Below are 48717 nucleotides of genomic sequence, written 5' to 3'. Positions count from 1 at the left end.
CCTCCCGAATGCCCCAGCATCTTCGCCAGCTCGGTGACGCTGAACTGTGAACCGGCGTGATCCGCCAGGATCTTCGCCACCCTCGCCCGCAACTCACCCGGCCGTGCTTTCGACGATGCGGCGAAGGAAGTGGGGGCGGCGGATGCGGGTTGCGGCTGAGCCTGTGGGTGAGGCTGGGGCTGGGACGGCGTGGTCACAGGTGACTCCGTTCTTGGTCGCCGGAAGGGGCGGTCGGCTACTTGTCGGCGGGCGGTGCCTGGCGCGGCACGTCGGGCCGTCGGGGCGGCTGGGCCGGGCGGGGCAGGGACTCGACCGGGCGTCTGGGTCGGGGGATGCGGGGGATCACAGGGGCGTTGTCGTCCGAGGCGTGCCACATGGCTCTCTCCGTTTCGAGGGATGGGTGGGGGCGGTGTTCGGCGGCCTTTAGGCGTTGGTGCGCCGGACTTGTCTTTGGCCGCACTGATCCCGTGCGCGGATATCTTCCGCGAGAGAATTAGCGGGATTTCCCGTTCCCGTTTCCCGGGAACAATTCAAATATAGCTCGGCCCACATTCCAGCTAAAGCCGGATTCGGCTTGATAATGCTGGACTTCTCGCGAATTCACGACGAGAATTCAGGTGAATTCCGAAACGGGCGACGCAAGGCGTCGTGGTTAACGGAATGGACGACCGTTTCCCAGGTGGTCCGCGTGTGTCGGCCCCCGGCGCGGCCCCCGGCGCGCTCGGCTACGCCCGGGCGCCGCCGCGCCTCACAGGCACTCGGAGCTATGCGGTTCCGAATCCAGGACCGTACGAAGAATGTCCATGGACGGTCAGACGGCCAGGGGAACGGACGATTGTGCGGCCGGGGGCCGGCATAGCGCGGAGTTCACGGCCGGCCCGGGCTTGTCACAAGTAGATCGGGATGCATTGCTGCACCGATATACAGTCGCCCTCGCCCGCAGGTGGCTCGCCCGGCCCCGACCTGCGGTTACAGGCCCGGCGGGGTGTCATATCCAAGCGCGTACACGAATGCGACAGCGGATACGGTGTCTGGAACGACGGGGGAACCGCCATCGCGCCACCAGCCGGGACTGTCAGGCCCATAGGGCAGTGACCTGCGGTTTTATCCCATCTGGTGAGAGTGGGACCTGGGTGTGATGAGGGCCTGGGTAGCCGGGTCGGGTTCGAGGTCGAGTTCGGCGAGGTGGCGTTCGAGGCGCGCGTAGGTGCGCCGGGCGGCATCATGACGGCCGGCGGCCTGGTGGAGGCGGATGGCGTGTTGGGTCACCCGCTCATGATCCGGGTGAAGGCTCCCCAGGTGCTCCAGAAGCGCAAGGACGCCGTCCCGCTCTTGCGGGCCGGTGGCAGCCTGTTCGGCTTGGCGGGCCAGGCGGAGAGCAGCATCGGTGGCCTGCATACCGAGGTGCTCTCGAATCGCATCAGCCCACAGATAGTCAGCGCCTTGCGCGAAGGAGCCGCGGTAGTGGCCCAGCGCCTCTCGTACTGCAGACAGGGCGTCATGTTCTGAATCCGCTGCCGCAGAGAAAGCGTTCTTGAGAGTTCGGGTGAAATCCGCGAGGTCGGTTTCCACGAGTTGCGGATGGAGTTTGTGAAGCTCTCCTTGGCGCAGGATAAATTCCTGTGCGGTGATCCCAGTTGCCGCGCGCAGGACGCGACGTACAGCGCGGCGAAGGTTCTTCAGCGCGTTCTGCTCGTCGTCAGGTTCGATTTGGAGTTTGTCGGCGATGTCGGAGGTCAGAAGTCCGGTGGGGTGGGCGGCGAGCAGGGCGAGGAATTCGTGGACTTCGGGCCTGAGGTTGGTGCCGACGGGGTCTTCGTGGCCGCGGGCGTAGAGCGTGACCGGGCCGAGGACGTGGAGGCGAACGGGCTTGGTCTGTTGCGGACGGGAGGCGGTGGTGGGGTGCGGGCTGGCAGGGCCCGGTTCGCCCTCTGACTCGTCGGTGGCACCGGATTGCGGCTGGCTGCCTCGCGACGGTGGGCGTTGGTCGGGGAGGACGCGCAGGTGGGGGCGTTGACCGTGGGCGCCGAGGAGGAGTTCGGTCATGTCCCGGCCGGCGTCGGGCGTGAGGCGGAACAGCTCCAGGTGACTGGGGTGTTGGGGGTGTGTGTCGGGGCGGGTGGTGGTGCCGTCGGTGGCGATGTTCCAGTGCTCGGCGCCCGGAAGTGGGGTACCGAGGGTGAGCACGGTCAGGATGCCGGGTCGGCTGCGGGCAGCCAGGGCCTGGACCTGTCCGATGCGGGCGGCATCAGGTGTGGCCAGCAGGAGCAGGGCGCCGGGTTCGGACTCGTCGGCGTTGTCCGCCGTTGCTGGGCCGGCCTTCGGCATGTCGCGGTCGTGCTGTGCACGGGCGTGGATAACCAGGCGTTGTTCGGCAATACGGACCGCTTGAGCAGTGTCGGCAGTCTGGGTCACCGCGCTGAACTGCCGTGGCAGGCCAGGCAGCAGGCAGTCGGCGAGGTCTTGCGGGACAACGGCCTTCACATGGGGAGCGGCAGGGCATTGACGTTCGGCGGCGGTGAGGATGCCGGTCAGCAGGGCGCGGGCGGCATCCTCGGCTCCGGGGCCGGTCCAGGTGCAGCCGCCGGTGGTGGCCAGGACGTCGAGGGGTACCTCGGTGTTGTCGCTTACCCCAATGGTCACCGTGTCCGCGCTACGGGGTGCTTGGGGTGGGGTGCGGCGGGTGATCAGGGCCTCGGGGTCGCGGGGGCGGCGGGGTTGTGCGGCGGCGTGCGCGGCTTGTGCGGCCTTGTCGACCAGTGGGCTCAGGGCGGGTACCTGGGCGTCTGGTTCACGCTGGCGACGCTGGTGCACGTACCAGTAGCGGCGCGCGGCCAGGAGCCCTGCTGCCGCGGTGATGCCGATCAGGCTCGCCTCCCCGAACCCGATGGCGGCCGGTCCCGGCGCTGCCTCCGCCTCTTCCTTGCGGCCCGAGGCGCGGTCGTCCGGTCGTGGTGTGGAGAGGGCGTGCGGGCCAGTGACCTGTTGGCTGGTAGCGGGGCTGTGTTCTGGGGCCGGTCGAGGTGGAGTAGGCGATCCAGACGAGGGCTTTGATACGGAATCTGGCGTGCGGTCGTCGGTAGCGGGGGGAGCTGCTCGCGAAGCGGAGCCGTGATCGCTAGTGGGGATCGTCAGTCGCCAGCCGGCCTGGAGGCGGTCCGGATCGTGAAGCCGAGCGCCGTCGCTTTGCACACGGTCCTTGTTGAGGGCGTAGATCCGTGGCCATTTGAGCGCGTCACCGAGATGTTCGGCGGCGATGTCCCACAACGTGTCGCCTTCCACCACCGTGTACTCGATGTGCCGGACCGCTTTGGCACTGGCCCGAGACTCGGTGGCCTCCGGACTGGACAGCGTCACCGTGGTTGCGGTGCCAGGTGTGGCTTGCTGCGCCACCACGGGGTTGAGGGGAGCTGTCGCGGTGATCCGGTGCGGGGCCTCGTTCGTGAAGGAGTGCTGCTGGGCGGCGGCTGTCGCGGGGCGCCAGAGGCTGAGCAGGGCGACGACGAGGGTGCCGATGCACAGCGCGGCCAGCGAGCCCTTGAGAGACAGGTTGGCCACGTGGTCGCGGTGAGTGCGTCGGTCGTGCAGCAGTTGTGGGAGGTGGGCGGAGTACCAGCAGACTTCGCGGATCACGGTGAAGGCGAAGGCGGCCCAGCACACCCAGCCGACCATGGCCAGCAGGTCGATGACCAGGGGATCGCTGATCGGCTGTGCGAGTCGCTCGCCCAGCTCGTGCCATGAGTGGACACTGTCGGGCCAGGGGATGCCGACCGCCTGCCACAGCACGTAGGGCATGCCGGCCAGCAGGGCGAGGGTGAGGGCGAGGGTGCCGATGGCCGTGACGGCCGCGGTCAGGCGCTGGCGTAGTGCGACGTGGTGGGTCATGGCCGGGTGGCCTCCGCGGCGGACGTGGTGAACGGTCTTTAGGGGGTGGTGCGTTCGGCGTGCGAGGTTGCGGTCGCGTGCAGGGTGAGGGTGCGCAGGCCGACCAGCTGCAGGATCTGTGTGCGGTAGTGGTGGGTGACGTGGACGGTGACGGCGTTGCCTCTCACAGTCGCGCTGCCGCTGTCTCCGGCGGAGGCGACGTGGGCGCGGGCGGCGCGGGCAGCTTCGGCATGGACGAGCCGGACCTCGTCGTGGTGGCGCAGCTGGCCGGTGTCGAGCTGCTGGGCTCCGCTGCGGGCGGCTTCCTGCGCCACGTCCAGAGCTCGGGCCTTGCCGGCCAGGGCCAGGCCCCCGTCGACGACGATTCCGGCGAACAGCCAGAGCGCGGCGGCGACGCCGATGACGAAGGCCGTGGCCTGTCCCCGGTCGTCTCCCTGTACGAACGTGGCGCGGACGCAGGCCAGATGCCTTCGGAGACGTGTCTTCACGATGCTTTGCCTCTAAAGGTGTCGACGACAGAAAAGGCCGTGCCGGCCAGGCGTACGTGGCCGGGCATTCCGGTGTGGGTGAGACCCCCCAGGTCAGCCGTGCAGGAAACCGCCGTCGAGATGTCGGAACCCGGGGTGAAGCCGCCGGTTGTGACGCGGACGCTCGGATGTGCGCAGCTGGCGCGCGCTTCTTTGAGCGCCGTCATCGCGGCGTGGACGGCCTGACTGCGGGCCGCGCGCTCGGTGCGAGCCAGGGAAGCAGCGCGGGCGGCCTGGTGGGCGGCGTCCGCCACGACGAGGCGTGCGTCGGCAAGCCGCCCCAGAGCCACGACGACGAGCAGCATCAGGACGAGTAGCGGGGCGACCAGCACCAGCTCCACCGCCGCCGAACCGCGATCGTTCGTATGGCGAGCACGAGGTTCCTGGAGCATCACGGCCGATCTCCGGTTGGGGTGGTGAGGCGTTCGGTGGGGCCGGAGACAGTGCCGGATGCGCGCAGGCTCAGGCCGGGCACCACGGCCATCACCGTGCCGCGGACTCGCACGGTGGTCTGCGTGGCGTTTCGGTCCACCGTCACGGAGGGGGCGGTCAGGATCCGGCTGCCCAACGCTGCGAGGCTGCGCCTGGCCTGGGCTCGGCCTTCCGTGGCCGTACCCTCCTTGGTGCGGGCAGTGGCCAGAGCCCGTGAGGCGGCGTACTGGGCGATGTGCCGGGCGTGCCAGACGAGCGCGAACTGCACCACCATCATGGCCAGAAGCAGCAGAACCGGCACGACCAGCACCAGTTGCGTGGTCGCCGCTCCCCGGTCGTCGCGCCGCCTGCACGGGAAAGCGGTCACATCTACCCCAGGTCGATGGACTTGGCCTTGGCCGTGACCTTGGCGACGATGATGCCCACCACGCTCAAGGCCAAGATGACCAGCAAGGCGGTGATCAGGACGGTTTCGGTGGTGTAGCCGGCGTCGTCGCGTGCGAGTCGGCGGACCTGGGCCAGGCGGGCCCGCAGCAGATGGGCCAGAGTCTTCAGGTCGGGCATGACTGTCTTTCTCCTCGTTCTCTTACGGGCTTTTAAGTGACAGACAGCACGTGGGCGAGGGCCGGGTATCCGATCAGCAGCAGGAAGGCAGCGAACAGTCCCACCACGGGCAGCGACATCTGCTCGGTGGCCGCCTGTGCCGCCCCGTCGGCCTCGGAGACACGTCGCCGTCGCATCGCTTTCGCCTTCGCTCCCAGCGAGCTGCGGACCTTGGCACCCTCGCTGCCGGCAAGGCTCAGCGTCGAGGCGAGTTCCACCAGGTCGGAAACGTCCAACTGTCGGCCGAGTTCGCCTAGATGGCCCCAGGGACTGGTGCGCGTGAGCTGGGCGACGTGCAGGGCGTGGCGCAGGGCGCCGGCTGCCCAACCTTGCGGCGCGGCGATGGCCTGGGTGAGGGCTTGCTGAACGCCGGCGCCGCCGGCGAGGGCGATCACGGTCAGGTCCAGGACGAGGCTGAGCGTGTGCCGCATCTCCCGGCGTCGCCTTTCCGCCTGCCGCCGCAGAGTCAGGTCCGGGACGAAGAACAGCGCCGCCGCCAAGGCGAGGGAGCCGGCCAGCGGCACCCACCACCCGGCCGCAACATCCGCCCCCAGCCGCAGCAGGGCGACCACAGCCCATGGCGCGACCAGCCCGGTCATCGCGCACGTCGCCTTGCCCGCGAGATGCTGCTCTTCATCCGTCCCGCACACGGCCAGGTCCGCGCGCAACGAGCGGGTGGGGAAGCCGAGCGCCCGCACCAACGGCACGGCCCGCCGCCCCAACCGGGTTGCCCACTCCATCTCCCCCGCTTCGGGCGTCTGCGAATGCACGACCATCACAGGCGCGTTGAGTGTGTTGAGGATGTCGGCGAGCGCGGGTCTGGGAGGACGCAGACCATAGACGAGGGTGGTCGCTCCGGCGCCGAACAGTGCTCCGAGCAGCATGACGATCACCGTTGGCCTCCCGGTGCCGGGCTCGTGCCGGCGACTGCGGCGGGGGTGATCAGACGGATGGGCTCGTCGACGCGGCCGATCGCCGACAGATAGGTGAAGCTGGCGGCGAACAAGCCCCCCACCATCGCCAGTACGGCCTGCCCCGTCCACGTGTTGAACGGATCCAGGAACGGGCGATTGAAGACCACCATCCCCACCGCCATCCCCAACGTGACGATCACCGTGACGCGCACGCCGGTCCGCACGCTCGCCCGACCCGCGTCGACGCGCTGCCGCATGGCCACCTGCTCTCGCACCGACTCCGCAAGCTCACCCAGCAGCGGCGCCAACTGCCCTGCTTGCTGCTCGGACGCCATGACCAGCGCGGCTACCACCACATCCGCCAAAGGATCGTCCACCTCCACGGCGAACGCCCTCAGCGCCGCGGGCAGCGAGCGGCCCGACCGGACAGTCGCAGCCAGCGTCCGCATCTCGGACTCGAGAGCGGCCGGCGCGATGTCCGCCGTCGCCAGCACTGCTTGCTCCATGCCGGCCGCGGCGGAGAGGGTGTCGCGCAGCATCTCCGTCCACGCCGCCAGCGCTTCCATTCGCTCCGTACGCGAGGCCGTCGCACGGTCCGGGCCGAGCAGCCCGGGCAAGGTCAACACGGCGACCGTGGTCAGTACGGCCGCCACCGGCCAACCCGTCAACGCGCCCACGATCACCCCGGCCATCACCGCGATCACGACACGTCGCGAGGACCAGTCTGCAGGCCACCGCTCGGCCAGTCGGCGCCCGAACCCGGGCTCCTCCTCGCGCGCCGCCCGCCGGGCGGCGCCGTACCCGATCGCCACCAGCCCGAGGCCGCAGACCGTACCGCAGCCCACCGCCACCGCCGTCACGGCTCCCGTTCCCCAGTTGAACGAGGTCATCACGCCGCTCCCCACCACGAGGTGTCTGCGCGCTGCGGCTGCAGCCCGGCCGCGACCAGGTCGTTGAGAGTCTCCGTGCGCAGCGGGGTTGCGGGAACGGCCCGCCCTTCGGGACCTGGGCGGTAGACCTCGTTGGAGACGATCTGTGCCCCGTCGGCGTCGATGACCTCGCGCACCGAGTCGATCGCCCGCCGCCCCTCCGTATCCCAGCCCAGGTGCACGACGAAGTGGACCGCGGAGGCGACCATCAGGTTCGTTGCCTCCAGCGACAGCCGTTCTGGGGCTTGTGCTGCGTAGGAGGCGAGTTTGGTGAACACACCGCGCGAGGTGGAGGCGTGGATGGTGGACAGGGAGCCGTCATTGCCCTGTGACATGGCATTGCACATCGGGATGACCTCGGCCCCGCGGATCTCCCCGACGATGACCCGGTCCGGAGACATCCGTAACCCCCAACGCACCAGCTCCGCCTGGTCGATACCGCCCTGCCCCTCGATATTGGGCTCCCGGGCCTGCATCGCCACCACGTTCGGATGCGCCACCGGATCGGCGTCCAGACCGAGCTCGAAAGTGTCCTCGATCGTCACCAGCCGCTCCATGGGCGGAATCTCATGTGCGAAGGCCCGCAGCACGGTGGTCTTGCCGACATTCGTCCCGCCACCGATCACGATGTTCTTGCGCGCCCGCACCAGCGCCGTCAAGAACTCGGCCAACTGCTGATCACACACGCCAAGCCGCACCAGCTCGGCCATCGACGCCGCCGGGAAACGGTGGCGTCGAATGGTCAACGACACCCTTCCCGTGACGGCCATCACCGCGAACAACCTCGACCCGTCGGGAAGTTGCAAGTTCAGCCGGGGAACACCGCGGTCGAAGCGCCGCTCCTCACTACCCGTACCGGCCGCGAGGGTACGGACCATGTCCACCAGCTCGGCATCCGAGCCGGCCACGGGACGCTCGCGGCGCCACTGTCCCACCGCGTCCTTGACCCACACCACGTCGCAACCGTTGACGCAGATGTTCTCGATCGATGCATCGGCCAGCAGACGCTCCAAGCTGCCCGTGCCGAACAACCCGTCCTTGACGGCCTGCGCAACCCGCTCCTCAACGGTCGGGTCGACGACCTGACGGCCCTGTGCGAGAGCCTGACGCCGCTGGGCCCCCAGTTCCTCGGCCAACAGCCGATCCACTGTGGCCCGGCGCGCCGCCTCGTCCTCCGCCGGCAACCCCGCCGACTCCCGTTCGCCGGCGTACTGCGCCAGGCGGGCCACCACCCGCTGCCGCACAAACCCAGCCAACTCTCCCTCGCCACCAGTGGCTACCGCTCCCGGCGACATAAGCCCTTCGCTCACGACGCGCTCCCGTCATCTACCGGTACTTGCACCGGCCCCGGCCGCCACTGCTCGACCACCTTCAGCCCAGCGTCGCTCTCCGCCGTCCCAGCCAGCTGTCGAGCCAGCACCTTCACGGCCGCCATCAGCGGTGGCACCCGAAGCCCCGTCGTCCGCAACGCCCCACGCCTACCGCGGCTCATCGCGCTGACAGCCTTGGCATCCCAGGGCAGGAAGACCACCCGCTTGATACACAACGCCTCTGCGATCTCCTTCGCCGGATACGGGCACGGCCCGACCACGGCCAGCGTCAACCGCCCCGCATACGCCTCGGCCTCCAGCCCGTACGCGGACACATGCGTCAACGGCTCCGCCCCACCCCTCGCCACCAGGACCACCTGATCAGCAGCCCGCAGCAAGGACGTGGTCTCCTCACCAAGCCGCCCGACGTCCAGCAGCACCGTGCCCTGGTCACCCTCCTCCCCGAGCAGTACGCCCCGGCCGCCCTCGGTGGCCAACAACCGCACCGCCCCGGTGCACGGGCGTCGCCCAGGCACGGCCACCACCGCCCGCACCCCGAAGGGAAGTTCGCTCACCGCCCCCAACAAGGAACCCGGATGCGGCTTTCCGACCGTGGCCGCCACATCCAACAGCGATGGAGCAGGGGGGCAGTCCGAACCGCATCATCAGGTCCCCACCAGACCCGTCCGCCTCCACCACCACCGGCCGAACCCCACCATCCGCCTCAGACGGCCACGCGGCAGCCAACGCCAGCGCTGTCGTCGTCACCCCCGGCGCACCGGTAACCGACCCGACAATCACCAGGCGCCTCACGGAGCTTCACGTCCCTGGGCGGACAGCACCACCACACGCGGATGCTCCAGCTGCGCGACCCGTCGCGCAGCCGCGGTCTCCACCAGCACCGTGATCACCCGAGGCCCACCCGCCGACTCCGGCGCCCGCACCCCCGTCACCGTGCCTGTCACCGCCGAGGTCGGCGCCTCATCGTCGCCTCGCACCTGGCCGACACCAGCCGGCCCAGGCAGAACCGCCACACGTTCTCCCCGGGAGAGATCCGGCGGTGCACCTCCCTGCTCCACAGCGAACGCCACCTGCGAAGAACCCAGCGGTGGGAATCCGGCACGCGTTCCTACCTGTCCTGGCGCCAGCAGCGCCCCGGCTACAAGCGGCACGCTCGCTCGCCGCCCCAGCACCGTCCCACGGTCAACGGCCGGCACGACACCTGCCTCCGCAGCCACCTCCACCACCCGCAGATCTGCCGGCTTCAGCACCTCTCCCACCGGCACATCGTGCGCCAGGACCAACACCCGATCCCGTTCCCCCACCACCTTCGCCACCATCGTGAAACCCACGGCCGAGACCACCACCGCCCCCACCCCGGCCCACACCCAGCCCAACCGACGTCTCCGGCCCCCTGTCGGTGTCGGCTTCCGCTCCGGACCCGGCCCGCGCGCCCCCGGCACGCCGGCCCCGACGCTCTTCGGAGCTGAAGAAGACAAGGAGGTACCCACAATTCTCCCCACAGAAAGAACATTCCGACTTCCACCGAGCGGTGTCTTTAGAACCGAACCGCTCGTTCACGCGGCCCGTCAGTGCGTCACGACGGCCTGGACCTCATCGACGACCAACGGCCGCTCAGCAGCCATCACCAGTCCCGGCACCACCCCGGACTTCCCGCCTCCCTCCCACTCCACGTCCCAGACGACCTGCACCTTCACCGGGAATGCCTTGCCTGGCATGGAAGTCGACGCCTGCTGATACGTGTAACCACAGTCGGGTGAAGACTCTTTGGGGTCGAATCGATCCGAGTAAGGCGTCCCCGGGCCCCGACACTCCACAACGGCGCCATCGCCCATCGACCACACCGCCTTCCGCGGCCGGGCCTTCGCCGTCACGCTCACCCCGTCCACGGCTGCCGACGTTGCCACCGAGCCCCACGTTCCCTTGTCCACCCATATCCATGTCGGCACCCGAACCACCTGAGCAAGGTCCTCGCGGGGACTCGTATGGATCACCGGCTTCGGCAACCGCAGCCGCGACACTGCCTGCCGCACGATCTCCCTCACCCCGGCCTTCCGCCGCCCGCCCGTATCAGGTGCTTTGGCATCCTCACCCTCGACACGCGGAACCATGCCCTTTCCAGCGGCCAGCAGACCAGCAGGGACTTCGTCGCGCTCCCACCCATACGACAGGGCGCTCGTTGCCTCGTCGATCGGGTTGCCACCGCCATGCCCGGCCGACTGTTCGTGCTGCTGCGGTGCGGGCGTGCCCTTCCCACCGCCTGGGGGCTTCGTGATGCTCTTCGCCACGGCGTCGCAGCCGCCGGGGGCGCAACTGACCCCCGCGGCAAGTTGGGTCGTCCCGTCAGCTCTTGCCACCGAGATCGGCGCCCTCACGACCCAACCACCAGCGAGCGCGACCGCCAGCGTTGCTGACAGCGCTGGCCGCAGCGAGGGCATCAGCACGACCCGGCCTGGTGGAGGTAGAGCTTGGATACCTTCCACGTGCCGCCATCGAACCGCACCGTCGCGTCGGCTTTGGTGTGAATCCCCGGCACGTCGTTCTTCAGCTCGCCGTTCAGCTTGTAAAGCAACCACCTTGTGCCGTCCACGCAGTCCCGCAGTGTGACCTCTTGGCCAGTCGCCGACACCACTTGCGGGTCCACCTTCGGCGCACCCTTGCTGACGACCTGGTCTTGCTTGGCCTTCCGCATGCTGTACTTCATCAATTCGAGCGCTCCGCCCGTAGCGTGCACGCGCAACACCGGGGACATCGCATCGGATGTCTCTGACGCTTTCGCGAAGTCACGCCACATGGCCCGGTAGACAGCAAGTGCGTCTGCGTGTTCCGAGCTGGGCTTCTGGGACGGTGTCGAGTCACCCGTCCTCTGGGGGCGCGGTGTGGTGTCGGACGCGTTTCCCGCACATCCGCCCACAAAAGCCAGAACAGTGGCAGCTGCGCAAGCCCAGCCGATTTGCCGCCTCAGTCGCCCATCGCGCATTACGACCCCCACCTTCCATCACCGAACGAACCTAACTAACCACTCTCTGTCACGAAATTGCAAGTTGGCGCTACCGAGCGCCACGCAGCCCACCACAAGAGGAAGCGCCCCTCCTTATCTCCGCATGAGCCATTGACCGCGGTGCGCCCCCAAAGAGCGTGCCGGTCGCCGCCCGGGCGGGCGGCAACCGGCACGGTGCGTCCATCAACGACGGCCTCAGCTCTCGGCGACCACTATCCAGGCCACCTTCACCCCTTCCCTCCTCCGGGACACAAACCCCCAGGCCCCACAGGTGAGTTGATTGACGATATGGAGACCCCTCCCTCGCTCCGAAAGCACTTCGAGCAAGGCATCGATGCCGCCCCCACGCTTCTCTGGCGCCGGTTCGAACGGGGCAGTCGCCGGGAAGCCGGGAACCGCGGGAATGCGGGGATCCCGATCCACCACTTCGCAGATCAGGTCCGCCGCGGTGAAGCGCAAGCGCATCTCGTATGGGCCAGGCGCGTGCTCAAGAGCATTGGCGATCAGCTCGGACGCCGCCAGTACGGCGTCGACGACTGCCTCGCCTCCGTACCCGAGTTCGTCCAAAGCGCAGCTCAGGGCAGCCCGGGCGCGCTTCGCTGCATGAGGCGTTTCCCGGGTCCAGCGCCACAGGACGTGGACACCGTGCCTTCTCTGGTACAGCGGCTGGGTCATCGTCGACCCCCTCGCGCGGCATGCCGCCCCCGGGTGACGCGGCGGTGGCGGCCGCGCCCCGGACGTACGCACATGCTCGCTTCGCAGCCCGCGTGGGTGAGCAACAGCGTCAGGGAGACGGCGACGAATAGGACAGGGGTCATTCGGAAGACCTCCACGGTGGTCGCGGCCGGAACGCGACCACCGAACCGTGGTGCTTGCGAAGAGCGGAACCCACTGGTCAAGAGGTCTTTAGCGGCGTTTCAAGCAACTCTGGCGAAGTGGCGGTACGGCTGCATGAGACGGTTCGCCGAGCTTCACGCCGATGGATGATCTTGATCTGAATTCGGCACGTAAGCCTTCTGCACTCGTTCGTTCGGTATGCGCAGAAACATGATGATTTCGATGGTTCTTGCCGCGCTCGCTGCGTTGGGCGGCACACAGCCGGCGGAAGCCACCGGGTCGGCCACTCGGCTGGGGAACCGGATCACCGTGTACGGGGACGGATTGCACGTGGACAGCGTGACCACGGCCCGCACGCCGCACCGGATTCAAGCCCAGGCATTCCTGACGCTCCGCGAGAACGGGAAGTGGAAGCGGAACCTTCGAGGTTGGACGCCGGCCAACACCACGGGCGATACCGACCACACGAGCTGGAGCATCAACGAGAACTTCCCCAACGGCTCGCGACTGTGCACTGAGTGGAAAGACCTTTCGGGCCGCGTTCTGCCCGGCATGGCCTGCATGATCATTCACCGGTAGAGCGCAACACGGGTGCGGGGCCGTCGTTACCCGGCCGCGTACCCAGCTGTCGCTGCCTGTCGACCGACATGTCCGCAGGCGACGCAACCCCCGTCAACAGCGTCTCCCGCAGGCCGGCACGGGCGGCCCTTGCACCTACGCGCCCAGGGACTCGATCATGTGATCGTCGAGGTCGGCAACCCAGTCCTCCCGGCGCCAGGGCCGCAGCTCTCGTCGGGCCCGCCGTAGCCGGATCATCGCTACCCGGCCTCCCGTCGCCGACGCGGCGTCGACGCATGCGTGCAGGAGCGCGGCTGCCGACTGCGGGTCGCCGAGACGCAGCCGGGCCATTGCCTGGTCAGAGGTGACGATGGCTCGCTGTACCTGCTCACGCGGCCGGGTCAGGGCCGCCGCAGAACGGGCGAACTCGTCGTGCGCGGCGGCTGCGTCGCCGACATGCAACGACGTCACACCTTCGAACCCGCGCAGGTGTGCGGCCGTGAAGGACGATGTCGCTGGATCACCGACGCGGTCACCGTCGAGGTCGTACCAGGCCAAGGAGAGAGCCGCCCGCGCCTGCCGCTGCGCGTGCCCTCCTCCCGCCCGCGCGATGATCTCTGCCTGCAGCGCATGGGCACGAGCACGAACGGTGGCGCTTTCGCCGGCACGGGCATCGCGCACCGCAGCGTCGACGAGACAACGAGCAGCTTCCAATCCCGGCGTGGAATACAGCGTGACCAGAGCGTGGCTCATGTGCACCACGGCTCGGCGCCACGGCGTCCCGATGTTCCCCGCCGCCGTGGTGGCGGCGGTGTACAAGTTGTGCGCAGCGATGTCATCGCGTGTTTCGAAGGCGAGACGGCCGGCAAGGGTGTACGTCTGCGCAGCGACCGTCCACAAACCCGGCAGCAACGGCGCGGGTACATCGCTGGCAAGCAGCCGCCGACATGATTCGACGACGGGCGCGAGGAGGAGTTGCAGCCGCACGAAGGGCAGACTGCCCACCTCACGGTTCACGTCGCTGACCGCGGTGCTCATCACTTCGAGCAGCGCCTCGTCCGCCTGCCCCGGATCCGCGAGCACTTTGGTGAGGGTGGTGCGCGCCTGTGGGCCAAGCAGGGCGAGCAGGTCGAAGCCGGCGTCCGTCGAGGTCCGAACCAGCAGGCGGCGAAGTTCGTCTACGGCTCGCTCGCTCTCACCGAGGTGCCGCAGAGCATCGAGCAGCTCAGCGAAATCGGAGCCGGCACCAAGGGCCGTCTCGCCGTCGGGGCACCGGGCGTACAGGTGGGCGAGCAGCAATTGGTACCGCTCACTGGGCAGGATCGGACTGGCACTCTCCCACCGGGCGACGGACCGCTGAACGCTGGCGACACTGCTGCCCATGGGTTGCCCAAGACGGGCGGCCACGTCAATCAACGCGCGGGCGGTGTCGGCCAAGGACATGCCGCGGCTGCGGCGCAGCCGCTTGAGTGTGGCCGCACCGAGATGGCGATCGTGCTCGCTCATGTCCCCATCATGCCCGGGCCGTTGGTCACACGGGGACGATCAGGCGAGGCTTCCCGCCCGCCGCGGCATGATTGATCGTCTGCCACGTACCGGACGTGCTGTCACCTTCGCCGAGAGGGAACCCGATCACCATGTCGGACCGGTCGACCATGTACTGGTTGCGGGCATGGTAGGCAGGCGACCGCAGCTCCGAAGCACGCAGCTCGATGACGTTCGTGATCCGATTCCGGCACTGGCTGATCGCCTCTTGTGCCTCGGTCGGCTGCTGGTCGATAGTCCCCGGCACGACGATCGTGATCGCGGACTGCGCATTGCTGGCCAGCCACAGAAGCGACAGCGAGTCGATCCCCTTCGCTCCGCCGATATGGAAATGGGCGTCGTCGTTTGCGAACGGCCCGAGGTAGCAGGCGAAGAGGTCCGTGTACCAGGTGAGTTCGTGGCATGCGGTTGACCGTGTGCCGGTGATGGTAATGCTCAGAGCCATGATCAAGTCCGTGTCATAGGTTGTCAGCTGCCGTGTCCGTTCATGTCACGGTGCACTAGAGCCATGGACACGAGCAACGACTCGGCCGCCATTCTGGCCGAGCATCTCGAAGCGAACGGTGTCGCAGTCGTCTGGGCTGACTCAGCCGCCGTCTCCGTTTCGCATCCGCTGAACTCAGCAGTCCACGAGGACGTTACCGCCGTCAATGGCCGATACGTCACGGCCTACGGGTACGAGGTCGGGCAATACGGCGATGAGCAGGAAACTGCCCACCGGGTCGCGTACCTCGTAAACGCCGGCTCCAGAGGTGAGTCGCTACCGGTCGATGTCGAACTCATCAGTGCGACCATTCAACGCGCGCTCCGTCTCGGGTCCGGCCGACCGGACCCAGACGCGCTGACCGAGTTGGAAGAGGAATTGCGTGGGCACGTTGCTCTCCTCCTCCCTGAGGTACGTGAGTCGGCTCGATCTCTGTGGCCCAACAGCATCGAAGCGCACCGGCTGCACGCTCGTCTCGATGGAATCTGGCGGCAGACCCAGCGGAGCCTTGGGCGGGGCGTACTGTCCGCTCAAATCCGGGTGCACCAGCTCGCTCGGGATTGCCAATACCTGCTGGCCTGGCACACAGCGGGGTCGCGGCGATGACAGTCACGCGCGCCCCGCTGGCCTTCGTCTACGACCGGTGCGCCAGCCGCTCTCACCGCCAGCTCCACATGCGGCTGGAGGGCTGCCACCACTACGCCGAGCGCATGGGCTGGGGCCTTGCCGGCCGCTGGTTCGACCTCGGCGACCATGCACTGAGCACACATCGCCCGCAGCTGGACAGCATGCTGGCTGCCATGCGGACGGAGGCGGGTCGGCGCGAAGTGGTGTGCCTGGTGCACACCTGGGAGAGGCTGGCCACCGACGCCACGCACCGTCAGCTGCTTCAACGGCGCATCGTCAAGGTCGGCGGTCGGACGGCCACGACGTTCGGCGACTGTGACCGGCCTACACGGGGTGCCGTTCTCCTCGGAAGGCATCCGTGACTCCTGATCACCGGCGCATGCTCACCTATCTGACGTGCCTCGTCGCGCTGACCCTTGTACTCACCATTGGCGTCATCGGCGGAGGTCATGGCTAGCTCAAGCACCTGCATGCACTCCAATTCCATCCGGAAGTGGGCATACGTCCGAGATGGAAGGAGTACCCCGGCCCGGTGAACTACCTGTCTGTCAGACCTGCACAGTCGCCCTCATCACCCCGGCAAAGAGGAGACCATCGAATGACCATCAATCCCGCTGTGGGAGATGAGGTCGAGTACGCGCCAGACCGCGTTGCCATCGTGACGGACATCAGGGAGGACGTAGTGATCCTCCGGAGGCCGGGGTACCCGGAGTGGCCGGCGACCGATCCAAAACAGTTGCGGGTAAAGCGCACGCGCGCACAGCGAATTGCAGACGTCACTCCCCGGTGAGCTGACGGCAGACGAGAGCGGGCCGGTCAGCCGGCCTACCTGGCAACGGCCTCAGTACTCCCGCCACAGCGGCCCCGCAACCCACGGTACCGAGAGAGGGTAGGCAACGTGTTCAGTCGCCGGCTTCAGCCACCCGCCTCTCCAAGCGTGAGCGCATGGCCGTGGCCCGGGGATCGGTGTACGGGATCAGGTAGGTCAGGGCCTCGGCCCAGTGGGTGCGAGCCGCCTCCGGGTCTTGCGGGTGGACGGCAGCGGCCAGGTGGTCGAGCTCCACGGCGAGCTCCCACTCGTCCCCGAGGTCGCGGTGGACCGCTGCGGCTTGTCGGTGGAAGGCAGCGGCCTCGCTGCAGCGGTCCATTGCGGCGTACGTCTGGCCCGTGCCGCGCCAGGCCAGGGCTTCACGGCTGCGATCGCCGAGGCGCCGGTGGAGCAGGGCCGACTGCCGGTAGGAGGCCAGAGCATCGCCGTGCTGACCGGCGGTGCGCTGGATGCCGCCGAGGGTGAGCAGCCAGAAGCCCTCCAGTCCACGATTGCGCAGGCTCAGCGCGATGCCGAGGGCTTCGTCGATGGCCTCTCGGGCGGCCTCGATCTCGTCCCGCTCGCGATGGAGTTCTGCGGCGAGCCACAGGGAGTTGCCGACGCTCTGCTGGTTGTCCAGGGCGCGGTGTGCGGCGAGGGCGGCTTGGATCGCGGTGTCCGCTTCCCCGAGGTGGCCTGCTTCCAGGTGGGCGCCGGCCAGGTTGGACTGGGCTGAGGCGGCCCAGCGTTCGCCTCCTACGTCGCGGAAGATACCGATGGCCTCTACGAAGTGGGCGGCGGCCGCCTCGAGTCGGCGGGTGCGCAGGTGGATGAGGCCCAGGAGGTTGAGGGCGTGCGCCTCGTCCATCCGCTTCCCCGCGGTGCGGGCGAGAACGAGGGCGCGGTTCAAGAAGGCGACTGCCTGGTCGAGCTGGTTGACGGAACGGTGGGACATACCGAGCTGGTTGAGCAGCAGCAGCTGCCCGTCTGTGTCGTCTGCCTGCTCGGCGGAGGCCAGGCCGATGGGTGCGAAGTCGAGCCAGTCCGCGAAGGCAGCGGAAGCGGACAACGCGTTCCAGAGCGTTGCGGTGAGCTGCCAGGCGTGCTGGTGTAGCCCGGCCGTGGCAGCGGCTCGTACGACGTGTGGGAAGGTGGCGCGTTCGCGTTCTGCCCAGTCGGCGGCGGCGTCGTAGTCGGCGAAGGCCAGTGGCGGCAGTTGAGTGGTCGCCTCAGGTAGCGGTAGATGGTCCTCGCCGGGTTGGAGCCATGTCTGTGCCGCGTCGGCAGTGTGCAGGTACCAGTCCAGCGCGCGGCGCAGGGCGGCTTCGCGCTCCTCGGCCGGTTCCTCGTCGTGGGCCTGGTCGGAGGCGTAGGCGCGCAGGAGGTCGTGGAACTGGTAGCGGTCGGGGCCGGTCTGCTCCAGCAGGTGGGCGCCGACGAGGTCGTCGAGGAGCTGGCGGGCGCGGCTGCGGGTGAGGTCGGCGAGCGCGGCAGCCGCGTGGAGCCCGAACTCGGGTCCCGGGTGCAGGCCGAGGAGTCGGAAGAGGCGTCCCGACTGCGGTGGCAGCGCGCGGTAGGACCAGGCGAAGACGGTCCGGACGGCTTCGGCCTCCTCGTCGATTCCCGTGCTGAGCGCGTCCCAGAGTGCGGACTCGTCGTGCAGGTCGGCAAGCAGGTCATCAAGGCTCAGGTGCGGGTGACTGGCGGCGCGCTCGGCTGCTATCCGCAGGGCGAGCGGGAGGTGTGCGCACAGCCGAGCCAGCTCCGTCAGCTTGTCCGGAGCGTCACCCGGGCGGTAGTCCTGCGTGACGGCCCGCAACAGTGCGACGGCCTCCGGCTCGGGAAGCGTGCCGAGGGTGATCCTGCGAGCGCCGTCGCGCACGGTGAGGCCTGCCAAGCGGCTGCGACTGGTCACCAAGACCAGATTGTCTCCGCTGCCGGGAATCAGCGGCCGTACCTGACCGACGGTGGCAGCGTTGTCGAGCACGATGAGCATCCGACGGTCAGCGAGGAGAGAACGGTAGAGCGCGGCCGCGTCGTCCACATCCTGCGGTACGTCGCCCGAGGGCACGCCGAACGCGGTCAGGAAGCGGCGTAACGCCTGCTCTGCGGTGACCGGCTCACGCGGGTCGTAGCCCCGCAGATTCACGAAGAGCTGCCCGTCAGGGAAGCGGTCCTTGACCTGGTGGGCCCAGTGCAGGACCAGGGAAGTCTTGCCCGCCCCGGCCGTACCGGCCACCACATGCACAGAGACGACGAGCTGACCGCCATCTCGCCCCGTCAGGACGGCGTTCAACTGCCCGAGTTCGACAGTGCGGTTGACGAAGGCATGCACGTCCGCAGGAAGCTGCCGAGGGGTAGTCAACGGGCGGTCAGGTGCTCCCGGCGCCTGATGGAAGTGAACGCCACCGGAGACACTCCCGGCCTGGACCACATCTCGAGACTCTCCCGAGAGGTCGTTGGTCGAGTCACCGGACCACCCGTTGGCGCCTGCCGACATGCCGCTGAATGCATCCCTTCTGGTCAGGCCGCCGGTGGCGGCGGAAGCGGTGCGACGACACGGTCGAAATAGGACACGATGTCCTCCGCAGCCGCGTAGGCGCTCCGCACGTACGCCACCCACGAATCGACAACATCCGGTTCAGTGAAGCGGATCGCACCATCCGGCACCCCGGAATCGGTGTACAGGACGCGGAAGAGCACCTCGCCGTCCTGAATGGTCAGCTCCGGAAGCAGTCCGTCGACCTCAGCCGCGGCGACCGCCTTCGCCGGCAGGATCCGCACCCGCTCCCCGTACTCAGCACTGATCCGCAGAGAATGCAGCTCCCACTGCACATACGGCGTCAGCGGCTCCTCCACCACGCGCACCCGGTGAAACACCGAGCCACGGGCCTCTTCATCCGCTTGGATCCCGCGTAGGTTGTCACGGCCCTCTTCGAACAAGCGCAGTGCGGTGGCCCAGTCGCCACGTCGCAACGCGTCCCGTGACGGACTACCTACCTCTTCGAAGTGCTGTAGCCGTTCAAGCTTCCACGAGTCACCGTTGCGGATCGCCGCATCCCTGGCACGAAAATCGCGAAGATACTCCTCGTTGCCAAGCCGCCGGCCACGCTCCACGGGGAGGGCCGGAGCATGCACGTCAAGCATCGGGAATGTCCGGCTTCGCTGCGATGAGCATGTTGCCCGGGATGACGACGAGCCGTTCGTCATCCCCGAGGGTCACGCCCTCCGGCAGGCGCGAACCGTAGTGGTCGGTCACGTCGCGGCCGATGACAGCGACATCGCCGTTGCTGAGCTGCCAGATGTCCGGGCACTGCTCCCGGCCCTGCGAGTTGCCCAGCTCTTCCGCCGACTTCCCCAACCGCTTGACGAATAACGCCGACAGGTCAGCTTCCCAGGCTCGGGCCACGACGAGCCACCTCCAGGTCCCCGCTGTAACGGAATGCCACGGGCACGATACCGTGCGAGACGGGGCGCGGGGAGTGCGAATTCACGTCGCTGCGGAGAACGGGTAGCTCTTGAGAATGCCGGGCGTGCCGCCGAGCGGATACATCAAGGGCCATGATCGCTGGCTAGGGAGACATTCGGGGGCCGTAGGGCACTGACATCTTCAGTAGAGGTACTCGCGCCACCACTTCACCACGACTGAGCCGTCTCCAGCGCCCTCGCTGGCACAGCTCGGTATCCCACCAGAGACAGGCACTGCCAGCGCCCCAGCCCGCCCGCCGCCCAACTTCACGACTTTCGACGGCCTTATCCGCCACGCGCCGTCAGTGAGCCCCGCGCGAGACGCGGTATGAACCGCTCCTAGTTCCCATGTTCCACGTCCCACGCCGGGGGCACACCAGGTCAGGAGTCCTTCCGTCCAGCGGCCGGGAGGGCTCCTGCTCGTTGGCGGCCCGTACGGTCTTCGCGTCGCCCAGTATCGCGGCGGCCTGGGGCCTGGAGGCCAAGGAGCCAAAGTCCGACCGTCCCATGCCGGTCAGCGGCCGTCTCCACGCCGCGCTGCGCGAAGTGGTAAGCGCGGCCTACTGGGTCGGGCTCGGGCAGCAGGGCCCACGGGCCCTGCTGCCCTCACCTCCGCAGCGGGGGTGGTCCGCTGGGGCGAAACATGCGGGGCATGCATGCTGCTGTATCTAAGAATCCACCTGCTGATCGACCGCTGCTTCGTAGAAGGCGTCCGCGAGGGCGACGATGATCGAGTTGATAGCCGGCCCATCGGTGAAGAAGTAGTCAGCCATCGTGTTGTGGGCGTCCTGGTTGTCCGCAACCGCCTCCGTGACGGCTGCTTGGAAGTCTGGTGACTCCAGGAACTGCTTCTTGGAGTTCACCTTAGTCTGGTTGATCAGGTTCGGGTCGGCGAGCAACCGCTGTACGAGCCCCTGCACGAACTCCCGAATCTGGTACTCGGCGAACGATTCGGCGCCGAAGAGGTCGTTCATTTTGTCTATGACGACTTGGAGCGCAACGTACTTCGGTTCCTTCTTCGTGCCCGTGCCGGCGGCGCTGATGCCCTTCAGCTGCCCGTCGCCCACGAGTGAGATGTCGACCGGGTTCGCCTTGTTGTGCTTGACCCCGACCAGCACCACGTCGGAGAGATCGACGTCGGCCGCCCAGGCGGACTCGGCGATGACCTTCTCCAGCAGGCGCAGGAAGATCGAGAGCATCTCCATGTATGGGTCGCCGTAGTCGACGATCTGAGACATGAAGTCATAGAGGCGTACGTAGGTGGAGACGTCCTTGCGGAACAGGTCGAGCGCGTTGAGGGCGACCTTGTCCTCTTCCTCGATCGCCCGTGCGTAGCGGCGTCGGAAGTCGTGCTGCGCCGGGCTGATCGCCGCCGAGAGCGCGTTGTTGCCCTTGCGGGTCACCCACAGCTCGGCGACCTTGCGGACGTCGTCCTCGGTGTATATTCCGGCCTGGGCGAGCTTGTTAGCCAGGTGGACGACGACGTACGGATCGGTCTCGGTCTCCAGGGTCGCGTTCTTGAAGTACGGCTCGAAGGCCGCCTTGATGTCCTCGGGCTTGTTGGCGAAGTCAATGACGAACGTCTTGCGCTTCTGCTCCCCACCAGCGGTGCGGTGGGTGCGGTTGAGCCGCGAGAGGGTCTGCACCGCCGTGATCCCCGGCAGCTTCTTGTCGATGTACATCGCCGAGAGCAGGGGCTGGTCGAAGCCGGTCTGGAACTTGCTGGCGACCAGCATGATCTTGTACGTCTCGCCCTTGAACGCGGCTGCCAGATCAGCCCCGGCGCCAGGGTTCATGTTGGCCTCGGTGAACTCGTCATCCTTCGACGGCTGCGGGCCCCAGTCGCTGTGCCAGGTCTCGTCCTCGGGCATCGTCACCCCAGCGGAGAAGGCGACCAGGGTGCGGTAGTTGTACGAGGCGTCCGAGGCGCTGCGCTTGGCGATGTAGGCGTCGATGGCCCGTTTGTACTTCACCGCGGACTTGCGTGAGCCGGTCACCACCATCGCCTTGGCCTTGCCTTCGAGGAGGTAGGCGACGTTGGCGTGGAAGTGCTCGACGATGATCTGCACCTTCTGGCTGATGTTCGTCGGGTGGAGCTGCACCCACCGCATCAGACCCTTGCGAGCGGCGCCCTCCTCGACCTCCCCTCCGTCACCGCTCTCGGCCCTGCCGGCGATCTTCAACGCGGTGTCATAGTGCTGGTAGCCCTTGAGCACGTCGAGGATGTAGCCCTCCTCGATCGCCTGCTGCATCGAGTACAGGTGGAACTCATACGGTTTGCCGTCGGGCCCCTTGCGGCCGAACAGTTCGAGGGTCTTGCTCTTCGGCGTCGCGGTGAAGGCGAAGTAGGAGATGTTCTCCGACTCGGCCCGCTCGGTCATCTCCGAGGCCAGCACCGACTCCACATCGACCTCGCCACCCTCCTCGATCTCCTTGACCTCCTCGGCCGTCAGCACCTGCTTCAGTTTCGAGGAGATCTGACCCGACTGCGAGGAGTGCGCCTCATCGGCGATGACGGCGAACCGCTTGCCCTTCAAGCCAGCGTCGGTCCGTATCTCGTCCAGCGCATGCGGGAAGGTCTGCACCGTCACCGCGATGATCAGCTCGCCGTTCTTCAACGCCTGCGCCAGCAGACCGGACTTCGACTTCGCTCCGGCCTTGCGTACGTCCTCGGGGCTGATAGTCGCGACGATCTTGCCGGTACCGTCGATCTGACGGATCGCCTCCTGCAGCTGGGAGTCGAGCACGGTGCGGTCCACAACCACGATGACCGAGTCGAAGACCTTCCGATCATCAACATGCAGCCGCGCCAGCCGGTGGGCCGTCCAGGCAATGGTGTTCGTCTTCCCCGACCCGGCCGAGTGCTCAATCAGATACCGCTGCCCGACACCCTCCTCCTTCACCGCCTCAACGATGCTCGTGACGGCCTCCCATTGGTGAAACCGTGGGAAGAGCATGCTCGTACGCCGCACCGAGGTACCGGTAGTGACGTCCCACTCCTCCTTGGTCTGCACGACCATCAGCCGACCGATGATGTTCAGCCAGGCGTGCTTCTCCCACACCCGCTCCCACAGGTACGCCGTCGCCGACCGACCGTCCGCGCCGGGTGGGTTGCCGGCACCGCTGTCGAAGCCGATGTTGAACGGTAAAAAGTGGGTCTTCTCCCCCTCCAGCCTCGTGGTCATCGCCGCCAGGTCATTTGAGACCGCGAAGTGCACCAACGCCCGATGACCGAACGACAGCAATGGCTCCGGCCGCCCGTTCGTCAACGGATTGCGATCCTGCTTGTACTGGTTGACCGCCTCGTCCAGCGACTGGGTGAAGTCGGTCTTCAACTCCGCGGTGGCCACCGGGAGCCCGTTGACGAAGAACACCAGATCGATACTGCGCTGGTCGGCGGTCGAGAAGTACACCTGCCGCACCACCCGCACGCGCATCGCCTCGTAGTGTGCGGTCGTGGTCTCGTTGAGCGACGTCTCCGGACGAAACTGCGCCATCTTCAACCGACCACCGCCGATGTACTGCACCCCGTTACGCAGGATGTTTAGCGTCCCACCGCCATGTTCCAGCGGCCGGTCGAGCGCTGCGGTTAGCACGTCGAGGAATTTCGCCTGCGACCCCGCTGCCTTCAGTGCCTTCTGGTACGCCGGCCTCTGCGTCTCTTTCAGCCACGCGAACAGGTCCTCGGGGAACAGTGCCCGCTCACGGTGATATCCGGTGTCATTGGCCGAATAGAGCCACCCCTGGGCCGCGAGGTACTCACAGATCTCATTCTCGAAGACAACCTCGTTATGGTCGGCCATCACGCGGCTCCGCTTACGTCGATCTGGCCAGTTACCACCGCCGTGATCAGCGCGGCTCGGCGCTCTCGCGAGAGCTCGATGAACCGCTCGGTTTCCACAATCAAGGTGTCGATAGCAGTGATCTTCGCATCCAACTCAATAGCAACCTGGCGCTGCGAATCCGGAGAGATGGCCGGAAACAGCAATTGGCGCAGAGCCCCAACATTGAAGTGCCCTTGGAGCGCTCCAACAGAGCCTTCCGCAATGCGGGAGGCGGCCAAAGGGGAGTTAAGGAACCAGACGAGGAAGTCTGCGTCGGTTTCTGTCCCCGGCCGAATGATGAGAATGTCGATGGCGTTGGCGCCGTCAAGCGTCTTAGGGACCTTGGCGGCAGCACCAGCCTGACCGGTTCGGACGACGACAACATCGCCTTCCTTGAGGCGAGATTTTGGGTTTGCGTGGTCTCCTTCAGTGGAGATATAGACCAGGTCACGAGTGGAAATGGAACCTCGGTTGATGTTGAGGCCGCGCAGGGCAGGTACGCCTTCCTCTGCATACCACCGTGAAGGTTGCACGACGATGCCGACGGTGACGTCCTGGACTACGCGTTTCAGGGGCTGCTGAGCCTGAGCGTCGAGGAAAGCGGCACCGATGACTGCCTCACGACGCTCACGGAGCAACTCGATCAACCGCTGCTGCTCCTCGATGAACATGTCGATGCGGGCCGTCTCGCGGTCTAGGTAGTCGGCGATAGCCCGCTGCTCGGCGCGGTCGGGAATGTAGGCCTCGATCGTCTTCAGGACCGAGAACGGCACCTCCGTGGTCCGAACGTTGGCTTGGTCGCCTGCACCGATTCCCCGCTCGCGCTTGATGAGCTCCCCGGTGAACCACGAAGACTTCATCAGGTACGCGATGAAGCGTGGATCCGTCCCTTCGCGCGGTCGCATGACCTCATAGTGGTAGGTGACCAACCCGTCCTCTGCTGCGACGCCCATAGCGCCAGAACGGATGCTCATCTTGTTGAAGACGATGTCGTTGGCCCGACAAACCTTGTAGTTATCGAGGGACTCAGCCCGCTGAGGAGCGTCCGTCAACTCGCTTCGCCGGATGACACCTCGCGTCTGCGACACCGACATGAGCGGAAGGTCGACACCGGGGATTCGCTCGTCGATCTTCTCCATCGCGTGGCCGAAGCGTGTCACTGCTCCACCTCTCGCAGCAGCTCGAGAATTTTGGCGACCTGCTTCTCCAGGTCGGCGTCGATCTCCGCGAGAGGGCGGGGTGGGGTGTACTTGTAGAAGTGGCGGGTGAAGGGGATCTCGTAGCCGGTCTTGGTCTTAGCCCAGTCGATCCAGGCGTCAGGCACGTGCGGCTTTACCTCCGCGTCGAAGTACGCCTGGATGACTTCGCGCTTCCCTGCCGCACCAGCGGTTGAGCCGCCGTAGGTGAAAGGCACGTTTTCGGTGTCACGCTTTTTCGCGTCGGGCTTCGGGTTGCCCTTGCGGTCTACGACAGGTTCCCTGTCCTCATCGAGTAGAGGACGCTCCACGGTGATGGTCCAGTAGCCGAACTCATCGTTGCGCAGCACCTTGGAGAGTTCGGGGTCAGCGTCCTCGAAGTCGGCGTACAAATTCACGACCTTGGCACGGTCATCGTCACTGATCTCGCGCCCCTTGGACCCGAGGTTCTTGCGAATCTTGGTCCAGAACGACGTGCCGTCGATGAGTTGGACCTTGCCCTGGCGGTCGGGGTGCTTGGTGTTGTCGAGAATCCAGATGTAGGTGGCGATACCGGTGTTGAAGAACATGTTGGTCGGCAGGGCGACGATCGCATCGACGAGGTCTTTCTCCAACAGCCACCTGCGGATGTTGGAGGGACCGGATTCGGCAGCGCCAGTGAAGAGCGGCGAGCCGTTCATGACGATGCCGACGCGGCCGCCGCCGTCCTCGGGTGCGCGCATCTTGTGGGCCAGATGGAGCAGAAAGAGCATCTGGCCGTCTGAGGTCGCGGGGAGTCCCGGCGCGAAGCGACCGTAAGGGCCGGCGGAGTCGCGCTCCGCCTTGACTGCCTTGGCGTACTGCTTCCATTCCACCCCGTAGGGCGGGTTGGACATGCAATAGTCGAACTGGCGGCCCTTGAAGGCGTCGTCGGTGAGCGTGTTGCCAAAGGCAATGTTGGTCGCGACGTGTCCCTTGGCGAGCAGGTCGGACTTGCAGATGGCGTACGACTGCGGGTTGTACTCCTGGCCGTACAGGCTCAGCTTCGCTTCGGGGTTCTCGGCGAGCAGGTGTTCCTCCGCCAGGGAGAGCATGCCGCCGGTGCCGGCGGTGGGGTCGTACAGCGACCGGATGATGCCGCCCTCGGAGAGGTCGATCTCCTTCTCCGCGAAGAGCAGGTCGACCAGCAGCCGGATCGCATCGCGCGGCGTGTAGTGATCTCCGGAGGTCTCGTTCGCGGCCTCGTTGAACTTGCGGATGATGTACTCGAACGCATCCCCCATGTCCGCGTTGGACACCACGTCCGGATGCAGGTCGACGGCGCCGAAGGACTTGACGATCTCGCGCAGGAGCCCGGCCTTCTCCAAGGCCAGGATCTCCTTCTTGAAGTCGAAGTACTCGAACACATCCACGTCGGCGGAGAACCGGTCGATGTAGTCAGCGAGGTTGTCCGCCAGCCCGTCCGCATCGGCCAGCAGATTCGCGAACTCGTAATTGGAGGTGTTGTAGAACGTCCGCCCCGTGGCCTTCTTGACCTCGACCTTCAGCCGGTTCGGGTTCTCGTACCTCGCAGCCAGCTCCCGTACCGCCGCACGGTCCCGGTCAAGTACGCAGTCAAGCCGTCTCAGGATCGTGAACGGAAGGATCACTGTCCCGTACTGGTTGGGGCGATAGGGTCCCCGAAGCTGGTCAGCGATGGACCAGATGAAGCTACCGAGCGTGCTCACAAGGTTCCTCACGAGAATCGTCTAGCAATGACGATTACTTTGCCAGAGGCAGCAGCCAGCGCGTCCCATGATTCCGCGATGGGACCCCTCGACGTGCTCTTGCCGATCGGCCCAGGGGCTTTGCACGTGCTGCCGGGGCGGCAACTCCGCGAGGCGTTGGAAGATGGCAAAATCGCGAGCCTGCCAGGTGCGCACCATGCGGTGGCGCTAAGAACTGGCGGGGCGTGTTTCCGCAGGTCAACCGCACTACGGTGACCGTTTTCGCAGGTCGCAGCCCCGCCCAGAAAAAACTCCCTAAAGCGGGTGACGCAGGTTCGCCTCCTGCCTGGGCGTCGTGGTCCGTGCGGTCGTCGACAATGGCCTCGCCGGCGCGCTGGGCCATGTGATGCCCGGCGGCACCGGGTTTGTGGCCCTGCTAGGCATCGCGGTGCTGGCTGCTGTGCTGGCCAACATCATCAACAACCTGCCCGCGTGCTGGTGCTGCTGCCGGTGACTGCTCCCACCGGTCCCGGCGCTCTCATCGCGATGCTGCTGGGAGTGAACATCGGTCCCAACCTCACCTATGCCGGGTCCCTGGCCACGCTGTTGTGGCGGCGCACCGTGCCACCCTGCCGCCACCGCCGCCTCATCCACCCCACCATCGATAGCAAGGGACGCCCGCTGCGGGAGGAGCGAGCGGCGGTGCGGCCGGTGGCGCCAAGGGCTGCCAGACTCGTGCGGTGACCGTCTCGGACCCCACCACACACAAGGCCCTGCTCCGTCGGGGCTTCGCCCTGGAGTCCGCCACCCTCGGCTGGAACGTGGTCGGCATCATCATCCTGGCCATCGCGGCGATCAACGCCCGGTCGGTCGCGCTGGCCGGGTTCGGCCTGGACTCCCTGATCGAGATCGGCGCCTCCACCGTCGTGGTCTGGGAACTGTCCGGCACCGGCGAGGAGCGCCAGCACCGCGCACTGAAACTGATCGGGTACGGCTTCGCGCTGCTCGCGATCTATTTGCTGGTGCAGTCCACCCTCGTACTCGTGTCCGGCTTCCGCCCGCACCACTCCCTGCTGGGCATCGGGTGGACGGCAGTCACGGCGGCGGTGATGTTCGCGCTCGCCGCCGGCAAAGCCCGCACCGGCGCGGCGTTGGACAACCCGGTGCTCAAGACCGAGGGACGTGTCACCCTCATCGACGGCCTCCTGGCTGCCGCTGTCCTCCTCGGCCTCGCTCTGAACGCCACCCTTGGCTGGTGGTGGGCTGACCCGGCCGCCGGATACGTCCTCGTGTACTACGCGATCCGCGAAGTGCGCGAGATCTTCACCGGCGACCACTGATCTTTCCGCCGCTGCTGTGGCCAGCCTCTTCACCTTCACCAGGCTGGTCAGGGCGCAGTCGCTGATCGTGTCAGTGGCGGGTGCTTTCCTTGTCGGCAGGGTGCCGACAAGGAAAGCGGGCATCCGCCGACGCAAGGAGTCCCGCTGTGACAGTCCAACCGGCACCCGCCCGAACCGGGGCCACCTCGTCCACCTGGCGGTTGTGGGCCGCCGCAGCTTGCATTACGGCGGCCGTAGTCCTCACGGTCGTGGCGGTCGGCCATACGTCAGTGGTGTTGTTCCGCAACTCGGCTGTCCTCACGGCCGTTCTGCTGATCGGCGCGTACTGGGTTGCGAAACCGTGGTTCGTGGCTCGCTCCGAGCGCTGGCACCGGGTGATCACGTTCGTGCCGATGACCGCGTACATCTGGGCTCAGGGCCTGGTGGTCGTGGCGGCGGCCAGCTTCCTACCAGGCCGCCCCCTAGAAGCAGGCTTGGCCTTGATCATGATCTGGGGCTTCCACGTCGGGGGAGGGGTGCGGGAGCCGACGTCCTTCGCCTTCGAGCGGCTGCGGGGCCGCCTCTCGTGGGCGGCTGCCCTTCAGGTGACCGCGATGGTCTACGGAACCCTGGGTGCCGTCTGCCTGGTCCGCAGTTTGCCGGTCCCCGGGCGCTACGCGACCGCGGTTTTCGCCACGTGCATCAGCGTTGTGCTCGGCATCGTGGGGGTGACGTCGTTGAAGGTGTTCTCGCGCGTACGGAAGCTCGCCACAGAACTGGACAGCCGTGCGCAGAAGGTGGAGCGGTGTTTGGAGAGGCTGTCGCGCAGCCCGATCGCGGAACGCAGCCAGCGTCGCGACGCCGCCGAGGACGCCTGGGACGACTTGAACCGGACTCTCAGCAACAAGGTAGAGACCGGATTCCACCTGTACGGAACGTTCGTCATCCCGTCCGAGGCACGAAAGGAGCTGGAGGCGGTGGTGCAGGAGGCCATCGCCAACCCCGGTGCGCCGCCGAGCCAGGAAGCCGCCGCGCAGTTGGGAAAGCTTCGCTCGGCGTGCAGCGTCAAGATCGACACCCTGGCGTGAACTCGTCGGCGCAAACAGGGCCTTACCAAGATGGGGAGAAGGCCGCAGCCCCTGTGAACCACGGTCTTCTCCCTAGGCGCACCTACTTCACCGGCCACTCCCCGAAGGGGATGGGCGGGGCGCTGGCTGCGTCCCGTACGGCTTCTTGGGTACTGCACGGCGTGCAGATCAGGACGTCACGGTCAGCGGTGAGGCGAGAGCGGGCGGGCTGCTCGCCGAGCGGCCCGCCGCATCGCGGGAGGAGCCTGGGTACGTGATGAATCGACCACCACTGAGCCACTGCTCGCTGGTCGCAGGATGACCAGCGAGATCAGCCAACACGTGTCTTCGGCAGACGCACCGACGTCGTCACAACCAGCGTATTTCCGCAGCTCATAGGGGGTGCAGCACGACCAGCCCTTGTTTGCGGCTCCCGCCGAGCATTCGGGCCTGCGGCCAAGCCCGCCCGATTCGCCGCGGCTTCAGCGCGTCAACCCGGCGTCCTTGGCGCACAGCGCCGCCTGCACCCGGTTGTCCACCTCGAGGGCGGCAAGGATCCGGCTGACGTGCGCCTTCACCGTGGTCTCCCGCATACCCAGTCCAGTGGCGATCTCAGCGTTGGACGCACCGCCGGCCAGGAGCTTGAGCACGTCGGTCTCGCGCGGTGTCAGGCGCTCCATCCGGGCCCGGGCGGCGGCCGAGGCACCGCGCGCCGTGTGGTGATGGTGCTCGATGAGCCGTCGGGCAGCAGAAGGGTGCAGCATCGCCTGCCCGTCAGCGACGACCTCGACGGCCCGGATGATCTCCGCAGGGTCGGTATCCTTCAGCAGGAAACCGACCGCGCCGGCGGCCAGCCCGTCGTAGACGTACTGATCCAGATCGAACGTCGTGAGCATCACCACCTTGGGCGGCTCAGGCAACGCGATGAGCCGCCTGGTGGCCTCGATGCCGTCCATGTGGGGCATCCGCACGTCCATCAGCACGACGTCCAGGCGCTGCGCAGTGGCCCGTTGAATGGCTTCCCGGCCGTCGGATGCCTGTGCGGCGACGGTGATGCCGGGGGCATCCTGAAGGATGTCGGCGAGCGCCAGCCTCACGAGGCCGTCGTCGTCGACGATCATCGTCCGGATCATGCCGCCCCCCTGCGGTGCTGGTCATCGAGTGGGATGGTTGCGGCCACCTGCCAGCCTCCCGATCCCGTAGGACCGTACTCCAGATGACCGTTGAGCGCGGTGACCCGCTCGGCCAGTCCGACCAGGCCGTAGCCGGAGCCCTCGGTCGCGGCCTCGGACGAGGCGCCGGCCGGATTACGGATCGCCACCGTGGACTGGGGCGGACCGTAGCGCACCTCCAGATGTGCGGTCGCTCCGGCGGCGTGCTTACGGGCGTTGGTCAGGGCTTCTTGTGCAAGTCGGTGAATGGCGAGCCGATGGCTGGCCGGTACGGATTCGGGGGCGCCCTCGATGACTGCTTCGATCTGCTGGCCGGCCGCCCGCGCCTCGTCGATCACTGTTGAGAGTTCGGGCAGACCGGGTACCCGTGAGGCCGGCCTCTCCCCGGTGTCATGGCCGCGCAGCACACCCAGCACGTCTCGCAGATCGCCGAGCGCCTCGGTGGACGCGGTGCGCAGCAGGCCGATCCGGCCGGCCACCGGCTCGGGGAGCTCACCGGACCGCCGCTGGAGGGCACCGGTGTGCAGAGCGATGACCGTAAGCCGGTGGGCGAGCACATCGTGCATCTCGGCAGCTATCCGGGTGCGTTCCTCCAACCGGGCTTGCTCGGCCCGGAGTTCGCGCTCCACCCGCAGGCGGTTGACCTGTTCGGCGAGTGAGGCGACGTGTCGGCGGCGGTTGCCCGTCCACAGTCCGATGACCACCGCGAGCAGCAGCACCATCAGCGGCCCGTATTTACGGGTCATCCACAGGCTGTTCCCCGGATGCGCCAGCGAACTGCCGACCATCGCGACCACCACGCACAGCCCCTCGAAGGCGAACCGACCCCGGGAGACGCGATAGAAGAAGACGACCAGTAACGGGAAGAACAATCCCAGTAGCAACGCGCCGACCATGGTGCTCACCGTGGCGAACATCGGCCAACGGCGCCGTAGCAGGACCGAGAGGGTCACCGCCACGGCCACCGCGACGTGGGGGCTGAGCAGCGCGCCTTCCGCACCTACATATGCCTGTTGCACCGTTCCCACGCCGACGACGCAGATCATCAGCGTCTCGGCCCACCACGGCCAGGCCCGGCCCCTCACCTTGTTCACCATGTCAGCATAGTTACGCAACGCCCCTGCCACCTCTGCCAGTTGGCGGTCACCACCCCCTACTTTCGTACGGGGTACCCACGGCGGAACGGCCGATGGAAAAGGTTTGGCCGCTGCCTAGCGTCGTGGACATGAATCAGTCCACGACTACCACCGCAACCGCTCCCGCGATCACCTCCTTGACCGGCCCTCGACGACACAACGGCGCCACCGCATTCCTCCGGGAGGCCACCCGTTCCATGTACACCACCGGCGCGGTCGCACCGAGCGGCTCCCCTCTCGCCCGCCGGCTCGCCGAGCCGTTGCCCGCCCCCAGCGGCCGCAGCCCGCTGCGCGTCCTGGAGGTCGGAGCGGGAACCGGTACGGTCACCCGCGCGCTGGCCGAGCGCCTCGGGCCGGGCGACCGGCTGGACACCGTTGAACTCAACCCTCGGTTTGTACAGATGCTGACCGAGGCGCTGCGGACGGATCCGGCGCTGGCCGCCGCCTCCGAGCGGATCCGGATCATCCCGAAGTCGATCTGCCACACCCCGCTGCCCGTGAACAGCTACGACGTGATCGTCTCTTGTCTGCCCTTCATGAACTTCGCCCCCGACATGGTGCGTTCCTTGATGGAGCGTTACATGGCCGCCTTGGTCCCCGGCGGGCATCTGACCTTCTTCGGCTATCTCGGCACACTGTCCTTACGGACCCTGTTCGCCCAGCGCACCGAGGCCGCCCGATACCGCGCGGTGGCCGCCGTACTGGCCGAGTTCTCCGCCCGCTACGGCGACCGGGACGGCGGCAGCGTCGAATGGCGCAACCTGCCGCCCGCCCGGGTTTCACATCTGAGGGCACCCCAGCGGCGTGTAGACGTCACGGACCCGGATTCGTTCGGTCAGCGATGACGATGACGCCCGGCGACCTGCTGGCAACGCTGCCACCATTAGCCGCGTACCCGTTGATCACCGCGTTGGTGGTGCTGGAATCGGTGCTCTTCATCGGCCCGTTCGTGCCCACCCTCGGACTTCTACTGGTCGCGGGCGGCCTGGCGTACGCGGGCACGCTGACGTTGCCCGCCGTCATCGCCTGTGCCGCGGCCGGCGCCATCATGGGGGACTTCCAGGCGCACTGGACCGGACGCCGGCTCGGCGACGGCCTGCGCACCGGCCGTTTCGGTCGACGGGTACCGGGACCGGTCTGGGACCGGGCCTATGCCGCAACCCGCCGCTGCGGCCGACCGGCCCTGCTGGTCTGCCGCTTCGTACCGCTGGTCCGCACCCTGGCACCACATGCGGCAGGCGCCGCCAGGATCCCCTACCGCAGCCTGGCCCCCTTCAGCGTCACGGCGGGAGTGGCCTGGGCCTGCACCGAGACTGGCGTCGGCTACGCCAGCGCTGCGTCATGGAGCCAACTCGTCGGCAGACAGAGCGTCGTGTTCACGGTGGGTGCCGTTGCAGCCGCACTCTTGCTCGCACTCGGCATAGGGACAGTGGTGACCCGCCGCCGCTCCCGCGGAGTGGCACGCGGCAACGAATAGCACCAGACATGGGGGTATCCGTAGGCATCGCCGACATCAACGGGTGCCGCAGCGCACCGAAGTCGACCCGGGCCGGCCCTGTTTCGGCTGCTGACGGAGTCTCGCATCGGCATCGTGGGGCCTCGTAGCCCCGAAAGCCGCAGTTGGTGCCGCCTGGCAGGAACGCCCGGTCAGGACCCGGCTCGCGATCAGCGGGGCCTGGGCATCTCCAGGGACGGAGAGCACCATCCCGCCTGACGGCCCTATTCCACCGCGTGTACGGCGTTTACCCGCAGCACCAGCACACCGGGGACGAGCACCCCCAGCGCGCCCAATCCGGCACAGACCGCCGCCACTTGAGCAAGTTCTGCCCAGGGCAACACAGCAGGTACCTCCGTGAGATAGGGCTTGATCCGGGTCGAAAGCCCGGACAGGAAGACCGCGATCACCAACCCGGCCGTCAGCAACCCGCTAAGCACTACGACGACAGACTCCCAGCCCAGCATGCGCAGCAGCTGGGCCCGCGTGCATCCGGCCAACCGCAGTGCCGCGAACTCACCACGGCGCTGGCGGGTCGCCAGCAAAAGGGTGTTGAGAATTCCCAGGGCTGCGCACACGATCAAGGGAGTCATGAGGATGCGCATGCCCACGGCGTTGTTCTCCTGCTGGAGCGCGTTATGAGCGGGGGAGGTCGCCTGTGATACAGCGTTGTGGCACAGCAGCATGGCGCTGAGGCCGGCTGCCAGCATCACTGGGCCTGCCATGGCCGCCACCCGTTGTCCCGCCGCCTCGCTGTTCGCTGCCGCCAGGCGACCCGTACTGCGGGAGAGGACTCGTCCGGGCAGGGCGCTGAGTGCAGCCACAGGGCGCACCAGGAGCGGAAGAAGCAGCCAGGCAGCGATGAGCAGGATCATGCACAGGACCAATGCGCCGTTGAGTGCTTGGTGTGCGCCGCTCTTGCGAGCGTAGCGGTCCCAGATTGTCCAGGCCAAGAGCAGCGTGACCGCTGCGGCGATCGCACGACCGATGGGCAGTGCTCGGCGCTCGACCGTGGCGTCCCGGAGGGCGGCAACCGCGGAGGTACGCAACGGGCCGCGTACGGCCGCCAGCGCGGCCGGGACGGCGATGACGAGGGTGGAGAGCAGCCCGACGGCGAAGCCGATGGGGGAGAAGTCGGGTTGAGGCCCGGTCGGCAGAACGTGGTGGTCGATGAGCCAGTCCAGTACAGGGCCGAGGGCGGCGGTTCCGCCGACGGCCCCCGCCACGCCGCCCAGCGCGGCGACCACCACGGCCTCACTCACGATCTGGGTCCGGATCTGCGCCGCGGTCGCTCCGATGACCCGCAGCGCTCCGATCTCGGTACGTCGCTGCTGGGCCACCAGGGTCAGGGTGTTGGCCACCAGTAGTAGGGCGGCGAAGCCGGAGGTGCCGCCGACGAGGCCGAGCAGGGATTGTGCCGAGCGTTCGGCGCGGTGCCCTGGGTCGGCGCGGTGGACGCTGTCCAGGACGGAGGCCAGCAGTGTCAGCAGACCCGCGCTCATGGCGGAGACGAGGAGGACGCCCACGTACTGCCCCAGGCGAGTACGGACGGAAGTAAAGACGAGAGAGAGCACGGTTGTTCACACCCCCAGTGCGGCCAGGCGAGCCGCAATCGTCTCGGCGGTGGTGGCCTCGGGCCCGGCCAGCCGGTCGACCAGTCGGCCGTCGGCGAGCAGCAGCACCTCATCGGCCCAGGCCGCCGCCTGCGGGTCATGGGTCACCATGATGACGGTGGCCCCCAAGTCGTCGACGGCCCCGCGGAGCAAGGCGAGCACCTCGCGGCCGGAGGCTCGGTCCAGGGCGCCGGTCGGTTCGTCGGCGAAGACCACCTCGGGCCGGGTGATCAGCGCGCGGGCGAGGGCGACGCGCTGCCGCTGGCCGCCGGAGAGCTGACCAGGGCGGTGGCGGCGGCGGTCGTTCAGGCCCACGCGCGCCAGGAGGTCGTCCAGGCGGTGGGCGTCGGGTTGGCTCCCGGCCAAGCGCAGTGGCAACTCGACGTTGGCGGCGACGTTCAGCGCGGGGATGAGGTGGAAGTCCTGGAAGACGAAGCCGACGCGGTCTCGGCGCATTAGTGTCAGCTTCCGCTCGGACAGCGCGCCCAGATCACGGCCGCCTAGGACGACGGTACCCGCAGTGGGGCGCTCCAGCCCGGCCGCGCAGTGCAGCAATGTCGACTTGCCCGACCCCGAGGGCCCCATCACGGCGGTGAACGTGCTTGCCGGGAAACCGTGGTCGATGCCGTGCAGGGCGGTTACGGCGGCGGCCCCCTTGCCGTGCACCTTGCGTAAGGAACTCAGCTGGACAGCCATGTGTTCGTCCGCGGCGGGCCGGTCGTCGATGGGGGGCGGTGGCGTCGTCTTCATAGTCCTATTCAATACAAGGCGTTGGTCGTTCTGGCTTCTCTCAAGCAGTGACGCCGACCGTGCGTCCAGTTCCAGCCACACGATCGCCAAACTGCGCGCGGTAGAGCGAGGCATAGAGCCCGTCAGCGGCTAGCAGCTCCTCGTGGCTGCCGCTCTCGGCCACGCCGCCGTCCTGCAGCACAACAATCCGGTCAGCCCCGCGCACGGTGGACAGTCGGTGCGCCACTAGCAGCGCCGTACGGCCTTGCAGGGCCCGCGCCAGTGCCTGCTGGACCTTTGTTTCGGACTCCGAATCGAGATGCGCGGTTGCTTCATCGAGCACCACGATCCTCGGATTCTTCAGCAGCAGTCGGGCGATTGCGAGCCGTTGTCGCTCACCGCCGGAGAGGTGGTGCCCGCCGTCGCCGACCACGGTGTCCAAGCCCTCAGGCAGGCGCTGCACGGTATCCCAGACCATGGCCTCCCGACAGGCACGTTCACATGCCTCATCGCTTGCGTCAGGGAGCGCGTAGGTGAGGTTGACCCGTAGCGTGTCGTGGAAGAAGTGGCTGTCCTGAGCCACCACTCCAATCGCATCTCGTAATGACTCCTGCGTGACGGAGCGCAGGTCGTGCTGGCCGATCCGGACTGTGCCACTAACTGGGTCGTATAGCCGGCACACGAGGTTGACCAGGGTCGACTTGCCTGCACCTGAGGGGCCGACCACGGCGATGGTCGAGCCAGGCTCGACGTGCAGATCGATACCTCGGAGAATGTCCCGTTCCTGTCCACGGTGCGGGGTCTCTTCGTCGATCGAGGCGAGGCTGGAACCTGGTGAGACATGATGGCGGAAGCGGACGTTCTCGAAAGTGATGGACGCAGCCTCCGGGGGGAGTGCCACGGCCGTGGGGCTGTCGTGAACGTCGGGAACAAGGTCCAGAACCTCAAAGATGCGCTCGAAGCTGACGACCGCGGCGGTGACCTCAGCGCGAGCCTGTGAGAGAGAGGTGATTGGTCCATAGAGACGAGCCATTAGGGTAACCATGGCCATGAGCGTGCCTACGGTGATGCCACCGTCGACTGCCAGGAACCCACCTGCCAGATAGACCGCGGCAGTTCCCACGGTCGCAAGCCAGGAGACCGTTAGCGCGAGCAGAGCGTTGTTAACAGTCAGCCGTATACCGGCATCACGTAGCCGTCTGCCTCGGCATTCGAAGTGCTTGGCCTCGGTCTCGGGCCGGCCGTAGAGCTTGGTGAGAACTGCCCCCTGGCCACTGAACCGTTCGGTCATGAAGCTCGCGAGTGCGGCGTTCTCCGTCAGCTGTCTCTGATTCAGCTTGCGCACGCGCTTGTTGAGCACCCGAGTCGGCAGCAGGCATGCGGGCACCAATACGGCAGTCAGCAGGGTGATCTGCCAGGACATGAAGATCAGGGTGATGGCTACCGCGACGACCGCCACGAGGTTCGACAGCAGGGTGGAGGCAGTGGTGGTGAATGCCCTTTGCGCCGACAAGACATCGGAGTCGAGACGAGTGACAAGGCTTCCGGTCGGCACCCGCGTGAAGAAGGAGACAGGCATGTGTTGCACGTGGGCAAAGGAACGCTGTCTGAGACTGAGGGTCATGCCCTCCCCGATGACAACCGCCAAACGCCGTTCGAGCAAGGTCACCCCGACGGCGACGGTTGCCAACACGATGAGCAGCACCACTAATTCGATGATTCGACTCTTGTCGTGACGCAATACTCCCTCATCAACAATGCGTTGGGTGAGCAGCGCCGGCAGGACTATCAGCGCCGACTCCAACAGTACGAGGAAGAAGAAGCCTATAAGGCGGCTTCGAAAGGGCGCGGCGCATTCTGCGATCCGACGCCATGTGCCCGGAGCCCGACCAGTTCGGTCCTGCTGCCCGTCGTTCATCGCTCCTCCTTCAGCTACCGTGCTGTCCTGGGGTGACCGCCGCGGCCGGAAACGACGTGCGGGGCGGCATACGCCGCCCCGCACTCATCCGGTCTCAGCCAGACACTCAGCAGCCGATGCTGATGCCGCTGGTGTCGTTGCAGTGCTGGCTGTTGTTGGAGTCCAGAGCGTGGACGTCCTCGTCACGAAGCTCCAGGGACTGCAGGTCAAGAATGTTCGCCATGATGGCGCTCCCTTGAATCAGTAGGGGGTGGTGGGGTCAGCAGCCGATGCTGATGCCGCTGGTGTCGTTGCAGTGGTCGCTCTGACCGGAGTCCAGAGCGTGGACGTCCTCGTCACGAAGCTCCAGAGACTGCAGGTCAAGAATGTTCGCCATAACGATTCTCCCTGAATAGTGCGGGCCAAGACGGCCCATGGTGGGTGTGAACCCGCCGTCAGGACTCCTGAGGAGCCCGACGGAGGAATGGGAGGAAACGTGCGGTACCGCTCAGAGCGCTCTTGAGGCCGAGCAGAATGCCCGCGTTTCCAGTCGCGTAGTCCATCGAAATCCGCATCAGTTGGAAGCCGGGGAAGACGACTTCTCCGTGAAGCCCGAGCTGATGCCAGGACAGTCGTTCGAGATGGCGTCGGGTGACCTGGACCGTATCGGAATCACCGGGGCCTGTGATGTGTTGCAGGGCCACCATCTGGCCGACGCGGCCGTTCCACAGGGACGGCTGTATGAAGAATCCGCCGGCGCAGGTTTTGCGTGCCGCTCCGACGGCATCCAACAGCCGATCGTCTTCACGGTGACGCAGCAGCTCCGAACCGACAATGGCGACTCCTGCGGCACCGGTCTCGATATATGGATTGAGTCGCCATCCCTCGTCGACGTGCAAGGTGTTGAAGCTCGAAACCACGCAGCGGTCCAGGTCGAGATGGGACGCCTTGAATGCCGCGTTCAGCCATGAGTCGTCGCTGGTGTGCTCGTACATTCGCAACATCAGCAGCGCGGGACCTGACCAGCCATGCATGAGGCCAGCTGGTCCCTTCGACTTTCGGACCAGGCCGAGTTCCGCTTCGGATCGGGTGCCGGCGACCCGAGGGAACCTACCACTGGCGATCGATTCCGCTACCCTCTCGGCCAGTTGCGCGGCGCGGCCGCTCATTGTGCTGTCACCGGTGATCTCGGCGAAGTGCAGCAAGTTCAGCCCGATACCGGAGAGCCCGCCGAACAGATTCGGGTTGGTCAATTGGTCGAGTGTGGGGTCAATCTGCTCGATCAGTCGCAGGGCTTCCTCCTCACGGCCGACCATCTGGAGTGTGTGAGCTACTCCATGCAAGCCGTCGAAGAATCCTGGTTGGTTGGTGCTGCTCCGCCCCACGGCGGCCAATAGCCACTCGTCCGCCCCCTCGGGGGCCTCATAGCCGCTCTCTCGTAGCGCATAAAGCACCCCTGCCGCGCCGAACGCAAAGGTCTCGCCTACGTGCGAGAACTGCCTTACGTCGCCAGGGAAAAGCCGATCCTCCCGTTCGGGCGTCACACTGGCCTTGATTGCCGCTGCCATGGAGTCCAGCAGTCGTGACCAATCGGTGGCCTCCCCCTGGACTCGTATCTGGGGCCGACCGACGCCCGCTTGAACGGCCTTCGTCCTGGGTATGGACGCTCCCAGGCCGCCGAGGATGGCCTCGACATATTCTGCCGGTACGGGGAAGTTCTCCCGCATTGCGTCGATCAGGTCGTGGACTTTCTCCCGGTCCAGCGTGAGAATCGGAACGAGGGGCATGAAGAGCCAAAGGCGCAGAATCGCCATCGCGTAGATATCGACCCTCGTGCCGCGGTATTCACGAGGCGCCGCAAAACCCGGTGCAGCCATAGCCTGCTGGAATCCCTCGACGTCGAAGGAGGAGGTCTCGAAGTCGACGAGCACTGCGCGACCGTCCTCAAGCACCAGGACATTGTGTGGATGCACGTCGCCGTACACCACACCACGGTCGTGAATCTCGCCGAGCAGTGTCTCCACCTGCCGACAGATATCCATGGCCCAGTGGGTGTAGGCAGCTTTCTGCTCTTCGTCCTCGTCGGTGCCGAGCAACGGATAGGTCTGAGCCTCCTTGGAGCTCAGCCGCTCGCCGTCGAAATGCTCAATGGCCAGGAAGTGGTGGTCCCAAGCGGTAAAGTGCTCATAGAGCCGTGGCACCCCTTGCATCCCTTCGAGCTTGACCAAGACATCCCGCTCACGAAGCAGCCGGGTGACCGCGTCGGCTGCCTCCATGTCGAGCCCCGCGTGTGGACGTGCTTCTTTGAGAACGACCTGGAGTCCATCGGAGAGGCGCTTGGCCACATATATTCCACCGCCGTTCGAGAAATGGAGCGGTTTGAGAATCTGGTACGGGAATATATCCTCCGAGGCCACGGCGCGTGCCTCGATGCTCTTCTTCAGAATGTCTGGCGGGGTCACCCAGTCCGGCACCTCGAAGATCGGCCTGCGTATATCCGGGACGAGTTCGCCGTCCGGCCTCTGCATGGCTGGGACCACGTCGCCGCTCTCCAGCAGGATTTCCCGCTTGCGGAATCCTCCGTAACGTACGTAGAGCGGTCCGGATCCATAGCGTGCATCGCTGAGAATATACGGACCAGGCTCTCCTTCCAGGAGAGCGGCGAGACCGGTCAGTACGTCGGTCAGCTCTGCCTCGTTGCGTGGGTATATCGTGATGAGCTTGCCGCTCGCACCCCGCGGAGAGTACTTGCCGTTCTGCCCCAGGAAGGCGTGCAGGCTGGACAGAAATTTGAATCCATAGCGGCGAGGAACACAGAAATCCCACACCGTTTCAATGATGCTCTCGGCGTTGTCTACGGTACCCGAGGCATGCACCTTCCACCCCTGTTCCAGCATGTGCTCCCCGAGAGGGTGGAGCTCAAGCCACATGTCCCCTCGATGCTGTCGCCACCCTTCTGGAACGGGGCGACCGGAGACCTCGAAGTCGGTACCGCTAGCACCGTTGCCGAACCGGCCTGGGGCTTCGAAGAAGACTGGGTCGGCCATGCAGTAGTTCTCATAGCGCTTGTCCATCGAATTCCCCTCTGCTATCTGCCAGTTCCCCCCGACCTGGCGATCCGGAGGATCCCAGTCGGCGCCCCGCGTTCTTGGTCGGCGCAACATGAATCTTGTCTGGTGAGTCGCCTCGTGACGAGAGAGAAACTCCTGAAACCTTCTGTTAATACTTCACAGTTGCGGGGCAGCGGCCGCCTGAGTCAGCGTGGCAAGCTGCCGGCAGGCGGCGCCTCGCATCGCAAAAACCGGAATCCGGTAATCCGGTCCCAGCGACTCAGGGCTGCTGCTTGGGCAAGCGTCGAGTTCAATCTCGCTCAGGTTGGCGAAAAACAAAAGGTCATGATTCGCGGCGCCACCTATGATTGCCGCCGATCTTCGTGAGGGCGAGAACGTCTTCGCGACGTCGTTGGCACCTACGGAAGGTGTGCCGGCCCCGGAAGACAGGCGGTGCGACTTCCCGGAGCCGACGTCTGCATGATCAACGGAAATGCACTCACTTCGGAGGATTTCATGGGGGACGTATCACCGAAGTTCGGCAGGGAGCTCGGCACGCTGCCAAGAGCGCACGTATGGACACTGGTTATCGTTACAACCGTCTCCGCTGGCTTCCTGGGCATGGTGATCTTACGTATCGCCAGGGCCTCAGCGACTGCAGCTACCATCACCGTCAGTGGAATCATAGCGGCCGTACTCATCGCAGTGCAGATACAGGTCAGTGCCTGTGTCTTGCGCGGGAATCCCCTACGTTGGAGGCCCTTAATTCTGACGTTTCAGGGTCTACTGACCCACCTCCCGTATCTCCTTTTCGGAGAGCTGTGGAATGGCGTGCCGGGCCTTTTCGTCGGCTCCTTGTTGTTCAGCGTGCATGGCCGGGCGGCTTGGCTCCTTGCCGGCTGTGTGACTGTCGCCAACCCGCTGCTGGGCTACGTAGGGAGCCACGAGGTGCATGGCGCCCTGGAGGGGCAGGTGATCACCGCGTTGATTGGATTGACACTGTTCGCCGTGATGCGACTGGCCAATCAGATCCGCGAGGTCCACGCCTTGCGTAGAGATTTGACGCAGCTGGCCGTCACACAGGAGCGGTTGCGGATCGCGCGGGACCTCCACGATCTGGTGGGCCACACTCTCTCCAGCGCTGCGGTCAAGGCCGAGCTGACCCACCGTCTGCTCGCGCAGGGCAACCCCCAGGCCGCTCGTGCCGAGCTCGTCGAGCTCACCAAGGCCATCCGACAGACTCACGCTGAAGTACGCAAGGTAGCCCACGGTTATCGCCACCTATCCTTGGAGTCGGAGCTGGCTTCCGCCCGATTGACTCTCCAGGCGGCCGGTATAGTGCCCCACTTCTGGTGCCACGGCGTTGCCCTGTCGCCGGGGGCCGGCAGCACCCTCGCCGCGGTGCTCAGGGAGGCGGTGACCAATGTCGTGCGTCACAGTACGGCACGCCACTGCACTGTACGGATCACCCAGCACAAGGGCGCTACGCGGCTGATCGTCGTGAACGATCGTCCCCATCCCGTAGGTGGTGGCGAGTCCTCTAACGCGAACGGGCTGCGGAACCTGGCTGAACGCGTTGCCCTCCTAGGAGGTACCCTGCTCGTTTCTCGCTCAGCAACTGCCCGGGGAGAAGAGTTCCGGCTGGAGGCCCGCCTGCTGGCCGACCGTCCGGCCACAGGCACAGCCAGCGCTGACAGCGCTTCTCTGGCCCAACGGCGCCTGCTCCCTTGGAAGACGTCAGATCCATCCCTCATGTAGGGCAATCCGGATGGCGTCGACACGATTTCTGGCGCCTGACTTGGTGACGACCCTCGACAGGTGGTTCCGTACGGTGCTGAGCTCCAGGTGGAGGCGCTCGGCGATTTCTTGAGGTCGCGCACCTTCGGCCGCATGCCGCAGCACCTCGGCCTCCCGTGCGGTGAAGGGGTTCGGAGCGCTCTCCAACGCTGCTGCCGCCAGCTCCGAATCGATGACCCGCTCGCCGTTGGCGACCTTTCGTATGGCGAGGATCAGTTGGTCCGGCGGGGTGTCCTTTAACAGGAATCCCGTGGCGTGTGCCTCCAGAGCACGTCTGACATTCCCGGGCTGACCCAGGCTTGTGACGATGAGGCATCGGCATGACGGGAGGCGTTCGTGCAATCGGGCCGCAGCAGTGAGCCCGTCCATACCTGGTAGGCCGATATCTATTAGCGCGAGATCGGGTTCCGTACGCAGTGCGGTCGGCACAATTGCGTCCCCACGTTCCAACTCCGCCACGATCTCGATGTCCGGTTCCTGCCGCAGCAGGCTGGCCAACGAGCCACGCAGAAGCTGCATATCTTCGGCCAAGAGCACTCGCATCGCGTACCTTCCCTTCCAGCCCGCCCCTGCGGGCCATCACCGGCTACTGAAGCCCGAACGTCCTTACGTCTCGAACCTTCTCACCCACTGGCCTGGTGGCGGTGAGCGCCACGCCGCGCTGTCTGCGACATCGGGCGACGTCATGGTTATGAGTCAACTGTGCGTATACATATGGGTGTTGGCGGATTTCGGTGTGACGAGCATGGGCGTCACTTGGTGGTCTGCGGCGGGCCATCACCAGCCGAGGAAGGTATCGACCACTGCCGGGTGGTCAAGGTGAAGGTCGCGCGGGTGAACGATAGGCGCGTCGACGAGGCCGCCGGCGAGCACAAGCGATTCTCCGGGGCGATCGCCCCCAGCCTTTGGCCGGGAGGCTCCCCCGTCGCCTTGATGCCGCAAGTTCCCGAAGATTGGTGAGGTGCTGCTGCCTATCTGTCTGCGCGACCTGTCGTCCAGCGACTTCGTGGCCACGCTGGAGCAGTTCCACGGCTCGGTTCGATGGGGATCCGCGCCGCTCGCGTCCCTCCCCGTTGCAGCTCCTGCCCAGGGCTTCCAGTGACTACGAGAGGTCGTACAGGCCCTCGGCGGTGACCACGGATCCGGAGAACCGCACGTCATGCCCGTTCCCATCTGTATCGCGCCCCGCGAGGGCTCGAACCCGCGCAGAGCAGGAGAGACCTGAGAAGCGTGATCACCACGTCACCTGGCACGCGTCTTCGGCAGATGCGTCGACATGGTCACCACGAGCGAATCTCTGCAGCTCACAGGGGCTGCGGCACGACCAGCCCTAGTCGTCGGCTCCCGCCGGGGCGCCCAACCTGCGGCTTGATTCTGCGCGGAAATGCGCAGGTCGTAGCCGGTGCGCGCGGCTAGCGCAGCGCCGCGATGCGCGCGCCCATAGGGCACGCACATCGCGTACATGCCATCCGCTTGGCCCGTTGCCCGTCAAAACCAGCAGGTCAACCGAATGTGACCGGCGCCGTGATAACGACTGCGCGCAAGCCGCAGGTTCACGTCCTACCGCGACGCTCCATAAAGGGCTGGCTCACTCGCTCTCGTCTCCCTTCCGGACGCCCTCGGGGTGGTCAACGAGCCGCTGGAGCGCACGGGGGGGGATCGCTCGCGCTTGATAGCTCTGCAGCGCTTCGCCGGCCGGCTCGGGTCGCCGCCCTCTGGGCTTCTCATCAGTCATGACCAGAATGGTCCGCTCGGACGGCGGACCGGCACGGCACTTGAGCCGAACTGCTGCTGATCCGGGCAGCAGACGCTCGCGGTGTGCATAGGTCTCGGAAGCCGCACAGGATGGCCGGAGACTGAAAAACGTGACCGTTTTCGCTACGCGAGGAACGCACGGTCTGGATCATAAGGGGGTGTGAAGGACTGGTCCGACTGCTTCGACCCTGACGAGTTGCGCATCCGCCTCGACGTGGCACTGGAGGAAAACGCAGAACTACGCGACGAGCTCTCCCGGCTGAGAGCTGACAATGCACGGCTTCGCAGCCTTCTGGACCCGGGTGTTCGCACCGACGCCCCTTCGATGCCGCCCGTTCCCGTGTCCGTACCGGCGGCGCCCGTCGGAGGGCTTCCGTACGCAGATGCCTCCTCCAACGCTGAGGCAAAGATCGCCCTGTTCAGAGCCCTGTTCGAGGGGCGCGAGGACGTGTACGCGCGGCGCTGGGTGAGCGCCAAGTCCGGCCGGACGGGCTGGAGCCCGGCCGAGGACAATCCGTTCGACAAGAACAAGGCCGAGGCGGACCGGGCGTTCTGGCCGCTGACCGACGAGACCGTCTACCGCCATCTCGACCCCACCCGGCAGGGCCGCAGCGAGCTGCACATCGGTCTGTATCCGCTGCTGGCGGACGACACTTGCCGACTGCTCGCGGTCGACTTCGACGGCAAGGACGGCAGCGACTGGCGCGGCGACGCCGTCGCGTACATCACGGCCTGCCGCGAGGCGGGGGTCCCCGCGCTACTCGAGGTTTCCCGCTCCGGGAAGGGGGCACATGTCTGGATTTTCTTCACCTCCCCCGTCGCCGCGGCCACCGCCCGTGCGCTGGGGATGGCGCTGCTGCGCCAGGCGATCGACGCCCGCGGGCAGATGGCACTGTCCAGCTACGACCGGCTCTTCCCCGCCCAGGACTTCCTGCCGATCAACGCCAAGGGCAGCTTCCGGTTCGGCAGCCTGATCGCGCTGCCGCTGCACGGTGTCTCCCGCGTCAAGGGCACTACCGTCTTCGTGGATCCCGAGACCTGGCAGCCTTATCCCGACCAGTTCGCCCAGCTTTCGCACACCGAAAGGCTCTCTCAGGTCGACGTCGAGGCGCTGGTGGACAACCTCGGCCCCGTCAAAGCCGGCCCGTCCCACACCGCCCCGGAACCGGGGTCCAAGCCCCGCCGCAAGACCCTCGGCAAGGCGCCCGCACACGTTGCAGCCCGGCTCGCGGCGATGCTGGCGGTCTCCGCAACCGGGCTCCCGCCGCAGCTGCTGGCCGCGCTCAAGCACGCGGCGGCGTTCCACAACCCGGAGTTCTACCGCAAGCAGAACCAGCGCTTCTCCACCTTCAACACTCCGCGCCTCGTCTGCTGCTTCGACGCGTCAGATCCCGACTGGCTCAGGCTGCCCCGCGGCCTGGCGGACGAAGCCACCCAGCTCATCTCCGCCGCGGGCGGCACCCTCGATATCACCAAGGATCTTCCCGTACCCGCACCCATCAGAGCCCGGTTCACTGGTGAGTTGACTGCCGCTCAGCAGGCCGCAGTGGAAGTAATGGCCAAGCATCCCACGGGCACCCTGGTCGCACCGCCCGGCTCGGGCAAGACCGTTATGGCCTGCGCTCTGATCGCCCGGCACCGCACCCCGACTGCGGTGATCGTGAACCGGGCGGAGCTGCTGACCCAGTGGAAGGAGCGGCTGGCGGCCTTCCTCGATCTCGGCGACGAGCAGGTGGGGACGCTGGGCGGAGGCAAGGATCGCCGTGGCCATGTCGTCGACCTGATCATGCTGCAGACGCTGTCCCACCGCGACGCCCCCGATGGCCTGCTCGACGGGTACGGGCTGGTCATCGTGGACGAGTGCCACGCCGTCGGCGCACCCGGTGCCGAGGCCGCGATCCGCAGCGCGAAGGCGCCACGCTGGGTCGGGCTGTCCGCAACCCCCTACCGCGCGGACCAGATGGATCCGGTGATCACGATGCAGTGCGGACCGATTCGCCACGAGATCGACGACGCCAGCACCTTCGACAAGCACCTCGTCGTGCACCCCACACCCTTCACCACCGACGAGCCGGGCTTCGACGGCGCCTCCATCCAGGCCATCTACAACGAACTCGCCCACCATGACGATCGCAACCAGCTGATCGCGGCGGACATCGCCGACGCCTTCCGACGCGGCCGGTGCAGCCTGGCACTGACCAACCGTGTCGAACACCTCCACCAGCTCACCGAAGCCCTCACACCGCGCAGCATCACCCCGCTGGTCCTCCACGGCGGCATGCCGTCGGCCGAGCGCGCCCGGGTCCGCGCAGTGCTGGCCGAGGAGAGTGACACACCGTTGGTACTGCTGGCCATCGACAAACTCGTCGGCGAAGGCTTCGACGCACCGCGGCTCGACACCCTGTTCCTCACCAGCCCCATCTCTTTCAAAGGGCGCGTCATCCAGCAAGTCGGCCGGATCATGCGCAACACCGAGGCGAGGAAGTCCCACGTCGAAGCCCACGACTATCTCGACGCCGGTGTCCCCCTACTGGAGCGCATGTACCGGAAACGCCGCCGCATTCTCGAACGCCGCGGCTTCACCACGACCAGTCCTGAGAACCTGCCGCCCACGCTGCCTACCACACCTGTCCCCGCTGCCCGGGAATCACGGACCACGATGCCGGCACCGAACGTGGCCGTGGTCCGGGCCTGGGCGCGAAGCCAGGGTATGGACGTACCGCTTCGAGGCAGGCTTCGCGCGGAGATCTGGTGCGCCTGGCACACCGCCCACCCGATCACGGGCGGGCCGAACACCGTGCTCAGCGTGTAGCGGAGCCGACCAAACCGACCACCGCCCTGGCTCTCTCCCTGCCCTGTCCCCCGGGCCACGCCGACCCGCGAGCCACCGTCACCCCACCGCGTCTTGTCGCTGCACCACAACCAACCCACCGCGGATCCAACCCACCACGGCCAGCTCCAGCACCACCACGGCCTCCGCCCACACCCCCAGCTCCGCGGCCCGTTCAGGCTCACCTGGCCGTCACAGCCTGCTTCCTCATGACCGCACGCACCGGCTCACCCACGCCGCACCGGCACAGCGGCTGAGCGCCCCCTGCCACCTCGCCCGGTTCCCGTCCCCACCCGCCAGCGGCGGCGGTAGGGTCCGCCGTGTGAGCGAGTACCAGTACTACGAGTTCCAAGCCCTCGACCGGCCGCTCAGCGACGACGAGCAGGAACAGCTGCGGGCCATCTCCACTCGGGCCCGGATCACCGCGACCAGTTTCACCAATGGCTACAACTGGGGTGACCTGCGCGGCGATCCGCGCCACATGGTCGAGCGCTACTTCGACGCCCACCTGTACGTCACCAACTGGGGCACCCACCGGCTGATGCTCCGCCTACCTAAGTCGGCCTTGAACCTTGCCGCGGTACGGCCGTACTGCCTCGACCACCGCGTCGACGCCTGGGCCACCCGCACCCACCTCCTGCTCGACCTCACCAACGAGGACGAGGACGCCGACTGGGTCGAAGACGCCGACGACTGCCTAGCCGCCCTCATCGGCGTACGCGACGAACTCGCCGCCGGCGACCTGCGCCCCCTCTACCTCGCCTGGCTCTCCGCCCTCACCGCCTGGGAACTCGAAGACGACGAAGAAGAGGAGTACCAGACCGCCTTCGAACCACCCATCCCAGCCGGGCTCGACGCTCTGACCGCCCCTCAGCGCGCGCTCGCCGACTTCCTGCGCGTCGATACCGACCTGCTCGCGGTCGCGGCCCAGGCCAGCCCCGCCATGCCCAAGGAACCGGCCGGGCCGACGAAGAAGGACCTCGCCCGGCTGATCGCCGCCCTCCCCCAGGAGGAGAAGGACGCTCTGCTGCTGCGGCTGGCGGTCGGCCCCGAACCCCGGCTGCGCACCGACCTCCTGCACCGCCTGCGCGGCACCACCGTCCCCGCCACTGTCGCACGGCATCGATCAGTCGCCAGTCTCCTGGACGCCGCCCACGCTGTGCGCACCGAACGCCGACAGCGCGCCGAACACGAACGGGCCGCCGCCCGTGCCGAGCATCTCACCGCCCTCGCCCGCGAGGCCGAATCCGTCTGGCGGCAGATCGAGGCGCACATCGCCACCAAGAAGGCCAGCGCCTACGACACAACTGTCACCCTCCTCATGGAGCTGCGCGACGCCTACGACCACACCGGGCAGCGCACGGACTTCGGCCGGCGCCTGACCCGCCTGCGCGAGGACCACCAACGCCGCCCCGGCTTCATCCGCCGCCTCGACCGCCACAACCTCCGGTAACAAGGGGTGGCCAGGCCCATAACCTCGGCCACCCGCCTCGCGCCCCTGCCCTCCTCTGCCAGACTCGTAGGCATGCCGAAGAGCCGCCGTCGTGAGTCCGGCGGCGGCAGGAGCCTCGTGCGGCCCTGGCCGCGCAACGTCGGCCCGGCCGACCGTCAGGTTGGTGACGCCAACGGCTCGCGGCAGCAAGCAAAGCACGGAGAAAAGGACAGAGGAAGACAGGCCGAAGAAGTGGGACAGAGCGATTCCTCCACGGTAACCCCCCAAGTCGAGAGGCTGGTGGCGCGGAGCGGGGATCTCAAGAGCGAGCTGGTGGCCTTCGCGCAGAGTCCACGATTCGCCAGGCGTCTGGATGCCCGACTCGATGAGGCCGCCGACCGGCACGGTTGGCTCGACGAGATGACCGCCATCCAGACGATCGACCACTTCGCGCTACAGCACCGGTTGGCAGACGGCTCCACCGTCGTCGGACGGTTCGTGACCCAGCGGCAGCCGCCGCTACCGGAGGACGAACGGGCGATGCTGCTCGGCTGGCGTGACGTGGTCGAGGGGATCTTCGAGGTGCAGCGCCTCGACCGCGGTGCCGTCGTCCTGCACAACCTGCTCGACGATCTCGTCTACCGGACCCACTCCAACATGGGGCGCCGTGCTCTTGGGAAGCTCCGCAAGGGGATGTTCGTCGTCGCCCGCATCGTGCCCGTCCATCCCGCCACCGACGACTGGCTGGTCAGCGGCAACCTCACCACCTAC

General features: G+C 66.8%; 41 protein-coding genes and 4 pseudogenes. 14 read left to right on the top strand and 31 right to left on the bottom strand.

Features of this window, described 5'->3' with window-relative positions; translation table 11 throughout:
• The 14 genes and pseudogenes from B073_RS48260 to B073_RS41425 form a co-directional block, all read right to left on the bottom strand.
• Positions 1 to 197, bottom strand: a pseudogene (locus tag B073_RS48260) (hypothetical protein); the annotation flags it as partial.
• Positions 198 to 1104: 907 nt separating this feature from the next.
• Positions 1105 to 3885, bottom strand: coding sequence for a BTAD domain-containing putative transcriptional regulator (locus B073_RS0129010; RefSeq protein ID WP_018541593.1), 2781 nt, complete (start codon positions 3883 to 3885; stop codon positions 1105 to 1107).
• A gap of 38 nt (positions 3886 to 3923) precedes the next feature.
• On the bottom strand, positions 3924 to 4373 hold the full coding sequence (locus B073_RS0129005; RefSeq protein ID WP_018541592.1) for a pilus assembly protein TadG-related protein: 450 nt from the start codon (positions 4371 to 4373) through the stop codon (positions 3924 to 3926).
• Complete coding sequence (locus B073_RS0129000) at positions 4370 to 4753, bottom strand: TadE/TadG family type IV pilus assembly protein (RefSeq protein WP_018541591.1); 384 nt, start codon at positions 4751 to 4753, stop codon at positions 4370 to 4372. Before B073_RS0129000 ends, B073_RS0129005 begins: the two co-directional genes overlap by 4 nt.
• 50 nt (positions 4754 to 4803) lie before the next feature.
• Positions 4804 to 5211, bottom strand: coding sequence for a TadE/TadG family type IV pilus assembly protein (locus B073_RS0128995; RefSeq protein ID WP_037813044.1), 408 nt, complete (start codon positions 5209 to 5211; stop codon positions 4804 to 4806).
• Positions 5212 to 5213: 2 nt separating this feature from the next.
• Complete coding sequence (locus B073_RS0128990) at positions 5214 to 5408, bottom strand: hypothetical protein (protein WP_018541589.1); 195 nt, start codon at positions 5406 to 5408, stop codon at positions 5214 to 5216.
• 32 nt (positions 5409 to 5440) lie between these two features.
• Positions 5441 to 6340, bottom strand: coding sequence for a type II secretion system F family protein (locus tag B073_RS0128985; protein ID WP_018541588.1), 900 nt, complete (start codon positions 6338 to 6340; stop codon positions 5441 to 5443).
• Entirely contained in the window at positions 6337 to 7251 is a 915-nt protein-coding gene (locus B073_RS0128980; protein ID WP_051094238.1) for a type II secretion system F family protein, read from the bottom strand. Before B073_RS0128980 ends, B073_RS0128985 begins: the two co-directional genes overlap by 4 nt.
• Positions 7251 to 8600, bottom strand: a complete 1350-nt coding sequence (locus tag B073_RS0128975) for a CpaF family protein (protein ID WP_018541586.1) — start codon at positions 8598 to 8600, stop codon at positions 7251 to 7253. The genes B073_RS0128980 and B073_RS0128975 overlap by 1 nt, the downstream gene beginning before the upstream one ends.
• On the bottom strand, positions 8597 to 9175 hold the full coding sequence (locus tag B073_RS46735; protein ID WP_234025190.1) for a hypothetical protein: 579 nt from the start codon (positions 9173 to 9175) through the stop codon (positions 8597 to 8599). The genes B073_RS0128975 and B073_RS46735 overlap by 4 nt, the downstream gene beginning before the upstream one ends.
• A 234-nt stretch (positions 9176 to 9409) precedes the next feature.
• Entirely contained in the window at positions 9410 to 9967 is a 558-nt protein-coding gene (locus B073_RS0128965; RefSeq protein ID WP_234025189.1) for an SAF domain-containing protein, read from the bottom strand.
• Between the two features lie 222 nt (positions 9968 to 10189).
• Positions 10190 to 10909 carry a hypothetical protein gene (locus B073_RS0128960; protein ID WP_234025188.1) on the bottom strand — a complete coding sequence of 240 codons (720 nt, stop codon included), beginning with the start codon at positions 10907 to 10909 and terminating at the stop codon, positions 10190 to 10192.
• Between the two features lie 149 nt (positions 10910 to 11058).
• The gene (locus B073_RS0128955) at positions 11059 to 11325 is read right to left on the bottom strand and encodes a hypothetical protein (protein WP_234025187.1); all 267 of its coding nucleotides are present in this window, start codon (positions 11323 to 11325) and stop codon (positions 11059 to 11061) included.
• A gap of 492 nt (positions 11326 to 11817) precedes the next feature.
• Entirely contained in the window at positions 11818 to 12297 is a 480-nt protein-coding gene (locus tag B073_RS41425) for an ATP-binding protein (RefSeq protein WP_026247828.1), read from the bottom strand.
• 372 nt (positions 12298 to 12669) lie between these two features.
• Between B073_RS41425 and B073_RS0128945 the strand changes: the two genes are divergently transcribed.
• Positions 12670 to 13038 (top strand): hypothetical protein, encoded by a 369-nt coding sequence (locus B073_RS0128945; protein ID WP_018541580.1) that lies wholly within the window; start codon positions 12670 to 12672, stop codon positions 13036 to 13038.
• A gap of 135 nt (positions 13039 to 13173) precedes the next feature.
• On the opposite strand, the gene B073_RS0128940 is transcribed toward B073_RS0128945, so the two are convergent.
• Positions 13174 to 14523, bottom strand: a complete 1350-nt coding sequence (locus B073_RS0128940; protein ID WP_018541579.1) for a hypothetical protein — start codon at positions 14521 to 14523, stop codon at positions 13174 to 13176.
• A gap of 25 nt (positions 14524 to 14548) precedes the next feature.
• Positions 14549 to 15007 carry a hypothetical protein gene (locus B073_RS0128935; protein WP_078508230.1) on the bottom strand — a complete coding sequence of 153 codons (459 nt, stop codon included), beginning with the start codon at positions 15005 to 15007 and terminating at the stop codon, positions 14549 to 14551.
• A 63-nt stretch (positions 15008 to 15070) separates the two neighbouring features.
• Between B073_RS0128935 and B073_RS46730 the strand changes: the two genes are divergently transcribed.
• The 3 genes from B073_RS46730 to B073_RS0128920 all read left to right on the top strand — a co-directional run bounded on the left by B073_RS46730 (position 15071) and on the right by B073_RS0128920 (position 16463).
• Entirely contained in the window at positions 15071 to 15652 is a 582-nt protein-coding gene (locus tag B073_RS46730; RefSeq protein WP_158690243.1) for a DUF6415 family natural product biosynthesis protein, read from the top strand.
• Complete coding sequence (locus tag B073_RS0128925) at positions 15649 to 16035, top strand: recombinase family protein (RefSeq protein WP_018541576.1); 387 nt, start codon at positions 15649 to 15651, stop codon at positions 16033 to 16035. Before B073_RS46730 ends, B073_RS0128925 begins: the two co-directional genes overlap by 4 nt.
• 236 nt (positions 16036 to 16271) lie before the next feature.
• Positions 16272 to 16463, top strand: coding sequence for a hypothetical protein (locus tag B073_RS0128920; RefSeq protein WP_018541575.1), 192 nt, complete (start codon positions 16272 to 16274; stop codon positions 16461 to 16463).
• 112 nt (positions 16464 to 16575) lie between these two features.
• Here B073_RS0128920 and B073_RS0128915 read toward each other — a convergent pair whose 3' ends face one another.
• From B073_RS0128915 to B073_RS0128890, 6 genes are all read right to left on the bottom strand, one after another.
• Positions 16576 to 18816, bottom strand: coding sequence for an ATP-binding protein (locus B073_RS0128915; RefSeq protein WP_018541574.1), 2241 nt, complete (start codon positions 18814 to 18816; stop codon positions 16576 to 16578).
• Between the two features lie 188 nt (positions 18817 to 19004).
• A complete protein-coding gene (locus B073_RS0128910; protein ID WP_026247825.1) occupies positions 19005 to 19628 on the bottom strand; it encodes a DUF6879 family protein in 624 nt (207 codons plus the stop codon).
• On the bottom strand, positions 19621 to 19890 hold the full coding sequence (locus B073_RS0128905) for a hypothetical protein (protein WP_018541572.1): 270 nt from the start codon (positions 19888 to 19890) through the stop codon (positions 19621 to 19623). The genes B073_RS0128910 and B073_RS0128905 overlap by 8 nt, the downstream gene beginning before the upstream one ends.
• Positions 19891 to 20617: 727 nt before the next feature.
• Positions 20618 to 23752, bottom strand: a complete 3135-nt coding sequence (locus tag B073_RS0128900) for a type I restriction endonuclease subunit R (RefSeq protein WP_018541571.1) — start codon at positions 23750 to 23752, stop codon at positions 20618 to 20620.
• Positions 23752 to 24933, bottom strand: a complete 1182-nt coding sequence (locus B073_RS41420) for a restriction endonuclease subunit S (protein WP_018541570.1) — start codon at positions 24931 to 24933, stop codon at positions 23752 to 23754. The genes B073_RS0128900 and B073_RS41420 overlap by 1 nt, the downstream gene beginning before the upstream one ends.
• Positions 24930 to 26675, bottom strand: coding sequence for an HsdM family class I SAM-dependent methyltransferase (locus B073_RS0128890; RefSeq protein WP_018541569.1), 1746 nt, complete (start codon positions 26673 to 26675; stop codon positions 24930 to 24932). The genes B073_RS41420 and B073_RS0128890 overlap by 4 nt, the downstream gene beginning before the upstream one ends.
• A gap of 313 nt (positions 26676 to 26988) precedes the next feature.
• Here B073_RS0128890 and B073_RS44565 point away from each other — a divergent pair.
• The 3 genes and pseudogenes from B073_RS44565 to B073_RS0128875 all read left to right on the top strand — a co-directional run.
• Positions 26989 to 27278: pseudogene (locus B073_RS44565) on the top strand (ArsB/NhaD family transporter); the annotation flags it as partial.
• Positions 27279 to 27394: 116 nt separating this feature from the next.
• A complete protein-coding gene (locus B073_RS0128880) occupies positions 27395 to 27994 on the top strand; it encodes a cation transporter (protein WP_018541568.1) in 600 nt (199 codons plus the stop codon).
• 272 nt (positions 27995 to 28266) lie between these two features.
• Entirely contained in the window at positions 28267 to 29061 is a 795-nt protein-coding gene (locus tag B073_RS0128875) for a hypothetical protein (protein ID WP_158690242.1), read from the top strand.
• 461 nt (positions 29062 to 29522) lie between these two features.
• Here B073_RS0128875 and B073_RS0128870 read toward each other — a convergent pair whose 3' ends face one another.
• Together B073_RS0128870 and B073_RS0128865 are read right to left on the bottom strand one after the other, a co-directional pair.
• On the bottom strand, positions 29523 to 30173 hold the full coding sequence (locus B073_RS0128870; RefSeq protein WP_018541566.1) for a response regulator transcription factor: 651 nt from the start codon (positions 30171 to 30173) through the stop codon (positions 29523 to 29525).
• Positions 30170 to 31309, bottom strand: a complete 1140-nt coding sequence (locus tag B073_RS0128865; RefSeq protein WP_018541565.1) for a sensor histidine kinase — start codon at positions 31307 to 31309, stop codon at positions 30170 to 30172. Before B073_RS0128865 ends, B073_RS0128870 begins: the two co-directional genes overlap by 4 nt.
• A gap of 128 nt (positions 31310 to 31437) precedes the next feature.
• On the opposite strand from B073_RS0128865, the gene B073_RS0128860 reads away from it, so the two are divergent.
• Both B073_RS0128860 and B073_RS0128855 read left to right on the top strand, forming a co-directional pair.
• Positions 31438 to 32193: a class I SAM-dependent methyltransferase gene (locus B073_RS0128860; RefSeq protein ID WP_037813041.1), complete on the top strand. Its 756-nt coding sequence runs from the start codon at positions 31438 to 31440 to the stop codon at positions 32191 to 32193.
• Complete coding sequence (locus tag B073_RS0128855) at positions 32190 to 32825, top strand: DedA family protein (protein WP_018541563.1); 636 nt, start codon at positions 32190 to 32192, stop codon at positions 32823 to 32825. Before B073_RS0128860 ends, B073_RS0128855 begins: the two co-directional genes overlap by 4 nt.
• 242 nt (positions 32826 to 33067) lie before the next feature.
• Here the strand turns inward: B073_RS0128855 and B073_RS0128850 are convergent, their stop codons facing one another.
• The 6 genes from B073_RS0128850 to lanKC form a co-directional block, all read right to left on the bottom strand.
• Positions 33068 to 34417, bottom strand: a complete 1350-nt coding sequence (locus B073_RS0128850; RefSeq protein ID WP_018541562.1) for an ABC transporter permease — start codon at positions 34415 to 34417, stop codon at positions 33068 to 33070.
• Positions 34418 to 34423: 6 nt separating this feature from the next.
• Complete coding sequence (locus B073_RS0128845; RefSeq protein ID WP_018541561.1) at positions 34424 to 35206, bottom strand: ABC transporter ATP-binding protein; 783 nt, start codon at positions 35204 to 35206, stop codon at positions 34424 to 34426.
• A 40-nt stretch (positions 35207 to 35246) separates the two neighbouring features.
• The gene (locus B073_RS41415) at positions 35247 to 37103 is read right to left on the bottom strand and encodes an ABC transporter ATP-binding protein (protein ID WP_018541560.1); all 1857 of its coding nucleotides are present in this window, start codon (positions 37101 to 37103) and stop codon (positions 35247 to 35249) included.
• Between the two features lie 106 nt (positions 37104 to 37209).
• A complete protein-coding gene (locus B073_RS45370; RefSeq protein ID WP_018541559.1) occupies positions 37210 to 37326 on the bottom strand; it encodes a class III lanthipeptide in 117 nt (38 codons plus the stop codon).
• A gap of 36 nt (positions 37327 to 37362) precedes the next feature.
• Positions 37363 to 37479 carry a hypothetical protein gene (locus B073_RS45365; protein WP_018541558.1) on the bottom strand — a complete coding sequence of 39 codons (117 nt, stop codon included), beginning with the start codon at positions 37477 to 37479 and terminating at the stop codon, positions 37363 to 37365.
• Positions 37480 to 37537: 58 nt separating this feature from the next.
• Positions 37538 to 40156 carry a class III lanthionine synthetase LanKC gene (gene lanKC, locus B073_RS0128825; RefSeq protein WP_026247824.1) on the bottom strand — a complete coding sequence of 873 codons (2619 nt, stop codon included), beginning with the start codon at positions 40154 to 40156 and terminating at the stop codon, positions 37538 to 37540.
• 456 nt (positions 40157 to 40612) lie between these two features.
• On the opposite strand from lanKC, the gene B073_RS41410 reads away from it, so the two are divergent.
• Positions 40613 to 41890: a sensor histidine kinase gene (locus B073_RS41410; protein WP_018541556.1), complete on the top strand. Its 1278-nt coding sequence runs from the start codon at positions 40613 to 40615 to the stop codon at positions 41888 to 41890.
• On the opposite strand, the gene B073_RS44555 is transcribed toward B073_RS41410, so the two are convergent.
• Complete coding sequence (locus tag B073_RS44555) at positions 41870 to 42472, bottom strand: response regulator transcription factor (protein WP_078508226.1); 603 nt, start codon at positions 42470 to 42472, stop codon at positions 41870 to 41872. The genes B073_RS41410 and B073_RS44555 overlap by 21 nt on opposite strands.
• Positions 42473 to 42667: 195 nt before the next feature.
• Between B073_RS44555 and B073_RS49405 the strand changes: the two are divergent.
• The 4 genes and pseudogenes from B073_RS49405 to B073_RS0128790 form a co-directional block, all read left to right on the top strand.
• Positions 42668 to 42965 (top strand): annotated as a pseudogene (locus B073_RS49405) (IS256 family transposase); the annotation flags it as partial.
• Positions 42966 to 44009: 1044 nt separating this feature from the next.
• Complete coding sequence (locus B073_RS41405) at positions 44010 to 46496, top strand: TOTE conflict system archaeo-eukaryotic primase domain-containing protein (RefSeq protein WP_158690241.1); 2487 nt, start codon at positions 44010 to 44012, stop codon at positions 46494 to 46496.
• Positions 46497 to 46836: 340 nt separating this feature from the next.
• On the top strand, positions 46837 to 47967 hold the full coding sequence (locus B073_RS0128795) for a hypothetical protein (protein WP_018541551.1): 1131 nt from the start codon (positions 46837 to 46839) through the stop codon (positions 47965 to 47967).
• A 72-nt stretch (positions 47968 to 48039) separates the two neighbouring features.
• Positions 48040 to 48717: pseudogene (locus tag B073_RS0128790) on the top strand (hypothetical protein); the annotation flags it as partial.

This window comes from Streptomyces sp. MspMP-M5 (assembly GCF_000373585.1).
Lineage (GTDB): Bacteria > Actinomycetota > Actinomycetes > Streptomycetales > Streptomycetaceae > Streptomyces.
The sequence above is the reverse complement of the archived record's forward strand: the minus strand, read 5'-3'. Positions and strand labels throughout refer to the sequence as shown.

Coding starts and splice junctions, on each gene's coding strand:
- B073_RS0129010 (WP_018541593.1), bottom strand. CDS start 3,885: ATGACCCACCACGTCGCACTACGCCAGCGCCTGACCGCGGCCGTCACG.
- B073_RS0128990 (WP_018541589.1), bottom strand. CDS start 5,408: ATGCCCGACCTGAAGACTCTGGCCCATCTGCTGCGGGCCCGCCTGGCC.
- B073_RS0128980 (WP_051094238.1), bottom strand. CDS start 7,251: ATGACCTCGTTCAACTGGGGAACGGGAGCCGTGACGGCGGTGGCGGTG.
- B073_RS0128955 (WP_234025187.1), bottom strand. CDS start 11,325: ATGAAGTACAGCATGCGGAAGGCCAAGCAAGACCAGGTCGTCAGCAAG.
- B073_RS41425 (WP_026247828.1), bottom strand. CDS start 12,297: ATGACCCAGCCGCTGTACCAGAGAAGGCACGGTGTCCACGTCCTGTGG.
- B073_RS0128945 (WP_018541580.1), top strand. CDS start 12,670: ATGATGATTTCGATGGTTCTTGCCGCGCTCGCTGCGTTGGGCGGCACA.
- B073_RS0128940 (WP_018541579.1), bottom strand. CDS start 14,523: ATGAGCGAGCACGATCGCCATCTCGGTGCGGCCACACTCAAGCGGCTG.
- B073_RS0128935 (WP_078508230.1), bottom strand. CDS start 15,007: ATGGCTCTGAGCATTACCATCACCGGCACACGGTCAACCGCATGCCAC.
- B073_RS46730 (WP_158690243.1), top strand. CDS start 15,071: ATGGACACGAGCAACGACTCGGCCGCCATTCTGGCCGAGCATCTCGAA.
- B073_RS0128925 (WP_018541576.1), top strand. CDS start 15,649: ATGACAGTCACGCGCGCCCCGCTGGCCTTCGTCTACGACCGGTGCGCC.
- B073_RS0128920 (WP_018541575.1), top strand. CDS start 16,272: ATGACCATCAATCCCGCTGTGGGAGATGAGGTCGAGTACGCGCCAGAC.
- B073_RS0128910 (WP_026247825.1), bottom strand. CDS start 19,628: ATGCTTGACGTGCATGCTCCGGCCCTCCCCGTGGAGCGTGGCCGGCGG.
- B073_RS0128900 (WP_018541571.1), bottom strand. CDS start 23,752: ATGGCCGACCATAACGAGGTTGTCTTCGAGAATGAGATCTGTGAGTAC.
- B073_RS0128870 (WP_018541566.1), bottom strand. CDS start 30,173: ATGATCCGGACGATGATCGTCGACGACGACGGCCTCGTGAGGCTGGCG.
- B073_RS0128865 (WP_018541565.1), bottom strand. CDS start 31,309: ATGGTGAACAAGGTGAGGGGCCGGGCCTGGCCGTGGTGGGCCGAGACG.
- B073_RS0128860 (WP_037813041.1), top strand. CDS start 31,438: ATGAATCAGTCCACGACTACCACCGCAACCGCTCCCGCGATCACCTCC.
- B073_RS0128855 (WP_018541563.1), top strand. CDS start 32,190: ATGACGATGACGCCCGGCGACCTGCTGGCAACGCTGCCACCATTAGCC.
- B073_RS0128845 (WP_018541561.1), bottom strand. CDS start 35,206: ATGAAGACGACGCCACCGCCCCCCATCGACGACCGGCCCGCCGCGGAC.
- B073_RS41415 (WP_018541560.1), bottom strand. CDS start 37,103: ATGAACGACGGGCAGCAGGACCGAACTGGTCGGGCTCCGGGCACATGG.
- B073_RS45370 (WP_018541559.1), bottom strand. CDS start 37,326: ATGGCGAACATTCTTGACCTGCAGTCCCTGGAGCTTCGTGACGAGGAC.
- B073_RS45365 (WP_018541558.1), bottom strand. CDS start 37,479: ATGGCGAACATTCTTGACCTGCAGTCTCTGGAGCTTCGTGACGAGGAC.
- lanKC (WP_026247824.1), bottom strand. CDS start 40,156: ATGGACAAGCGCTATGAGAACTACTGCATGGCCGACCCAGTCTTCTTC.
- B073_RS41410 (WP_018541556.1), top strand. CDS start 40,613: ATGATCAACGGAAATGCACTCACTTCGGAGGATTTCATGGGGGACGTA.
- B073_RS44555 (WP_078508226.1), bottom strand. CDS start 42,472: ATGCGAGTGCTCTTGGCCGAAGATATGCAGCTTCTGCGTGGCTCGTTG.
- B073_RS41405 (WP_158690241.1), top strand. CDS start 44,010: ATGCCGCCCGTTCCCGTGTCCGTACCGGCGGCGCCCGTCGGAGGGCTT.